General features: G+C 37.1%; 57 protein-coding genes and 1 other annotated feature (2 of these 58 only partly in view). Of the genes, 20 read left to right on the forward strand and 37 right to left on the reverse strand.

Annotation, left to right across the window (positions count from 1 at the left end; genetic code table 11):
• Together MHI04_RS12050 and MHI04_RS12055 are read right to left on the reverse strand one after the other, a co-directional pair.
• Positions 1-1,956, reverse strand: the 5' portion of a protein-coding gene (locus MHI04_RS12050) for a BTAD domain-containing putative transcriptional regulator (RefSeq protein ID WP_342534864.1). It extends 1,230 nt beyond the left edge of the window; only the first 1,956 of its 3,186 coding nucleotides appear in the window; it begins with the start codon at positions 1,954-1,956; the stop codon falls past the left edge of the window.
• Positions 1,957-2,118: 162 nt separating this feature from the next.
• Positions 2,119-3,099: a diaminopimelate dehydrogenase gene (locus MHI04_RS12055; protein WP_036117665.1), complete on the reverse strand. Its 981-nt coding sequence runs from the start codon at positions 3,097-3,099 to the stop codon at positions 2,119-2,121.
• 283 nt (positions 3,100-3,382) lie between these two features.
• Here MHI04_RS12055 and MHI04_RS12060 point away from each other — a divergent pair, with 283 nt between their 5' ends.
• On the forward strand, positions 3,383-3,700 hold the full coding sequence (locus MHI04_RS12060; RefSeq protein ID WP_036117662.1) for a hypothetical protein: 318 nt from the start codon (positions 3,383-3,385) through the stop codon (positions 3,698-3,700).
• 80 nt (positions 3,701-3,780) lie between these two features.
• On the opposite strand, the gene yeiL is transcribed toward MHI04_RS12060, so the two are convergent.
• Positions 3,781-4,443, reverse strand: coding sequence for a transcriptional regulator YeiL (gene yeiL / locus MHI04_RS12065; protein WP_036117659.1), 663 nt, complete (start codon positions 4,441-4,443; stop codon positions 3,781-3,783).
• Between the two features lie 97 nt (positions 4,444-4,540).
• On the opposite strand from yeiL, the gene MHI04_RS12070 reads away from it, so the two are divergent.
• The 4 genes from MHI04_RS12070 to MHI04_RS12085 all read left to right on the forward strand — a co-directional run bounded on the left by MHI04_RS12070 (position 4,541) and on the right by MHI04_RS12085 (position 7,607).
• Positions 4,541-5,692, forward strand: a complete 1,152-nt coding sequence (locus MHI04_RS12070; RefSeq protein ID WP_036117657.1) for an MFS transporter — start codon at positions 4,541-4,543, stop codon at positions 5,690-5,692.
• 325 nt (positions 5,693-6,017) lie between these two features.
• The gene (locus MHI04_RS12075) at positions 6,018-6,398 is read left to right on the forward strand and encodes a hypothetical protein (RefSeq protein ID WP_340834375.1); all 381 of its coding nucleotides are present in this window, start codon (positions 6,018-6,020) and stop codon (positions 6,396-6,398) included.
• A gap of 24 nt (positions 6,399-6,422) precedes the next feature.
• Complete coding sequence (locus MHI04_RS12080; protein ID WP_036117651.1) at positions 6,423-6,731, forward strand: hypothetical protein; 309 nt, start codon at positions 6,423-6,425, stop codon at positions 6,729-6,731.
• Positions 6,732-7,097: 366 nt separating this feature from the next.
• The gene (locus tag MHI04_RS12085) at positions 7,098-7,607 is read left to right on the forward strand and encodes a DinB family protein (RefSeq protein ID WP_058843526.1); all 510 of its coding nucleotides are present in this window, start codon (positions 7,098-7,100) and stop codon (positions 7,605-7,607) included.
• Positions 7,608-7,815: 208 nt separating this feature from the next.
• Here MHI04_RS12085 and MHI04_RS12090 read toward each other — a convergent pair whose 3' ends face one another.
• Positions 7,816-8,103, reverse strand: a complete 288-nt coding sequence (locus MHI04_RS12090; RefSeq protein WP_342534865.1) for a hypothetical protein — start codon at positions 8,101-8,103, stop codon at positions 7,816-7,818.
• 156 nt (positions 8,104-8,259) lie between these two features.
• A complete protein-coding gene (locus tag MHI04_RS12095; protein WP_342534866.1) occupies positions 8,260-8,787 on the reverse strand; it encodes a GrpB family protein in 528 nt (175 codons plus the stop codon).
• A 376-nt stretch (positions 8,788-9,163) separates the two neighbouring features.
• On the opposite strand from MHI04_RS12095, the gene MHI04_RS12100 reads away from it, so the two are divergent.
• Positions 9,164-9,634 (forward strand): DUF2975 domain-containing protein, encoded by a 471-nt coding sequence (locus tag MHI04_RS12100; RefSeq protein WP_036117640.1) that lies wholly within the window; start codon positions 9,164-9,166, stop codon positions 9,632-9,634.
• Between the two features lie 202 nt (positions 9,635-9,836).
• On the opposite strand, the gene MHI04_RS12105 is transcribed toward MHI04_RS12100, so the two are convergent.
• Positions 9,837-11,021, reverse strand: a complete 1,185-nt coding sequence (locus MHI04_RS12105; protein WP_058843522.1) for an oxalate decarboxylase family bicupin — start codon at positions 11,019-11,021, stop codon at positions 9,837-9,839.
• A gap of 225 nt (positions 11,022-11,246) precedes the next feature.
• Positions 11,247-12,680 carry a PLP-dependent aminotransferase family protein gene (locus MHI04_RS12110; protein WP_342534867.1) on the reverse strand — a complete coding sequence of 478 codons (1,434 nt, stop codon included), beginning with the start codon at positions 12,678-12,680 and terminating at the stop codon, positions 11,247-11,249.
• Between the two features lie 111 nt (positions 12,681-12,791).
• On the opposite strand from MHI04_RS12110, the gene MHI04_RS12115 reads away from it, so the two are divergent.
• On the forward strand, positions 12,792-13,394 hold the full coding sequence (locus MHI04_RS12115; protein WP_271909964.1) for a LysE/ArgO family amino acid transporter: 603 nt from the start codon (positions 12,792-12,794) through the stop codon (positions 13,392-13,394).
• A gap of 598 nt (positions 13,395-13,992) precedes the next feature.
• On the opposite strand, the gene ileS is transcribed toward MHI04_RS12115, so the two are convergent.
• The 5 genes from ileS to MHI04_RS12140 all read right to left on the reverse strand — a co-directional run bounded on the left by ileS (position 13,993) and on the right by MHI04_RS12140 (position 20,052).
• A complete protein-coding gene (ileS, locus tag MHI04_RS12120) occupies positions 13,993-17,085 on the reverse strand; it encodes an isoleucine--tRNA ligase (protein WP_340834382.1) in 3,093 nt (1,030 codons plus the stop codon).
• A gap of 59 nt (positions 17,086-17,144) precedes the next feature.
• Positions 17,145-17,383, reverse strand: a binding site (T-box leader).
• A gap of 249 nt (positions 17,384-17,632) precedes the next feature.
• The gene (locus tag MHI04_RS12125) at positions 17,633-17,809 is read right to left on the reverse strand and encodes a DUF2785 domain-containing protein (protein ID WP_231744999.1); all 177 of its coding nucleotides are present in this window, start codon (positions 17,807-17,809) and stop codon (positions 17,633-17,635) included.
• A 258-nt stretch (positions 17,810-18,067) separates the two neighbouring features.
• Positions 18,068-18,208 carry a hypothetical protein gene (locus tag MHI04_RS12130; protein ID WP_231744998.1) on the reverse strand — a complete coding sequence of 47 codons (141 nt, stop codon included), beginning with the start codon at positions 18,206-18,208 and terminating at the stop codon, positions 18,068-18,070.
• A 54-nt stretch (positions 18,209-18,262) separates the two neighbouring features.
• Positions 18,263-18,910: a hypothetical protein gene (locus MHI04_RS12135; RefSeq protein ID WP_058843692.1), complete on the reverse strand. Its 648-nt coding sequence runs from the start codon at positions 18,908-18,910 to the stop codon at positions 18,263-18,265.
• Between the two features lie 698 nt (positions 18,911-19,608).
• Positions 19,609-20,052, reverse strand: a complete 444-nt coding sequence (locus tag MHI04_RS12140) for an Lrp/AsnC family transcriptional regulator (RefSeq protein ID WP_036120896.1) — start codon at positions 20,050-20,052, stop codon at positions 19,609-19,611.
• 141 nt (positions 20,053-20,193) lie between these two features.
• Between MHI04_RS12140 and MHI04_RS12145 the strand changes: the two genes are divergently transcribed.
• Entirely contained in the window at positions 20,194-20,778 is a 585-nt protein-coding gene (locus tag MHI04_RS12145) for a DJ-1/PfpI family protein (RefSeq protein WP_036120893.1), read from the forward strand.
• 273 nt (positions 20,779-21,051) lie between these two features.
• Here the strand turns inward: MHI04_RS12145 and MHI04_RS12150 are convergent, their stop codons facing one another.
• Both MHI04_RS12150 and acnA read right to left on the reverse strand, forming a co-directional pair.
• Positions 21,052-22,542: an S-layer homology domain-containing protein gene (locus MHI04_RS12150; protein ID WP_058843691.1), complete on the reverse strand. Its 1,491-nt coding sequence runs from the start codon at positions 22,540-22,542 to the stop codon at positions 21,052-21,054.
• A 191-nt stretch (positions 22,543-22,733) separates the two neighbouring features.
• Positions 22,734-25,439: an aconitate hydratase AcnA gene (acnA, locus tag MHI04_RS12155; protein ID WP_036120887.1), complete on the reverse strand. Its 2,706-nt coding sequence runs from the start codon at positions 25,437-25,439 to the stop codon at positions 22,734-22,736.
• A gap of 664 nt (positions 25,440-26,103) precedes the next feature.
• Here acnA and MHI04_RS12160 point away from each other — a divergent pair.
• The gene (locus MHI04_RS12160) at positions 26,104-26,307 is read left to right on the forward strand and encodes a hypothetical protein (protein WP_058843690.1); all 204 of its coding nucleotides are present in this window, start codon (positions 26,104-26,106) and stop codon (positions 26,305-26,307) included.
• A gap of 111 nt (positions 26,308-26,418) precedes the next feature.
• Here MHI04_RS12160 and MHI04_RS12165 read toward each other — a convergent pair whose 3' ends face one another.
• The 7 genes from MHI04_RS12165 to MHI04_RS12195 all read right to left on the reverse strand — a co-directional run bounded on the left by MHI04_RS12165 (position 26,419) and on the right by MHI04_RS12195 (position 32,078).
• A complete protein-coding gene (locus MHI04_RS12165) occupies positions 26,419-26,841 on the reverse strand; it encodes a hypothetical protein (RefSeq protein WP_342534868.1) in 423 nt (140 codons plus the stop codon).
• A 9-nt stretch (positions 26,842-26,850) separates the two neighbouring features.
• The gene (locus tag MHI04_RS12170; protein ID WP_342534869.1) at positions 26,851-27,504 is read right to left on the reverse strand and encodes a hypothetical protein; all 654 of its coding nucleotides are present in this window, start codon (positions 27,502-27,504) and stop codon (positions 26,851-26,853) included.
• 377 nt (positions 27,505-27,881) lie between these two features.
• Positions 27,882-28,436 (reverse strand): M15 family metallopeptidase, encoded by a 555-nt coding sequence (locus MHI04_RS12175; protein WP_036116908.1) that lies wholly within the window; start codon positions 28,434-28,436, stop codon positions 27,882-27,884.
• Positions 28,437-28,438: 2 nt separating this feature from the next.
• A complete protein-coding gene (locus MHI04_RS12180) occupies positions 28,439-28,804 on the reverse strand; it encodes a phage tail tube protein (protein WP_170829827.1) in 366 nt (121 codons plus the stop codon).
• A 253-nt stretch (positions 28,805-29,057) separates the two neighbouring features.
• The gene (locus tag MHI04_RS12185; protein ID WP_058843688.1) at positions 29,058-29,825 is read right to left on the reverse strand and encodes a hypothetical protein; all 768 of its coding nucleotides are present in this window, start codon (positions 29,823-29,825) and stop codon (positions 29,058-29,060) included.
• A 66-nt stretch (positions 29,826-29,891) separates the two neighbouring features.
• The gene (locus tag MHI04_RS12190; protein ID WP_036116996.1) at positions 29,892-30,128 is read right to left on the reverse strand and encodes a hypothetical protein; all 237 of its coding nucleotides are present in this window, start codon (positions 30,126-30,128) and stop codon (positions 29,892-29,894) included.
• A gap of 1,098 nt (positions 30,129-31,226) precedes the next feature.
• Positions 31,227-32,078: a LysR family transcriptional regulator gene (locus tag MHI04_RS12195; protein ID WP_036116998.1), complete on the reverse strand. Its 852-nt coding sequence runs from the start codon at positions 32,076-32,078 to the stop codon at positions 31,227-31,229.
• Positions 32,079-32,212: 134 nt separating this feature from the next.
• On the opposite strand from MHI04_RS12195, the gene MHI04_RS12200 reads away from it, so the two are divergent.
• The 4 genes from MHI04_RS12200 (at position 32,213) to MHI04_RS12215 (ending at position 33,946) form a co-directional block, all read left to right on the forward strand.
• The gene (locus tag MHI04_RS12200) at positions 32,213-33,181 is read left to right on the forward strand and encodes a DMT family transporter (protein WP_036117000.1); all 969 of its coding nucleotides are present in this window, start codon (positions 32,213-32,215) and stop codon (positions 33,179-33,181) included.
• A gap of 23 nt (positions 33,182-33,204) precedes the next feature.
• The gene (locus MHI04_RS12205; RefSeq protein WP_080717008.1) at positions 33,205-33,339 is read left to right on the forward strand and encodes a YrzO family protein; all 135 of its coding nucleotides are present in this window, start codon (positions 33,205-33,207) and stop codon (positions 33,337-33,339) included.
• A gap of 229 nt (positions 33,340-33,568) precedes the next feature.
• Complete coding sequence (locus MHI04_RS12210; protein WP_256375530.1) at positions 33,569-33,691, forward strand: hypothetical protein; 123 nt, start codon at positions 33,569-33,571, stop codon at positions 33,689-33,691.
• 138 nt (positions 33,692-33,829) lie between these two features.
• The gene (locus tag MHI04_RS12215; protein WP_080717009.1) at positions 33,830-33,946 is read left to right on the forward strand and encodes a YjcZ family sporulation protein; all 117 of its coding nucleotides are present in this window, start codon (positions 33,830-33,832) and stop codon (positions 33,944-33,946) included.
• Between the two features lie 1,014 nt (positions 33,947-34,960).
• On the opposite strand, the gene MHI04_RS12220 is transcribed toward MHI04_RS12215, so the two are convergent.
• From MHI04_RS12220 to MHI04_RS12240, 5 genes are all read right to left on the reverse strand, one after another.
• Positions 34,961-35,836, reverse strand: coding sequence for a cation diffusion facilitator family transporter (locus tag MHI04_RS12220; RefSeq protein ID WP_101966709.1), 876 nt, complete (start codon positions 35,834-35,836; stop codon positions 34,961-34,963).
• 354 nt (positions 35,837-36,190) lie between these two features.
• Positions 36,191-36,934, reverse strand: coding sequence for an SDR family oxidoreductase (locus MHI04_RS12225; protein ID WP_089932928.1), 744 nt, complete (start codon positions 36,932-36,934; stop codon positions 36,191-36,193).
• Between the two features lie 238 nt (positions 36,935-37,172).
• A complete protein-coding gene (locus tag MHI04_RS12230) occupies positions 37,173-37,829 on the reverse strand; it encodes a hypothetical protein (RefSeq protein ID WP_036117009.1) in 657 nt (218 codons plus the stop codon).
• 46 nt (positions 37,830-37,875) lie between these two features.
• Positions 37,876-38,349, reverse strand: a complete 474-nt coding sequence (locus MHI04_RS12235; protein WP_036117011.1) for a GNAT family N-acetyltransferase — start codon at positions 38,347-38,349, stop codon at positions 37,876-37,878.
• Positions 38,350-38,680: 331 nt separating this feature from the next.
• Positions 38,681-40,156, reverse strand: coding sequence for a methyl-accepting chemotaxis protein (locus MHI04_RS12240; RefSeq protein ID WP_342534870.1), 1,476 nt, complete (start codon positions 40,154-40,156; stop codon positions 38,681-38,683).
• Between the two features lie 137 nt (positions 40,157-40,293).
• On the opposite strand from MHI04_RS12240, the gene MHI04_RS12245 reads away from it, so the two are divergent.
• Positions 40,294-41,256 carry an MBL fold metallo-hydrolase gene (locus MHI04_RS12245; RefSeq protein ID WP_036117015.1) on the forward strand — a complete coding sequence of 321 codons (963 nt, stop codon included), beginning with the start codon at positions 40,294-40,296 and terminating at the stop codon, positions 41,254-41,256.
• 245 nt (positions 41,257-41,501) lie between these two features.
• Here MHI04_RS12245 and MHI04_RS12250 read toward each other — a convergent pair whose 3' ends face one another.
• A complete protein-coding gene (locus MHI04_RS12250; protein ID WP_101966711.1) occupies positions 41,502-43,319 on the reverse strand; it encodes a DNA ligase D in 1,818 nt (605 codons plus the stop codon).
• A gap of 107 nt (positions 43,320-43,426) precedes the next feature.
• On the opposite strand from MHI04_RS12250, the gene MHI04_RS12255 reads away from it, so the two are divergent.
• The gene (locus MHI04_RS12255) at positions 43,427-44,248 is read left to right on the forward strand and encodes a Ku protein (protein ID WP_058843681.1); all 822 of its coding nucleotides are present in this window, start codon (positions 43,427-43,429) and stop codon (positions 44,246-44,248) included.
• Between the two features lie 30 nt (positions 44,249-44,278).
• On the opposite strand, the gene MHI04_RS12260 is transcribed toward MHI04_RS12255, so the two are convergent.
• Both MHI04_RS12260 and MHI04_RS12265 read right to left on the reverse strand, forming a co-directional pair.
• Entirely contained in the window at positions 44,279-44,800 is a 522-nt protein-coding gene (locus tag MHI04_RS12260) for an AAA family ATPase (RefSeq protein WP_338651274.1), read from the reverse strand.
• 175 nt (positions 44,801-44,975) lie between these two features.
• Positions 44,976-45,506 (reverse strand): dihydrofolate reductase family protein, encoded by a 531-nt coding sequence (locus MHI04_RS12265; protein ID WP_036117023.1) that lies wholly within the window; start codon positions 45,504-45,506, stop codon positions 44,976-44,978.
• A 100-nt stretch (positions 45,507-45,606) separates the two neighbouring features.
• Between MHI04_RS12265 and MHI04_RS12270 the strand changes: the two genes are divergently transcribed.
• The 3 genes from MHI04_RS12270 to MHI04_RS12280 all read left to right on the forward strand — a co-directional run bounded on the left by MHI04_RS12270 (position 45,607) and on the right by MHI04_RS12280 (position 49,016).
• Positions 45,607-46,557: a YafY family protein gene (locus tag MHI04_RS12270; protein WP_342534871.1), complete on the forward strand. Its 951-nt coding sequence runs from the start codon at positions 45,607-45,609 to the stop codon at positions 46,555-46,557.
• A gap of 97 nt (positions 46,558-46,654) precedes the next feature.
• The gene (locus tag MHI04_RS12275) at positions 46,655-47,695 is read left to right on the forward strand and encodes a DUF418 domain-containing protein (protein WP_058843678.1); all 1,041 of its coding nucleotides are present in this window, start codon (positions 46,655-46,657) and stop codon (positions 47,693-47,695) included.
• 442 nt (positions 47,696-48,137) lie between these two features.
• Positions 48,138-49,016, forward strand: coding sequence for a PhzF family phenazine biosynthesis protein (locus MHI04_RS12280; protein WP_342534872.1), 879 nt, complete (start codon positions 48,138-48,140; stop codon positions 49,014-49,016).
• A 112-nt stretch (positions 49,017-49,128) separates the two neighbouring features.
• On the opposite strand, the gene tnpA is transcribed toward MHI04_RS12280, so the two are convergent.
• Both tnpA and MHI04_RS12290 read right to left on the reverse strand, forming a co-directional pair.
• Positions 49,129-49,602 carry an IS200/IS605 family transposase gene (gene tnpA / locus MHI04_RS12285; protein WP_036129052.1) on the reverse strand — a complete coding sequence of 158 codons (474 nt, stop codon included), beginning with the start codon at positions 49,600-49,602 and terminating at the stop codon, positions 49,129-49,131.
• A gap of 282 nt (positions 49,603-49,884) precedes the next feature.
• Positions 49,885-50,739 carry a hypothetical protein gene (locus MHI04_RS12290; protein WP_036117030.1) on the reverse strand — a complete coding sequence of 285 codons (855 nt, stop codon included), beginning with the start codon at positions 50,737-50,739 and terminating at the stop codon, positions 49,885-49,887.
• A gap of 840 nt (positions 50,740-51,579) precedes the next feature.
• Between MHI04_RS12290 and MHI04_RS12295 the strand changes: the two genes are divergently transcribed.
• Positions 51,580-51,825: a hypothetical protein gene (locus tag MHI04_RS12295; RefSeq protein ID WP_036117032.1), complete on the forward strand. Its 246-nt coding sequence runs from the start codon at positions 51,580-51,582 to the stop codon at positions 51,823-51,825.
• A 54-nt stretch (positions 51,826-51,879) separates the two neighbouring features.
• On the opposite strand, the gene MHI04_RS12300 is transcribed toward MHI04_RS12295, so the two are convergent.
• Positions 51,880-52,272, reverse strand: a complete 393-nt coding sequence (locus MHI04_RS12300) for a RidA family protein (RefSeq protein ID WP_342534873.1) — start codon at positions 52,270-52,272, stop codon at positions 51,880-51,882.
• 680 nt (positions 52,273-52,952) lie between these two features.
• Complete coding sequence (locus MHI04_RS12305) at positions 52,953-53,966, reverse strand: alpha/beta fold hydrolase (protein ID WP_340811200.1); 1,014 nt, start codon at positions 53,964-53,966, stop codon at positions 52,953-52,955.
• A 129-nt stretch (positions 53,967-54,095) separates the two neighbouring features.
• Here MHI04_RS12305 and MHI04_RS12310 point away from each other — a divergent pair, with 129 nt between their 5' ends.
• Complete coding sequence (locus tag MHI04_RS12310; protein WP_089932724.1) at positions 54,096-54,980, forward strand: LysR family transcriptional regulator; 885 nt, start codon at positions 54,096-54,098, stop codon at positions 54,978-54,980.
• A 201-nt stretch (positions 54,981-55,181) separates the two neighbouring features.
• Here the strand turns inward: MHI04_RS12310 and MHI04_RS12315 are convergent, their stop codons facing one another.
• The 4 genes from MHI04_RS12315 to MHI04_RS12330 all read right to left on the reverse strand — a co-directional run.
• Positions 55,182-55,739, reverse strand: a complete 558-nt coding sequence (locus MHI04_RS12315; protein ID WP_036117046.1) for a GNAT family protein — start codon at positions 55,737-55,739, stop codon at positions 55,182-55,184.
• A 158-nt stretch (positions 55,740-55,897) separates the two neighbouring features.
• Positions 55,898-56,179, reverse strand: coding sequence for a hypothetical protein (locus MHI04_RS12320; RefSeq protein ID WP_036117048.1), 282 nt, complete (start codon positions 56,177-56,179; stop codon positions 55,898-55,900).
• A 235-nt stretch (positions 56,180-56,414) separates the two neighbouring features.
• Positions 56,415-56,600, reverse strand: coding sequence for a hypothetical protein (locus MHI04_RS12325; RefSeq protein ID WP_058843670.1), 186 nt, complete (start codon positions 56,598-56,600; stop codon positions 56,415-56,417).
• Between the two features lie 559 nt (positions 56,601-57,159).
• A protein-coding gene (locus MHI04_RS12330; RefSeq protein WP_036117053.1) for an EAL-associated domain-containing protein crosses the window boundary here: on the reverse strand, positions 57,160-57,671 show its 3' portion. It continues 694 nt past the right edge of the window; 512 of the gene's 1,206 nt are visible here — the last part of the coding sequence; its start codon lies beyond the right edge, outside the window; its stop codon occupies positions 57,160-57,162.

Below are 57,671 nucleotides of genomic sequence, written 5' to 3' on the forward strand. Positions count from 1 at the left end.
AGCAATCGCTAGCCCCATATAAGGTTCGGCCTTAACTCGAGAAATATTAATGGCATTCAATAAAGTCAACGCTTTTTCATAGGCTTGACATGCCCCTTGATAATCTGGGAAATCCATTAATAGTAGCGCATGTGCTTTTCTGATATAACCAACCGCCTCTATAAAAATAGACTTCTCTCTTAACCCCCTGCGTATCCCATGCTGGGCTGCATACCAAGCTTCCTTTCCTTGTCCTAACAATGCATAGACAAATGCTGCTAGTAGTTCACTTTCACGATGGGTTGCCACAAGCTGAGGTGGCAATTCAAGGCGCTGTGCTAATAATTCCTTCGCCTCTCGTAATTGCCCAGTCCGTAGTAAAACTCGGACATCCACATTCGCTCGTTGCATGACATCCGCTGGCAATGCCACGTCCTCCATAAATAACTGTGCACCCTTGGCCTTCCCTAAGTTCACTAAGTTTTCAGCATATTGCCGTTGAAGTTCTAATAATTCCTCTTTTAGTAAGGGTGTATATTTGGCAAGCTCTAATGCTTTTTCTAAATAAGGCTCTGCTAATGCAGGCTGTATAGTGTCTAAGTAAATATGTGCCAAACCTGCTTGAGATTTTGTCATAAATAGGTGATCCTGCTGCTGCTGTGCGATCATTGCACACTTGTCGTAGGATTGTTTCGCCCTTTCATAATAAGCACGGTAGCGATGGCATTCGCCATCAAAATAATATAATCTATAAAATGTATCTTTTTCTTGTACAGTAAATCGATTGATTTTTTCTAATAACCATTCAAATTGTCCAGCACGTACTAATGGCTCTGCATGACGCTGTAATAGCTCTCCACAAAAATCATGGTCATTCGTTTTAAAGGCATGATAAAGCACAGCTTGAATATTATGCCGTTCCATATAATAGAATGTCGCTTGTTTATGAAGGTCCGTATAGTAACTTGTATGCTGACGCCATTTCATTTCTAAAAACCGACTAAACAAAGCATGGAAGCGGTATAAACCATCTGTTGTCACTGGTTGAATAAATAAATGACGCTGTGATAAAGTATTCAACATTTGTGCCATTTCAAAGCCATAAAAATCTTCCAATAGCTCCGCTGAAAATGTAGGAAAAATAGCTAGTTTTAAAATGGTCTCTTGCTCCGTTGCAGTCATCCTACTATAAACCTCTTCTGACAAATAGGTGAAAAGATCATTCGGAGAAATCATTAGCCAATAATCTAAAGAAACATGATGCCATTGCTCTGCTAACAAGGAAAGACTGATGGCCCAGCCTTCTGTGATCTCCAATATCTTGGCCATTTCAGCATCGGATAAATGCACGTCTACATATTCTTCAAAAAAAACAGCAATTTCCTCAGTTGAAAAGGCCAGCTCGTCCTCGTTGATCACTAGCCACTTCTTTTGCAGCTTTAATTTTCTCATAATATCCCAATTCGGTAATGTTCTAGATGCGATAATAAAATGAATCGCTGGTGGAGCAAATTCAATAACTTTCTCCATAAAATAATTAATTGAAAAGACGTGATCCACTAAATGAAAATCATCAATGACAATTAGAAATGGCTCCTCTATGCTACATAGGCAATTGACAAAAAGCTTATACCAGCGATTCAGCTCCTCCATTTTAGGGAAGCGTGACAATTGATTCCACTCATCGAATGTAGGACCAAAATTCGGCACAGCTCGCTGTATGCTAAAAAAAAGATGTCTTAAAAAGGGTAATAAATTATCATCTTCTTCGGAAATACTATACCAAGAAAATTTATTCGCTTCGTTCGAGAGAAATTGTATGAGGATGGTCGTTTTACCATACCCTGCACCACTATGAATAAATGTACAAGTATGGTGATGGCTCTTCTTTAATGTCTTCATAAGTGCGGCTCTATTGATACAATGAGTGGATGGACTTGGTGCCATACATTTTGATTGAATAATAATATCTGTCATGTTAACGATAACCTCCAAATTTGTGTAAGGTTACAATAGCTCCATTTTTTCACAAAAATTCAGATTATTAAATTATTGACAGTTTACCATATTTTATCGAATGAATGGCAAAAATAAAAAACCCGATAATCAAATGAATGATAATCGGGTGATTTTCTATGATTATAGTAATTCTTTACGTAATTCAGCAGCTGATTTTGGTGAAAGCAGACTGAATGGAATATCAAATACTGTTTTCGCTCCTTTATCACCAGCTTGACTTAGACGATGCGCAGCACGTGCATAAGCCACTAATATACTAGATGTGAAGTTTGGATTACTTTCAAGTTTTAATGAGAATTCGAGAATTTGTTTATCGTTTGCTCCACTGTCACCACTGCGAATGACAAAACCACCATGTGGCATACCTGTGTGGTTTGCTGTAAATTCATCTTCAGAGATGAAGTTAACTGTTGTGTTATATTCATCGAAATAGTTAGGCATTGTGACAATTTCTTGTTCCACTTTTGCAGCATCTGCACCGTCTTCTAACACAACCCAACATTCACGTGCATGTTTTTCACGTGTTGTTAATTCAGGGTTTTCACCATTACGTACACGTTCTACAGCTTCTTTAATTGGCAATGTGTATTGAACAGCATTTTTAACACCTTCGATACGACGTACTGCATCTGAGTGACCTTGACTTAAACCATCGCCCCAGAATGTATATGTTGTACCAACTGGTAATACGGATTCTCCTAGTAGACGATTTAAGGAGAATAAACCTGGATCCCATCCAACTGAGATAACAGACACTTTACCAGATTTTTGTGCCGCTGCGTCTACAGCATCGAAAAATTCAGGAATTTTCGCATGTGTATCGAAGCTATCAATTGTATTAAACCATTGTGCAAAATGTGGTCCTTGTTCTGGTAAATCCGTTGCAGAGCCACCACATAAAATCATGACATCAATGTCGTTTTGGAATTTTTCGGCGTCATCTACTAAATATACGCTCGCATTGCTTGCTACGTTTACTGTTGAAGGATCACGACGTGTGAACACCGCTACTACTTCCATATCTGGATTTTGTGAAATAGCATACTCCACACCACGTCCTAAATTTCCATATCCTACAATACCTACTCGAATTGCACTCATTAAAATTCCTCCTAACGATTTCGTGACTTTGTGAAAACTTTCACGTTAAATCTAATTACAATAATACTTTGTGTTAGAAAAATTCACAATAGTTTGAGTATGAGTTTTTCAAAAAGAATTTATATCAGTTTTCTATGGTTTTTATCCAAAAACGGTATGAATGCGGTTACAAATTACTAAATATTCCATGAATCTTAAAGTTATTGTAAAAGCCTTGTAAATAACGGCTATTTTTCCAACCAGTCTTGTACAATAAATGTAACGACAAAAGGGGGCATGTTGAATGAAAAGTACTGGTTACTCATCAAGCACGGCATTGGCACAAGGAGAACTACTTGCATTCCATATGACACAAAATAATACGGCGAACAAGCACCTTGAAGCGAAACAAACTGTTCGTAAACCACATGAAAGTCTTTTACCAAACAATCCTTTATGTATCGGTGTTTTACCTTTTGACGTTATGGAAAACACGCTAGACATCACCATCCAAAAAAATAAGGTGCATGAGGTAGACTTCTACCATAGTGGTAAGGACATCGCTCGCTGGTTCATTAAAAAAAGTGAATACAACAAGCCAAACCCAGACTTCTTTATATGAAGTCTGACATGGTACTTCGTAAGCGTTCTGCTAACTTAATCGGGCGCTTCCTTCTAGCACGATCTCCTGCAAGTCCATCGCTATTGTATCTCCTGAGCCAACTGTGCAAGACGCTTTTCATCAATAATATGGTAGCCTGTCTTACGTTTTTCTAATATCTTCTCTTCACAAAACTGTGCCAATACATATAATAAATGGCGATAAGAAACCCCTAAATACTCACAGATTTCCGTATGCTTTTCCTTATAGACACCTTGATCAGCAGATAATTGAATAAAGGCTGCTAAGCGATTCTCAAACGGATATGCTTGATTTTGTGTATATTTAGATGTCATGTTCGTGGCTTTTTCCCCTAGAAACACACAAAGTCTACGTAAAAACAAGGCATCCACAAGTAACTTTTCCTTACATGCCTGTGTAATGGAGTAACAAATTGTCTTGGTAACAGTTTGTATCCCCTTTGTATACCTCGCCTCATTAAGCAATTCAATTTCCCCCATAAAACGAGGAGCTTCCAAATATTCAATTAGTGAAACTTTGCCATTTTTATGCGTCATATAGAGCTTCGCCTTGCCTTCTATCATGTAATACAATGTATCTGGAAAGGAGCCTTCCTGAAAAATCCACTCTCCTTTGTCAAATTGACACACTTCCAGATAAGGATCGATAGCAAATGAGAAAAAATCATCTATCGGATATTTTTCAAGATATTGGGTACGTGCTTCAGCTGTTAGAATATGCATTTTTTACTCTCCCCTCTAAAAAATATGAGATATCTCACATTATTGTAGCGATGAACATGCTATTATTCAACTTAGTTAATGGAGGTACGGTAATTATATGAACAATCAACGATGGCTTTCTCAGAATTTCTTTACATTTTTCATCACCTGGGGCATTTTCTTACCCTACTGGACAGGTTGGCTTGTGGATGCAAAACATCTGACAGTATCGCAGGCAAGTGTTGTAATGGGCTGTGGGCTACTAGCTCGTGCCACGTCCAATCTTTTCTTCTTTCCAACCCTTGCAAAATATGTACACAATAAACGTCTTATTACGATTTTAGCAGTAGGTGCTCTACTAACTGCATTACTTTATATTCCAAGCACTGGCTTTATCGCATTATTAATCGTGACCATTTTATTTAGTGTCTTTTATCCAGCACTATTACCTGCTGTGGAAAGTAGTGCAGCAACGCTTGTCCAGCATGGCAATATTCACTACGGCAAAAGCCGTTCCTATGGTTCCTTCGGGTTTGTGATTGCTGTATTAATTATTAGTATGTTGACGGGCGTTTTCGGCAAAAACATCATCTTTTGGAGCATGATTATTGGGTTGATCGGCATGTTACTTATGCAGCAATTAGCCACTCCAAAGGAATTACTTGTTGTGCCAACAAAAGAACAACGTGCGAAATCATTATCGATGAAGACTTTATGGACTATCAAGGGCTTCCCGATTGTCTTATTTATCGTAATTTTATTACAGGGTGCACATGCCTCTTATTATAGCTATGGTTATATTTATTTAGAAGACTTACAGGTAGACCCATTCTATATGGGCATGATTATTAACATCGCAGTAATTTGCGAAATCCTATACTTTATGAAGGCCGATACATTATTGACGAAGTGGCGTTCATCGTCATTATTACTCTTAGCAGCAAGCGGCTCTTCCCTGCGCTGGTTACTTATCTTTATGTTCCCGAATGTCTGGGTATTTATTGCTTCACAAACCTTGCATGCATTATCCTTTGCACTAGCACATTTCGCTTTTATCCGCTACTTAACGAAAGCTCTACCAAAGGAACAAATTCCAAATGCACAAGGTCTCTATTCCGCATTAGCCATGGGCTTAAGTACAGCAATCCTTACGTTTTTAGGGGGATATTTATACGAAATATCTCCTGGCCTGTCCTTTGCAGCCATGCTTATTTGTACAGTGCCTGCCATCGCTATTTTGCTGCTGACGCGCAAAAAATATCAATATTAACAAAAAGCAGGTGAGAATAAATATAGAACTTAATTATCATGTATTTTATTAAAATATCACACATTATAGTGGGTAAAAAAAGGATAGATGAACAGGAATTATACCTGTTTACATCTATCCTTTTTGGACAACATAGAACCCATTTACTACTACAACATCTACCACAATACTACAATAAATAATCATTGGCTTCTTCCATGATCGCGCCAGATTGTGGAAGATCGTTATTGAACTAAAGCACTCCGTTAGTTTAAGTGAATTTTCTCACAAATTTATGATATTATACAGTTGAATAGAAAGACAAATTAGAATTTGGAGGTTCACTATGAAAAATGAAGATAAACAATATGCTTTAACTGTTATTACTAATATATTAAAAGTAATGCACAATAAAGAATATGAAAACATTTTAAATTATGTGGATGAATGTGAAGTGGATCATATTGGTGAGTTATTCTATTATGTTCAAGAAACATTAAACTTAAATGGATTTGATTCATTTGATGAATATGGCGCTCCATGTAATTTCCACCCAAAATACGAATATTCACAAATCAACTTCTATGAATTCAATGATAATAGTGGATTTGCTGTTGATTATGCTTTAACTTCAAATTCAAAATTGGCAGATATGTGTTTACAAATGGAGTTTTTATATACGGATGACGGATTAAAAAGTGTTTTTATCACAGTTGACCCACAGTAAAACAATATATTAAAAGGAGAACATATGGAAATATACAATATTAATTTGAATATTCATTATTCTGCCCCACAAGAAGTTTGGGATAAGTTGGAGCGTTTATATAGAGAAATGCCTAACTGGAACAACTTTGTAAACGGCTGTCCACAGTGGTATGGTTCAGATGATAAATTAATAGAAGTAAGTATTGAATCAAGTGGATTACAATTCTATGCTAAGTTACCATCAGAAGAATGGGATGAATGGATTACAATATTTAAGAATAGAGCTACAAAATTATTGGGATATGAAGTTGGCGAACCAGAAGACGGTTTTGAATTTCACTATTATGATTAACCTCACAAATTCCAAGTTGTCCATAAGCTTAATTTGAAAATACATATGACACTTCGGTGTTTTTTATATCATCTCCAATTCTTCCAGTCACACCTAATTGCTATTCAACTAAATGCATCGTTAGCTTAAGTACATTGTTTCACAAACTCAAATCAAGATTAACATAAAGCCCCATTTTTAATTCAATTAAATGGCCCTATTAATGAAAAAGGCACAATTCCTTTTCAAGAATTGCGCCCGATTATTTAATATGTCTTCGAAATAGCGGTAATGAAAATAAATAAATATTATATAAAGGAAATATCCGCTTGAAAGTAGAATATTACCCTACAACCATAATTAACTATTCCGATGAGGAGGATTCATGTGCGTCCACGACCATTATTTATTGAAAATCCAGAGCATGATAGGTATGTTAGTCTTGTGCCAGATGGAGATATTGAAGAAATACTTAATAAGCAACAAGCTAAGACCCTTACCCTCTTAGGCAGCGTATCAGAGGAGTTAGCAAGTAAGACGTACGCACCAGGGAAATGGACTTTAAAAGAAGTGATTGGGCATATGACCGACTCCGAACGTGTGATGTCGTATCGAATACTTGCCATTGCACGAAATGAAATTGCACCACTCCCAGCAATGGATCAGGATCAATACGTTTCTGCGGCAAACTTCAACAAATTATCTTGGGAACAGTTACTAGCTGGTTTAGACACCGTACGCTCCAACACATTAAGCCTGATTTCAACTATTGATGAAGCTGCGTGGGTTCGTAAAGGAACTGTAATGAACAGTCCAGTTTCAGTAGGAACCATTGTATATGGCATTGTCGGGCACGAGTTACACCATATGAAAGTGATTAGCGATAAATACTTATAAATCTCTTTCTATTATTGAAAAAACCTAATTTTTCACTTCATACTGAGAAATTAGGTTTTCTCATAGTGAACCTTACTTAGCGTTATAAATCCGCATTTTCCTGACGTTATCCCTATTTATACATTATAATTTCTTATTCAATTATATGTCCCTATAATGATCGAGCACTGATCCTTATTACAGAACCGCGCCCGATGGTGGAAGAACTTTATCTACTATATGAAGTCCAAATTATATACATTTTTTTACAATCTACCTCAATCTTATCTCTATGCATTGTAACATATACATTCATGTATTCCGCCCATTGTGGTATTAGTTCCGTTAAACAATCAATGACCTTTATATCAGGAGTTGCATAACCGATATTTTCTTTTCTCAAAAAGCCATTGGAGAAATCTTGATATAATGAGTCCGTCCATTCATAAACTTCAAACTGAGAATCAAAAATCTGCTCATCTTCTTGATATTGTCCGTTTACCCAGTATATTTCCATAACAATGCCCCCCTAATTAAATGCAGCGTTCCATAACACTTTGTCCTATAAAGACACTTTCCTAGTTTTCCATGAAAACGCCCGATTGCTGAATAGCAAGACGGTGATTTGTCTTTTGCTTGTTAAAGTAAAGCATACTGTTAGCTTAACAAGAAATTATTTCCTTTTCTCATAGATTCCTTTTACGAATTGTTCCTTATAATCTGTGTATTCATTGATCCCACCATTTTTCTCTTCTACAAATTTCATTTTCAGTTCTCTGTACTCTTCCCTTGCTGTTTCGTTTGAATTTAAGTAGTTCCTAAAAAAGATTAAATTTTTCCAGAGTTCTTTGTTGTATTCTACTAAGTGAATAAAGTGTGTCTTTTCCTCATAATGATCATTATTAAACTTCGCAAGCACAATTTCATTAGGGCGTTCCACTTTGAGCTTTAAAAAACCAGCTTCCCTTAGCCCTTGAAATATCGATTTATCAACATTTTCAATATTATCAACACCAACGACTAAATCCAATATTGGTTTGGCAACGATATTCTTTATGGCTGTGCTACCAATGTGTTCAATTCTATTCTCTTGAATCGGCGTTGCATTTAAAATATCCTGTTTCACCCTAAAAAACTCTTTTTTCCACTCATCACAATGTGCTTCTAACCTTACCTCATCTCGTTTTAACCCTAATCTCATTTAGTCACCTCATTTTCAATATAGTTAACTAATTCGTTCGATGATTTCTTTATCCTTCTTAAACTCAACTGCAGTGTTAGTTTAAATACACTACTTCACAAGCTAAACTGAATTCTAATGTAATTTTGCCGAATTTCTTTACCATTTTAATCGCCCTTTAGATGATGAAAGACGCATTCCCAACTTTAACAATTGCGCCCTATTGTTCAGTTACTTCATCATAAAACTTACCATAACGGAAGTACGATTCCCACATGATTTTTAAATAATCATTTGAATAACAACAATAATATAATAAAAAACGAAATAAATATATTGATAAACGATAATAAATAGACTAATATCATATTATCATTAAATCGGTGAGGTGCTTCAAATGAATGTTAAACTAAGTTCAACTTTTTTCTTAAAGATCATTGCTTTTCTTATTGGAATTGCGGTACTTGCTGTGTGTATCTATTGGTTACCTCAAGCAGCTTTACGAGATGCCAAAGTGCGTCCAGGAGATTACTCGATATATCCATTGTTAATATGTGCCTATGGAGTATGCATTACGTTTTCTGTTGCATTGTATCAAGCCTATAAACTATTGAGTTATATCAATATAAACAATGCTTTTTCTGAGCTATCCCTTAATTCCTTACAGATTATAAAAAAATGCGCTTTGACAATTATTTTCTTCATTTTGTTTTTAATAGTTTACTTAAGGGTTTCTGCTATGTTCACGGGTGAAGACGCAGCAGGTCCGATAGCACTTGGTCTAATAGGGATTTTAGTAACAGCTATCATCGCTGCCATTATAGACGTACTTCAAAAACCCATAAAAAATATCCTAGAAAATATGTAGGTGTTTCATAATAACCATTTTTATAAAACTCCCTTCGTTGTTGTAGTAATAAATGAGGTCTACTAAATAAAAAAGTACACCACTACTATATAAGTGATGTACCAACTATCCTATAATGTGTGACATTAAAGATAAGTTACTGTTTTAAAATAAAAACATGCGTTCACTTATCTTTAATTTTACAAAGTATTCACCTGCATTCTTATTTTGGATAATACGAAAAACCAGGGTACTTCACCACTGGCCATTTTTCCTTTCTAAGAGCCTGTAGCAACTCAGGGCCAACCTGCAAATTACTTTGCACCAATTCTGTTGGCGTTAAGGCCATCCATTGATTTAAAGATACATCCTGGAATCGGTCACTTTTAAACATTTCTAAAAACCATAATGGCTCTGTGCCAGTATTTTCAACGTAATGCCCCGTCGCAAACGGCACATACCCAACATCACCTGCACGATAATCAAATGTTCGTGCTGTTCCATTCCCTGTGAAAACAGTCATTCGCCCTTTTCCTTGTAGATAATATTGCCATTCATCGTTGTTCGGATGCCAATGTAATTCGCGCATCGCCCCAGGCTCAATTTCTACCAGTGCCGCTGCGATATTTTGAGAAATCGGAAAATTAGTTGAATCCACAATACGCACACTGCCACCTGGTGTTTTCAGTGGTGGCTGTGCTAATAAGCGATGCTTAAAAGTTTGTGGAACCTGCCCATAAGGAGACTCCACTTTTTGTGAATTGATGGGACCAGGAACCTGATCCTGATAAATATACACTTGCTCATTCGGAATATGATCAAAAGCACTAATTGGAACCCCAAAATTGGCAGATAGCACATCCTTCGGGGTATGCGCAAACCAATCTGAAATCGACAATGTATTCAGATCTGAGAAATTGCCATCATCAAACACTAATAAAAATTCACAGCCATCCTCTAACCCCTGAATTGAATGAGGAATGCCAGGTGGAAAATACCATAAATCACCTGGTCCTACATCGGCAATAAAATTACAGCCATTTTGATCGACTGCCGTAATCCGAGCATGACCGAGTAGCATATAAGACCACTCCGCCTGCTGATGCCAATGCAGTTCGCGCACGCCTCCCGGTGTCAAGCTCATATTTACACCCGCCAATGTCGTAGCAATCGGTAATTCACGAACCGTAATTTCCCGTGACCACCCACCTTGATTTAATGTCATATGCGTGTCTGAAAACGAGAATCGTAGGTTAGGGATCAAACCCGCATCTGTCGTTGGTGGCACCAGCATATCCGGATTTTCTAAATCCCTCATAATATCGCGTGGCCCCTTATCCACCCCTCCAGCTCCATCATTCCGAATAGGCTGAGGCACTTGAAAATAACCCGGCGGCAAATTGTCCAATCGTTCACCTCTTTATCGTAGAAATTTAAAAAATACTTTCATCCTTCTAAATGTATGGGCACACAGCTTGTACTATTCACTTGCTTTTCTGTTGGGCGAGTGCATGAGAATGGCTATTTGGTTACGAGGAATGATTACTTTTTTGACCGCTTTCCTCACATTATGGAGCGGAGGCATCACTCCTCTAAACGTAGAGCAAATTCATTCCCATGAAAACATAATCAGTCACTGTAGCAAAGCCTCCACTACACATTTATGCAAGATTTGGAGGCCTTCCTGCAATTCGTCATATGTTGCATAGGCATAAGATAGACGAATATGATGATGATCTTGTGGGTCATAAATATAGCCAGGATTGATTAATACTTGTTGCTGCAATAGCTTCATAAAGAATTCTTTGTCTATAAGTGGCTCATGAAACTTGAGCCAAATATAAAAGCCTCCCTTTGGTTTGCTCCAAGTAGCAATGTCTTTAAATTTTCCCTGTAAAATTTGCTCAGTGAAATGGGCTCGATCCTGCAAGTGCTGACGTAAAGATGCAAGATGCGATTCATATTTTCCTGATTGTAGCCAATGTAGGACAATTTCTTGTGAGATAGCACTTGAGCCATAGTCCGTTTGCATTTTTATATCGGCTAATCGTTCGATGACGGTGGTTGGACCAATAAGCCAGCCAATGCGTAGCCCAGGGCTTAAGGTTTTGGAGACACTCCCAATATAAAGGACTTGTCCGCTGCTATCCATTGCTTTAATAGGAGGAGAGGTCGCTTCAAAAAGTAATTCATGATAGACATCATCCTCAATAATTGGAATACGTGATGCCTGACAGGCTTCATAGAGCTGCTTTTTTTCCAGAGATGTCCATACTTGGCCCGTTGGATTATGTAAAGTTGGGATAGCGTAAAATACGGCTTGTTTTTTCCGTTTCCTTTGAGACAATGTTTGGGCAAGCTGTTCATCGCGGTGAATGCTCACCATTTGCATCCCTACTGATTGAAATGGATGGACAGAATTTAAATAGGAGGTTGGCTCCTGAAATACAATAGACCCTTGTTCTAGTAAACCAACGGCAATTAACTGCAATGCCTGAAGTGCACCTGAGACAATGCAGACCTGTTGAGGCTCAGCAACGATGCCTCTGTTTCGTACATAGTCACAGATAGCTGCACGAAGGTGATCATTACCCTGTGGTGAGGAATAGCCCAATGCTTTGGGCTGAAAAGATAGCTCCCTTAATGAAGCTTCTATGGCCTCTGTGGGCAATAAGCTTGGTGCTAGCTCACCCGTTCCTAAACGAATGACATCCTCACGCTGCTCGTATTCATTAATTAATTGGATAGTGTGATAGTTTGGCTTATGGATACTTGTTTCGATATAGGTTTGCCAATTCGGCTGTGTTTGTTGAATTAATGCATGCCATGAATTATGCGTAACGTAAACCCCAGAGCCTACCTTTGATTCAAGGAGACCTATTGCTTTTAATTCCTCTAAAGCCTGTTGAACCGTGCTACGATTGACGCCAAACTGCATGGCTAACTGTCTTTGGGTGGGCAGTTTTGTTCCTGCTACCCAGTCTCCTCGTTCCACCAGTGCTGTTATCCATTGCACAATTTGCTGTTGTAATGAGGTATCTCTTTGTCTATTTGGCTGCCAGTTCATTTATCCATCACCTTTCCTGCTAGAAAATTGGGTGGATAAAAAACCATCCAATTGGTCGTTTTCTTTTAGTTATACCATATCTAAAATGAATAGTGAAAGGAGGGATGATTGTTGGAAGCTTTTCTTCATGGCATCATTTTAGCATTTGGACTCATTTTACCTTTAGGTGTACAAAATGTTTTTGTTTTTTCTCAAGGTGCTACACAACCCAATTTATTACGCGCCCTGCCAGCAAGTGTAACAGCTGCCCTCTGTGATACAATGCTAATTGTGCTTGCGGTATTCGGACTATCCTTAATTGTTTTACAATTTGAGTGGCTACGTATCGCTTTAATGACTGTTGGTATTGTTTTTTTACTTTATATGGGCTATACCATCTGGCGCTCAAATCCGAGCACTACAGAAAAAAGTGAACCACTGCCCATAAAAAAACAAATTCTCTTTGCCCTCTCTGTGTCGTTACTTAATCCACATGCCATATTAGATACAATTGGCGTCATTGGTACGAGCGCATTAAAATATAGTGGTACAGAGCAAATGATTTTCACGGTAGCCTGCGTGCTAATTTCTTGGCTATGGTTTTTCGGTCTCACATTGACTGGTGCCTCGTTCAAAAAACTCGATAGCTCTGGTAAGTTGATGGGCATCTTGAATAAATGCTCAGCCATCTTTATTTGGGCAACAGCGTGTTATCTCGCAAGTGGCTTACTGTAGCCTACATAGAAAATGCTCAGGATTCCTCCTGAAGCATTTCATGTTGTTGAAAAAAGATGATGTCAACGGCAGAAAAAGCAAATTTGCAAGGTGAGAGGTTGATTTCCGTTCCGTCAGCGCCCTTTCCAGGGGGCGTCCGATGAGCCGCTTCACTCACTTACGCTCGTTCCAGGGTCTCATCTGTGACGCTGGCTCCACTCCAATCAATCATTCTGCAAAGTGTCTTTACTTTTTTTCATAGTAGTATAGCGATCAAATAGCCCATTATCTGTATTCTTAGAGGGGATAAACTTTTATTTTCAATATGGAGAAGTGATGCGTGACAACACCTCTTCATAAAAAGTAGTGAACACCTTCACTTTATTTGAAAACTTTGCTAAAAAGGTAACACTTTTGTGGGGTGGAGTGGAAGGCTACTTGACTCCCATGGGATAGCGAGACAGGCGAGCCTCTAAACGGAGCGGTAGCGGAGGAAGCGGCTAGGCGCTCGCCCACAGGAAAGCAAGTAGCCTGCAACGGAAATCCATTTCTCCCTTTCAATTGACTGTTTTGTTTTTCAACACTAAGAAATGCTCAGGATTCCTCCTGAGCATTTCTTTTAGAGTGAGACAAATACCGTGAGCTGTTCATTAAACAATGTTGTTTCAACGGATTTCGCTTTAGACCACGCTTCACCATAATGAATAGCCTTGACTAATACATTCGCTTGTAATATTGCTTCATGCTGTCGGATGATAGAAAGTACCTTTGTACTACCGTTAAAGGCAATCGACACATATTGGGCCACTGGTAGCTGCCATTTTTTCCTTGCGTCTTGAATTGTGCGAATTAATTCTCGCATTTGCCCTTCTTGTAGCAAGCTTTCTGTTAGTTGAACATTCATCAATACACGACATGTGCTATCCTCAGCTAACCTATAATACTCCTTCACAACCGCTTCAGCAACAACATGGGCTGCTAATAATGTTAGCTGTTGTCCTTCCATCACAAAATTAATCGAACCATTATGCTGAAGCTTTTGCTTTTCTTCATTCGTTAATGCCATCACATATTCTTTTACTTGATTAACCTTTGCACCAAATGCAGCTCCAGCAGTTTTAAAATTCAGCTTATATTGGATGCTTTCATAGGCTGAAAAATCATGCGCCCACCTACAGGCTTTGATGTTTAACTCATCTTGAATGAGCTCACTATAGACTTGAAAATCCATCAGGTCTCCTTTTACGGCAACAATGAGTTCACTTAAAGGTTGCTTAACCTTCATTCCCTGACTATTGCGAATGCTGCGTCCAAGTTCCACTACTGTTAAAACCATTGCCATTTCTTGTTCAAGCTTGACATCCACTAATTGTTCGTCACATGCTGGGTAGTTCTCCAGATGAACACTTTTCCCACATAATTGACGGTAGATGTCTTCAGCAATAAATGGCGTAAACGGTGCTACCAATTGACAAATAGATGTAAGCACTTCATAAAGCGTACTAAATGCACCTCGTTTATCTGCTGTCAGTCCATTTGCCCAAAATCTAGCTCGTGAACGGCGAATATACCAATTGCTTAACTCCTCTACCAACTGAGCAATTTCTCGTGTAGCCTGTGTAAATTGATAATCATCCATGAACGTTGTGACAAGTTGGATAGTGTGATGGAGACGAGACAAAATCCAATGATCTAGAGGTGATCGACTCCCTTTATTTGTAGCATCATACGTAAAGCCATCGATATGGGCATACATTGCATAAAATTTAAACGTATTGTCAAGTGTATCCACTAGTTTCGATTTCGCATCTAAGATAATTTTCTTAGAAAAACGCTTCGGATTCCAAGGGGAGCTGTCGACTAAAAATGCCCACCGTAAAGCATCCGCTCCATATTGCTCGATTAATTCAACAGGCTCTAAAGCATTACCTTTACTTTTTGACATCTTCTGCCCATGCTCATCTAAGACATGCCCTAACGATAGAACATTTTTATAAGGTGGCTTGCCTGTAAATAACGTCGATACCGCTAATAAGCTATAGAAAAAGCCTCTTGTTTGGTCGATTCCCTCAATGACGACATCTGCAGGGAACTGCTGACGAAAAGTCGTGACATCTTCAAAAGGATAATGCTGCTGGGCAAATGGCATCGAGCCACTGTCAAACCAAACATCAATAACTTCTGGCGTCCGCTTCATGTCTCCTTGACAGACAGGACATGTACAGACAATGTCATCAATAAATGGTTTATGAAGCTCTAAATTTTCATCGAAAGCCCCTTTAGCTAATTTTCTTAATGCTGCAACACTACTTGGAGCCACCTCATGAGCACACTCCCGACAAACCCAGACATTCAATGGTGTACCCCAGTAACGATTACGGCTAATATTCCAATCCACTAAATTTTCTAGGAAGTTGCCAAATCGACCGTCCTTAATATGACCTGGATACCATGTCACTTGCTGATTATTTTGTAAAAGCTGCTCCTTTAATGCTGACATCTTGATAAACCAGCTATCTGTTGCGTAGTACAGCAAAGGTGAATCACAGCGCCAGCAATGTGGGTAGCTATGCTCATATTTCTCTTTAGCAAATAGAAGTTTTTTTGCCGCTAGCATTTTAATGATATCAACATCACAATCTTTTACAAAGCGTCCGACAAGCTCAGACACAGCTTCTGTATAACAGCCTTTTAAATCAACTACATTGACAAAGGACAAACCATGGTACTGTACTGTTTTATAATCGTCCTCTCCATAGGCTGGAGCAATGTGCACAATTCCTGTTCCACTATGCTCCGTCACGTAATCCGCCATAACGACAACTTGCCCTTTTTCGACCGTTACATAAGAAAATGGTGGTTGATAGGAAACACCCGCAAACTCTTGCCCATCATGCTCACTTAGTACTTCGATAGGCTCTGTAAAAACCTTTTCTACCAGTGATTTAGCGAGGATGTATATGTTATTCTCATGCTTTACACGTACATATTGAAGAGATGGATTCATAGCCAAGGCTACATTAGCAGGTAATGTCCAAGGCGTCGTTGTCCAGCCTAAGAAATATTCGTCGCGATCCCGAAGCTTAAACATCGCTGTAACGGATAAGTCTTTGACATCCTTATACCCCTGTGCTACCTCATGTGAACTTAAGGATGTTTGGCAGCTAGGGCAATAAGGTGAAACACGATGCCCTTTATATAAAAGTTGTTCCTTGTGTACATGGCTTAAAATATGCCACACAGATTCGATATAATCATTGCTTAGTGTCAGATAAGGATTATCCATATCAAGCCAGTAGCCAAGCTGCTCGGTAAAGGTACGCCATTTTTGCTCATAGGTAAAAACGCTCTTTTTACATGCCTGAATAAATCGCTCTACCCCGTAATTCTCAATTTCCTGCTTCCCAGAGATGCCTAATGCCTTTTCTACTCCTAATTCCACAGGCAATCCATGTGTATCCCAGCCTGCTTTTCGTTCAACGAGATAGCCTTGCATCGTTTTATAGCGTGCCACAACATCTTTAATTGTTCTGCCAAAAGCATGACCAACATGTGGTAAACCATTCGCTGTTGGCGGTCCCTCGTAAAATACAAAGGGCTGCTGTCCAGCACGATTGTTGATGGACTTTGCCAAGGTTCCTTCTTGCGCCCACAACGCACGAATCCTTGTTTCTCGTTCAACCACTGTTTCCTTCTTTTGTTCTTCCTGCATATGAGTTCCTCCTATACAATCCATTTTGTATAAAAGGCATACAAAAACCCCGTCCCAAGGAAAGGGACGGGGTTAACCGCGAATACCACCCTAATTCTATTGACAGAATGGTCAATAGCGCTCAGCAACGTACAATCATACGTGTTCTTTTTAACGGTAGACACCCGGATTGGCTTACTCTATTCAGCCAATCTTCTCAGAGAGGATTTTCATGTAACACCTGCACACCGACTTCCACCAAATGTCGGCTCTCTGTAGAACAAAATGAAACACTACTCTTTCTCATCAACGAATTTGTATGCTTTTATTGTCACTCATCGTAACAAATTACCAATTGTCTGTCAACAGTGGACAACCTTAAAAAATTTCGTTGAGACAAGTGACAATACTTTGATGGAGAGTCATATATTAAGATTGCGGATTGGTTTGAATAAAGCTCTTCAGCAATATTTTGACATTAAATAGCCCGATATAAAAGTTTACTTCATCCAATTGCCCCTTTAATGTGGCTACTGTTGACAGTGTTTGCTGCAATATTTGGATGATTTCATTTTTCCAACATAGCGAAAATCAGGACTAACAACCTTTCCTCCTCATCATGAATAAATACATAAGCAGGTTGTAAATAGAAAAACCAAAGTGCATGTAACATAGCGACATAGGCTGATCCATTCATTTTAGGATTTTTCACTAGTTCATCAATAGCATCCGATACATGTGCCACACTATGTGCCCATCCTTTGCCAGGTACATAGCTTCTTACATCCTTTTCAGATGATATGTAAGTTCATAACTTCGTTTGACAAGCCTCATGCTATCCTTAGATAAAAAAATATCTGTGTAGATCCCTAGCTAAAATAAGTACGAGCAATAAGATTGTAAACGAGTGAGTAAAAAACCCAATCAGATTCCTTTGAATAATAAATGGTTTAAGCTTTAATCCCAAAGTTCAATGAAGCAACGATGATTCAGCAAATTTTTTCTAAAATCCATTCATAAAAGCTGCCCTAAATCCATGTATCTCGTAGCTCACTTCAGTAGAACCGATATGTGCTAGCATGGCATGCAAAACCTGCTGTTGATGCTCTTGCTGCCAAGTAGCCTGACCCTTTTTCAATGCCATTAATCTAGCCTTTAATTCATCTTCCTTCAATACAACTGGCTAATTCCACTTTGCTTATTCATTGTGATACTCCGTACTACTTTCTCGGTATAGCCCATCCAGCTTCCATCCATTATAAAAACGGACATAGGTCAATTCCTTTTGCCAATTATCTAGGTGCACAATCACCTTGCTGCTCCAAGGGAAAGTGGCTGCATAAACCCGACCTCTGCGTACCTCAGCTATGTCATCCGCTACACCAAGAAGTGTAGAAGGTGCATTCGCATTATACATTAAATAATGCTGTCGATCTGAACTGATCTCAAGTTCTTCCATGACCTCCTGATGAAAAACAATCACTTGCTCATTTGCCTGATGAAGTGAATAGATGAGAGCTCCCCCAAATAGCACCATCAATGAAGCCACAATGAGTACATGCTTTTTCTTTAATCCTATGTAAAACGCCCACTGCTTTTCCTTATTGTATAAATGAATATATATTGCTAGACTTATTGGCCATAAAAATAATAACTGCCAACAAAGGACAACCCAAAAAATCTCGCCATCCGAGACAAAATATCGAATGACATTGTAATTCAACAACCATAAAGGCATCGACCACCGCCATAGGGATTCTTCCTGCGGTATACTTTTTAAATAAATCAGTAGAAGAGGTAAGCTTAGGAAAAAGGCTGTCGCATTATCTAATAGAGCAAATACCAATTCAACACCTCCTGCATAGAAAAATGTTACAACTATTGTATTTTAATCCAATTGTACAGAAAAGGCTAGACATTCTAAAACGTTGAATATCTAGCTTCCTTTTATTGAAGTTCCTCCACTATTTTCATCTCTAGGAAAATCGATGAGAGGTTGAGAGGCATTGTTCCCAATCACCTGGCTATATTGTACTTTGATAGCGTTTTGGGACATCCACTAAAGGAAAACGTGTACCATTGCTATGTTTTTGCACCAATTCATCTACAGATAATTATATCCACCACAGACATTGTTTTAAAAATGACCTCACGCTGCTTGAATAGGAGTGCTAGAATCACATTTTCAATCAAAATGCGTTCGTCTTGCTGTACAAGTATATCCTTCTAGTGGTAGTTTGCTTTGCAAAAAGCTTCTGTTGTACTTGAATTTTGCAATAGGCCCAACTGCGTAAATCTTTGCCTCGATGCTTCGATAAATAAGCCTTTAGCTCGCCACGTTCCTCATAGTTTTGTTGGTTATCATAAAATTTAATTAAGACATCCTGCACGATATCTTCTGCACTTTGTCAATCTCTTCCATAGTAAAAGGCAAGACGAATAAGCCTCTCTGTATGCTGTTCCATTATTCTTTCTAGTTCGTAAATGAGCCCTCTCTTTCCTATAAACGGTGCTCATAGCTTCGAGGTTTGCTTTTTTTGTCATTTATTCTAAATCATTGTCAGCAAACGGGCTAATAACCTTTTTTTCCGTTGAAGATAACACGATATTGGTAGAAGGTGTACCATAGGGCATAGCTGCATCAATAAACTGCTCTAATGTTTCTACTGAATAAGTCGCTAGTTTGACAATATAGCTAATTTCCCCCGCCACTCGATAGCACGCCAAGACATCAGGATGAGCCTTACAAAATGCAGAGAGGCTTTTACAATCAATGGATTTAAATAAAATAATGGCCTCAATAGTGCGCTCCATCTTTTTCAAATTCACCCTTGCATGATACCCTTCAATCACACCTTGTTCCTCCAGCTTTTTGACCCGTTCAATAACAGCGGGAGAAGATAAATGAACAATTGCTGCTAATTCCTTCATCGAGATTTTTGCATTGTGCTGTAATTGCTGTAATATTTGTATATCAATTTGATCCATGGTCCTTCACCTTTCTAAATCAATTATTTTTTCTATAATACCTTTTCAAATAAAGTTTTTTATCCAAAATACATTATACAGCTTCTGTTAACATTCAGCTCTTTTGATTACAATAAAAGCAATAAAGGAGGCAGAATCAATATGAAAAAAATATTATTACTTTTAGCAAATGGCTTCGAGGCCGTGGAAGCCAGTGTTTTTACAGATGTGCTTGGCTGGAATAAATGGGAAGGCGATGAATCAACAGAAGTCATTACAGTCGGGTTACATAAACAATTGCAATGTACATGGAATTTTAGCGTCATTCCTGAAAAATTGCTGCATGAAATTGATTTAAAGGATTTTGATGCTTTAGCAATCCCAGGGGGCTTTGAGGAAGCAGGCTTTTACGAAGATGCCTTTAGCGAGGAATTTCAAACAGTTGTGCGTCATTTTGATGAACAGAAAAAGCCTATTGCAACAATCTGTGTAGCCTCCCTAATATTAGGGCATAGCGGTATTCTACAAAATAAGAAGGCGACAACTTATAATCATCCAACAAGTAAACGATTAGAGCAGCTTCAATCCTATGGTGCAAATGTTGCTAATGAACGAATTGTCTACACAGAGCACATTATTACATCTTCGAACCCAGGCACTGCATTCGATGTCGCATTTGGCTTACTTGAAATGCTAACATCACCTGATAATACATTGAAAGTAAAGGATTTAATGGGCTTTAAATAATTTTATAAAGCTGTCCAAAAGAGTTCATTTTGGACAGCTTCATTATGTACATTTGTTTTCTGATATTGATTGTAATAACTTCACTCCTAACTCTTTACTTCTTGAAACTAATGATATAGTTCTGATTAAGGATCAATATATAGGTGTCAATCACGAACCGCTAAGGCACTGACTACCAGTTTTGAGTTAGTAAACATCGTTTAAACATGATTTACAGCAGGATAAAAAGCAGGCTTACACCAAATATTATGATGTAACCCTACTTTATTGCTATTATTTTTCTAATGGTGCTGTTTCTGATGTGTTAAAATCCATTTCCTTCGCGTTGTCTAGCACATCTTTTGGAATCGTAATCGTTGTTACCGCATTGAAATCATGATATTTAATTGTAGTTTGCTGTCTTGTTTTGATCGAATTGCCTTCCACTTTCATCTTTAAGGTCATATCCATAGCAATTTCTTCTACATCAAATGTTTCTTTATTAATCAATAATTTATATGTGAGACTATCAAAGGACATGTTACCTAATTGTGCCTCTAGATCAGCATCCATTCCTAAATTCATTGCGCCAAGCTGCTGCTTCACTAGCTCTGTGAATTTATCCCCAGCACCCTTTAGTGTTAATTCATAACGGTTTGCTGTTTCAACTAATGTGAAATCTTCAGCAAATGCTTGTAGCATCTCCAATTGTTCTGTTGCATCTGGCTGTATCCCTGTTTGGCTAAGTACATCCTCAAATAATTGTTTCGGGAACTTTACCCAAGCCTTTTGCTCTGCCTCATACATATACATACCATCTTTAGCCGTCATATACATTTTAATCGGCAAATTAATCGCTTCACCACTTGTTGGATCTGTTAGCGACATTGTACCATCAGCAAAGAATTGCATCGGCTCTGTAACAATTTCCATCTTCATGTTGCCTTTAGAATCCATTTTCATGGTTTCCTTGCCATCGTTTGCCTCCACTGACTGAGAGATGGTCATGGTAGCCTTCATGCTTTTTAGCTCTTTTTGCTTGGCTACTGTTTTAGTAAATACTTCCTCTAACAAAGCACTATTTTTTGTTGTAGTAGACTGTTCTTCCTTTACCTGCTCCCCTTTAGGGTCTTCCCCTTTTTCTTCCGGTATAGGCTGTGTATCCACAGGTAAGTCTAATGCGTTGACGATAAATGTTGCTAACTGACCACGCGTAACATTTTTATCTACACCAAATTCTGTGGCAGAAACCCCCTTCGCAACGCCTGCCTCATACAGTGCTGTTACTGCCTCTGCAAATGGACTATTTTGCTGTACATCAGTAAATGGGCTTTTGCCTTTCGCTGTTAAACCTGCTGCCTCTGCTACCATTATCGCCATTTGACCACGTGTAATCGTGTCATCTGGACGGAATGTATCATCCTCATAGCCTTGTACAACCCCAAGATTTACTAGTGTAACTATCGCCTTATAGTATGGGCTAGATGAGTCAACATCCTTGAAATTCGGATTTTCTACAGTCAAATCCGTTGTTGTTAATTGAAAAGCACTTGCTATCATCTTTGCCGCCTGTCCACGTGTTACGTCCTGTGAGGGCTTAAATGTACCATCTGGAAAACCATGAATAATATCTGCTGCATGTAATGTGGAAATACCGTTAAAATATGCATGATCTTCGCTCACATCTGAAAATGGACTAGCAGCCGAAACAGGTACTACTGCAACAGCTGTAACCGCCATTGCAGCTGTTGCCGCCGTATAAAGCTTATGTTTTTTCTTTGTCATAATTAATCGTCCCCCCATTTATGTAAAATGTAATGCTTACATATTAATTTTATCTAAAGATTTGGGAAAATGCTAGGTTAGTTGGAAATTAAAATATAATTATCCAATATATCCGTCATTTGGTTCGATCTAATTTTTATCCTCCATATAAAAAAACCGACCTCCTAAGAGATCGGTTTTTATGATGATGATTACTCAGCAGCTTTTGCGCGTAGAACCATTTGTAGGATACCACCGTGACGGTAGTAGTCTACTTCTACTTCTGAGTCGAAACGAGCTAAAGCTTGGAAAGTTTTAACTGTGCCGTCTTCAGATTTAGCAGTTACTGTTAAGATTTCACGTGGTTTTACGTTGTCAGTAATGTTAACAGAGATTTCTTCTTTACCAGTTAAGCCTAGTGTCTCAGCAGATTCACCTGGCATAAATTGAAGTGGAAGAACACCCATCATTACTAAGTTAGAACGGTGGATACGCTCGTAAGATTGTGCGATAACAGTTTTCACGCCAAGTAGGAATGTACCTTTCGCAGCCCAGTCACGAGAAGAACCCATACCGTAGTCATTACCAGCAAGTACGACTAAGCCAGTACCTTGCTCTTGGTATTTCATACATGCGTCATAGATATACTCTACTTCGCCTGTTGGCCAGTAAGTAGTGAATCCACCTTCTGTACCAGGAGCCACTTGGTTACGGATACGGATGTTTGCAAATGTACCACGCATCATTACTTCGTGGTTACCACGACGAGAACCGTAAGAGTTGAAGTCACGGATTGCAACACCGTTTTCAATTAAATATTTACCTGCAGGTGTATCTTTACCGATTGCACCAGCTGGAGAAATATGGTCAGTTGTGATTGAGTCACCGAACTTCGCCATAATGCGTAAGCCGTCTAAGCCTTGGATTGCTTCTGGCTCTTTTGCAAGACCTTGGAAGAATGGTGGGTTTTGGATGTAAGTTGATTTATCATCAAATGTGTATAGAGACTCAGTTGATGTTTCAATTGCATTCCATTTTTCGTTCGCTGTGAATACTGTTTCGTATTCTTTTTGGAATAACTCACGGTTAACAACAGTACTTAATACTGCATTAACTTCTTCTGTTGATGGCCAAATATCCGCGAAGAATACTTCATTACCATCTTTGTCTTTACCGAATGAATCTTTTTGTAGATCGATATCCACTGTACCAGCAAGTGCATAAGCAACAACAAGTGGTGGAGAAGCTAAGTAGTTAGCTTTTACAAGTGGGTGTACACGACCTTCAAAGTTACGGTTACCAGAAAGTACAGAAGTTACGAATAAGTCATTTGCTTTAATTGCATCTTCGATTTCAGGAAGTAATGGACCTGAGTTACCGATACATGTTGTACAACCATAACCTACAGTGTTGAAGCCGATTGTATCAAGGTACGTTTGTAAACCTGAATCTTCAAGGTAACCAGTTACAACTTTAGAACCTGGTGCTAAAGAAGTTTTTACCCATTTAGGCACTGTTAGACCTTTTTCTACAGCTTTTTTCGCCACTAAGCCCGCAGCAATTAATACGTATGGGTTAGATGTATTTGTACAAGAAGTGATCGCTGCAATTGCAACAGCACCTGTTGGAATTTCTACATCGCCTTCAGCGAATTTCGCTACAGAAGTTTTTGCGAATTCATCTTCTGTTAAACCGAAACCTTGTGTACCTTGTGGTGCCACCACTGCTTCTTTGTAACGAGAACGCATTTGAGATAGTGGAATTAAGTCTTGTGGACGTTTTGGACCAGAAAGGTTTGGTTCGATTTCAGCTAAGTTTACTTCTAAAACATCAGTGTAAACTGGCTCTAATGCTGGATCGAAGAACATGTGGTTTGCTTTAAGGTAAGCTTCAACAACCGCGATGTGCTCTTCGTCACGACCAGTTAAACGCATGTAGTTTAATGATTCTTCATCGATTGCGAAGTAACCACATGTAGCACCATATTCAGGAGCCATGTTTGAGATTGTCGCACGGTCAGCTAGTGGTAATTTAGATACGCCAGGTCCGAAGAACTCAACGAATTTACCAACTACGCCACGTTGACGTAATACTTGTGTTACTTTTAATGCTAAGTCAGTAGCCGTTGTTCCGTTTGGAAGATCGCCAACTAATTTAACGCCGATAACTTCTGGAATTGGGAAGTATGAAGGCTGACCAAGCATACCTGCTTCAGCTTCAATACCACCTACGCCCCATCCAAGAACGCCGATACCGTTGATCATTGTTGTATGAGAGTCAGTACCTACTACTGAATCTGGGAAAGTTTCGAATGTGCCGTCAGCATTTTCATTTACGTGTACAACTGGAGCTAAGTACTCTAAGTTTACTTGGTGAACGATACCTGTTGCTGGTGGTACAGCACGGAAGTTATTGTAAGCAGTTTGAGCCCATTTTAAGAAGTTATAACGCTCAGCGTTACGTTCAAACTCAAGGTCCATGTTTGCTTGCAGTGCAGATGCATTACCGTATTTGTCAACTTGTACTGAGTGGTCAATTACAAGGTCAACTGGAATAGCAGGGTTGATTTTGCTTGGGTCACCGCCCATTTCCTTCATTGCAGAACGAAGTGATGCAAGGTCAACAACTACTGGTACACCAGTAAAGTCTTGTAATACAACGCGGGATGGTTTGAATGGTACTTCTGCTTCAGGGTCAGCACCATTGCCCCATTTTGCTAATTCGTTTACATGTTCTTCTTTAATTACATACGCATCATATTGACGTAAAACAGATTCTAATAACACTTTAATTGAGTAAGGAAGGTTTGAAACTTTTGCAACGCCAGCTTTTTCAATCGCAGCTAAGTCATAGTAATTGTAAGTTTTACCATTCACTTCGAATGATGCACGGCTGTTGTGTAAATTACCTTGTGCCATTTGCGGATCCCCCTAAATATATCTTTTTGAAAAGGCTTTAAAAATGTGTAGCATCTTTTCTCCAATACCCATGATAGCGCATTTATATTCATAAGTAAATTACATTAATATTATCTTTTTTGATAAGCATAACTTATGACCTTGATTTCTATCCTGATGTTTTTAATTTTTTGATGTGCATAATATCAAGGGTTTGTATTAACGTGGGTTTCTATACCTATCTAACGAAGCATATCTAAATGTATTTAACTGTGGTACAGATTGCGGTACGAGCTGCGGTACACTTTTTGTAAAAAGTGTACCGCAGGAATAAATAGTAAATAAAAATTCATCCTGACACGTATGAGTAGTAGAAAAAATCAATACAACAACTTTTACTTTTAGATTATTAACTTCTTTATAATTAAACATTAAAGAAATGATGCAACTATTTTAATAACTATATAATATACATATACACATATGACAATACCTTACAATTTGTTTCTTCTTGGATAATCAGTTCTGCTTTAATAAAAAACAAACCAGGTGCACATTTGAGCGTCTGGTACCATTCATATGATTAACCAACAGTTTTTCAACTTGTGTTTTTTAAATGTAAATTGCGGAAAAATTTAGGTACTTCTTTTTAAAGACATCGTACTATATTAAAGAGGAGGATTTAATGAAGAAAAATCCGCAGACTGAGGCGAATAAACGTTGGCAAGCGAAGAATAAAGAACGTGCTAAATATCTTAGTGCACGATCTGGAGCACGTAGCTTTATAAGAGACCACGCCTTAGAGGAAGATTTAGACGAGCTCATGGAATTAATATTAGAACGTAAACAAGTATTATTAGAAATGAAAATAAACCAAGATGGCATGTAGCTGTCTTGGTTTATTTATTTTGGTTTGTATTTTATTAAGTAATTAATTTGTGGAAATAAAAAAAAACCAGGTACTCATTTTTGAATGAGCGCCTGGCCTTTGCTTTAAATCCTAATCAAATTCTTTTTTTATCTGTAATGCAAATTGTTCAATAGATTTTCTATTTTGATAAATTGTAATACCAATACCGGAACGAGTAGCTCTATGAGAGTTATATTCTCCTGCATCAATCCAAAATTGGAATTGATAAATCTGTTCATCAATTAGGTCACTATTATTCGCTAAAATAGCAAATGAAAAAGATGGATCCGTTGAGTCCCATACTTCTGCTTCCAATAATTCGTCCCAATTATTTAATATCAGCGTATGCAGCATTATAAGATCACTTCGTAAAACCAAAAACTTAAAATCTAAATGATGTTCACCACAATTAAATTTAATCAAAATATTACTGGAAATAGTATCACTCTCTATATTAACCACTTCTAAACTTGTCTTTGATGCATCAAATGATCTATCGTATAAGGTTGCCATAATTAAATCTTACCATCCCCAGTTACTACTAATAAATTTCTTAGCGATTTCCCCACTATCAGGTTTGTAAACCGTTACAACCTCTTTTGAATTCCCTATAAACACTACATTAATATTTTGATCTTTATCATAAATAGCTCTAGCACGTGTATGTTTATCCATGAATTTTTTTCCATTTACAATTGCATCAGCAACTTGTTTGGAAGAAAGTTGACGTGCATTAGCCTGTATAACTGCGTGTGAAGAAAATTTCACTGTTGCTTTTGGAATTTGTTTTACAACTAGTTTAACACATGTAGCTGCAACGAACCATACAATCGGAGCGACCCTCGGAGCAACAATAAATTGTTCAGATTCCAGTGAATTCATAAAAGGAGTTCGTGCAGTGTTAATAGAATCCCAAAAATATTGTCTTTCAACATCGGTAAATGATTCATATAGTTCCTTAAATTCCGGATGCTCATTTATATAATTTTCAGTATCTAAAATGTATTTATTATATTCCTCTGTATCTAGTTGAGGAACTAATAATTCAGTTTCCGAATATAAACTTTCATTTTGATCATTATCTGTGAATTCTATTGCTGAGGCAGCTGGTGGAAATACAATGCTAATTAATAAAGTAAATGTTAGTAAAATACTAATAATTTTTGTATGTTTCATGATTTATCCCTTCAAACTTGTATTTGATTCACTAGCAAATCCTTACCTCGAGTTAATTATTATCCTATCATTGGTAACTTCCCCAATTCAATATTATGTTCACGCCACTTTTTTGACGCTACTCATAGGAAATTCGTCAAGTCCGCCAAATCACGCCACTTATTCCCATCTTTTTTTAGTGGTATCGATATTTTTTTAGTGCTATATATACATTTATAGCGTTAACTCCATTTTATGCTTGACATTTTCAATAAAAACAAAAAAATATTGCTAATAACAAGTTCACTAATTTGACTATGGACATATCATTTACATTACTATTCTTATAATATTTTTATGAAATGCCCATTACTGATTAAGGTAACAGGCATTTGCTGTTAAACGCTACGTTGTGCAATGATAATCTTCAATCCTTCAAAATCACCACTTGTCATAGTTCCATTATCGAATTTTTCAAGCCATGACTTATCAATCACCTTTTTGTCTACGGCTTGTTGAATGTAATCACGTACTGCAGCTTTTGCGGTTGTGCTTGTGAATTTCATAGTATCATCCTCCTTTTGTTTTTGTGTATCCTCTACAATGAGTTGTACCTTTATGGCACTACTTGAGGGCACGATTACTTGTCCTTCAAATTTATAACCTGCAGGCATCTTCCATGTTGTAGGAATTTCAAAATGAGGTGCATCATACTGACCTACAGGCCAATAGCCTCCCCTAGTGATTCCTAGTTTTTTAGCTATTGCCCCAACCTTTGAAAGAGTAGAAATATCATATAAATTTCTTGGCGGTGCTACAGCAATATCCCAAGCTCTACGCGATGTATGATTACTATTTCGTGTCCAGGTAACTACTTGCCCTGGTCTTGTTCTCCCTTGCTCATATAGATAGTTTTGGCGAGCTTGGCTACGATATTTCTGTGATGAAAACAAAGTCAATACCTGCCTTGTAGCACTCTTGAAAGAGTAGTCGGCAGGCTGTTTGTGCCATCTTCTCCAGTGTCTTTATAACGCTTCAATAATTTACGGAAAATAGATGTATTGAAATAGAATGTGGCACTTTCTGGATACTCTGCACCTGTTGATCTATTCCCTTTAGCTACACGACCCATAATAGGGACTTGTGTTTTGGTTTTGTCCATACGTGCCTCTAGGTTGATTAGCTGTGCAAATAAATAACGTTTTCCTTCAACCCTCACATACGCTTTCCCTTGTGCACCATGAATAGCATCACGAGCATGCATGGTTGTGTCTGCAAAGTACTGAAGATTCAACGGAATCACTGGTTTCTTTTGTTCCAATTTATTGCCCTCCCCTCTGCTACTACCGTTGTGATATAGAGCTGAGATATAGCCCTGTTACGTTTACAACTTCGCTCGTAACAACAGATTTCAGACAACAGTAAAGTTGACGAATTTAATGTTTTGTTAAATGATTCTGTATTAAAATAGAAAAATAACCAGGTACTCATTCGAGCGCCTGGTTTTTTACGATAAGATGATACATTAAACAGTCATATTCAGTTAGTGCAGAGCTCTTAAAAATAAATGTTTCTTATCTCATAGGTTTATCTTGGAACCACCAATCGCCAACATTATCAACAGCAAAATCTATTTTCCAAGGTCCAATTGTTAGCGATGAATTAATATCTTGATAACGAAACTTGTATTGATATTGATTTATAGAACCTGGGTACCCAGTATTAAATTTATCTTTTGTTCTGACCAAATCCGCTTTCCATGTGCCGCTCACCTGTCTTTCTACTATTAGAGCTGTAACACCAATTGCGCCTAATGCTTTTGATACTTTATCAGATACTAATTTATTAGGAAGCTTTACTCCTAACCATGCACCTATAACAATTACACCTGTCATTAAAGTGGCTACATCACTAAATGATGTAGCTACACCTTTAAAAGAAAGACTGGCTGGAGCTACATAAACATAATCAGTAGCATAAACTGACATATCTGAATTTGTATCTGCATTAAAGTCAGGTTCAGTTATCTCAAGATTAATATCTTTACCATTTAAAGTAGCAATACCAGTAGAACTATTATAAATCAAAGTACTTTTTTCATTTCCGTTATTGAGTGAGTTTACTACAAAACCATCGTCAGTATATTCAACATTAATATCAATATTATTTAAAGAATTAACTAGATTAAAATTAAGCGAACTATCCGTAGTTACAGAATCTACTACCCTATACTCTGTTGGAGCAATTTCTGAGGCATATGCATTAGGAATACATACACTGCTACTTGCAAATAACATAGTTGAACAAAGAGCACTAGCAATTATTTTTTTTGAATTTAACATTTCATCACCTCATAATAGTATTTTTGGTACTATTTTACACCAACTTAATTAGGTATTTATGTAAAGTTATAATTTTCCGTCTCCTTTTTTTTCCTTTCTACTATAATAACTTCTAACAATTAAATTAAAGACAAAAGTCATGATTATCAAATATGCTGGAACTCCCCAATGACCTGTCGTAAATCTATCATAAAACCCCCAAACTAGGACGGATGTAAATAAAAAGACTACTGTTAGTCTTTCTGATTTTGGATAGATTTTATATTTATGCTTTTTTTCCACATCTTTAATATTGTTATTCATTTTTTCGTCACCCCTTTAAATTTTCTTATTAGTATTATATTCTCCAATTAGGGAAAAAATCCCTCTTTCATTTGTTTCTTAGTACTTGGATTCTTGTAGAAAAGCTTCACCCCGTGGATTTGCAATTAGTTATTCATTTATGCATTTTTAATTCAAATGGGGACATACTCATTCAACAAAGGTAGCCCTTCATGTAATACATTTTGTAAGACTACGAATTGAGCTGAAACTCCCCCACCCCTTTGATATCATAGAGTAAATATTTAATAAATACACATACCGATGATGGCTATAGACCCTTTTCAGAAGGGGCATATCAATTAAATTGGAAAGAGCCCAATACATTGGTCATAAGGTACGCGTTTGATTATACGTCTCTACACAGGTAGTTTCACTAAAATATAATTAGTACTTTTGAAGTTTGCACTAAAACTATGCTAGTAAAGGGTCACTACTCGCAGCGTGACCCTTTATTATTTTCTAACCCCACCATGAAACCCATTTAATGTACAATTTCTTTCAAAAACGATGCCGTTCATGCAATAATTCGATTTCATTATTAATTTTCATTCACATAGCCTGTTTTATCCTCAAAATGTGAAGTAACATAAAAGCTCTTAAATCGGAGAATATATTCAGTCCTTTGGGATGAATAATAAAAAAATTTGTAACATTAACATTCGTAACACCAATCATTTCAACTCGTTATCACGTTGATATAACTATTTTTTATCTACGGGGCTTGAAAATGGAAATTTATATGCGTTTAGAATTGTTTGTACAAAATTTGAAAAGGTCTATTGACTTTTGTAAAAATACAATTCAATTAGAGTTATATCCACAAAATGAGACTAGCTTTAAATAGAAAAACCTTAATGTACTTTTAACGCAATAAAATATTCTTTCAAAGGACCATTATTTCAGCAATATTAATACCTGGCGAAAAGGATATACGCGCTCTTTATATTTATTCTTTCCCAATTGCTCCTGTATCTTTTAAATCTTGCCATTCACTTTGGATTCAATGCCCTTAAAATCGCTAATACTCTAAGGACACTATTTAAATCAGTATCGGGACGTCAAAACAAACCGTGAAAGTTATTGGTGCTCAACAATTTTTTTCAAAAAATATTCCATCGATTTTGTCATATATGCATCTTTCCGTCGTATAAAGACGGTTGAAATAATGCCGTATTTATCTGGGATTGGATGACAATAAACCTTGCCTGTAGTAGAAAGATGTTCAACAGTTGATCGCGGAACAATCGTAACTCCTAGACCAATTGCAACACTTTTTAAAATGGTTTCTAATATGTTAAATTCAATGATCCTTTTAGGGAGTAAGCCCTCGTCTTTAAGCCACTGCTCTAGCTTCGCTCGATAACCGCAACCTTGGTTTGACATAAGAATTGGTGTAGTCATAAATTCCTCTATATGAAAAGTTTTTTTGGGGGTTATAAGAACGAGTTCTTCATTACATACATCGTATTGTTCTAAAAGTGGATGTTTAATGGGCCCGGTAATAAAAGCCCCGTCTAATTGGTGATCTGTAACTTCTTTAATGAGTTCTTCAGTTAAACCAGCTTGCAGTGTTAAATCGACATTGGGACACTCTTTGTAATAAGAAGCAAGAATATTTGGCAATATATTCACCGTTTCAACTGTACCAATTTTTAAAGTACCTGCTGGTGAATCACTATCTAAAAATACTTGTTTCAATTCTTCGACATCCTGCAAAATTTTATTAACATATACTAGCATTTTTCTTCCTTCTGCATTTAATGTCATCCCCTTTTTATGGCGGTAAAAAAGCGATGTTTTGAGCTCCTTTTCTAATAGCTTTATACGCGCTGTTACATTAGATTGAACATAATTTAATTCCTTTGCTGCATGGCTCACACTTCCGTGATTTGCGACGCTCTTAAAAATCAACAAGTCTCGTAGTTCCATTAAGTGCTCCTCTTGTAAAATATCATTTTAAATGATGTTATTAATCGTTTTCAATCATTATACATGATGCATATTCTTTTTTATAATGGCTATTGCGGAATTTAAAAAGAATTGGGATATACGGAGTGATAAATGTGAAAAATGTTCAATTATTAAAAGGCGCAGTGGCATGTTTAATAGCAAGTATGTCATGGGGAGCAATGTTTCCAGTCGCAGATCATGCTTTGGCCTACATAGATCCATTCTATTTTTCAACTATACGATATGGAGCTGTAGCTATTATACTAGTCATTTTCTTATGGATAAAAGAAGGAAGACAGGCATTTCGTTTTGAAGGAAAAGGAAAGCTGCTAGTCTTCTACGGAACGATGGCTTTTACTGTATATAATGTGCTAATTTTCTATGGCCAAATGTTAATGGGAAAATCAGGTATTATGGTAGCTTCTATTATGGAGGCGCTCATGCCGATGATTTCAATTGGCGTTTTATGGGGATTTAAACATGTGAAACCGAAGAAATACATGATGATCAGTATGGCTATTGCTTTTATTGGTGCAATTTTTGTCATTACAAAAGGTGATATAAGCTTCTTACTTACACTTAAGCATAATCTGTTTTCACTCGCATTTATCCTCATTGGTGTTGTTGGATGGGTGATTTATACGATGGGTGGAGCATCATTTAGTGATTGGTCTACCCTTCGCTATTCAACATTGACATGTGTTTTTGGAACAATTGTAACAGGTTTCTTAACAGTGTTATTTACAATCCAAGGGCATGTGTCTATGCCAAACATAGGAACGATTTCTGTAGTTAAGTATGATTTATTATTCATGATGATATTACCAGGTTTTGTGGCATTACTTAGTTGGAACTATGGCGTAAAAATTTTATCGTCCGTAAATGCAATTTTATTCATTAACTTCGTCCCAATCACAACATTAGTCATTATGATGATCCAAGGATATAAAATAACAATTTTTGATGTTGCAGGGACATTGCTTGTTATTATCGCCCTCATGCGAAACAATGTATATCAGCGTAAAGAAGAAAACGAGCATCAGAAGAATTTACTAAAGGAACAGTTGAGTAAGGTTATTTGATTTAAACGTTTGGAGGTTTTTATATGTATGAAAGTTTATTATTCTTCTTTGCTGCTGCAATTGGCTTAGAGCTTGCTGCAATTAATCGAAATGGTCGTAAAAAAATAGAACAGCAGGCTGAAATGATACAGCTATTAAAAGATGTACTTAGAAAATAATTAAGTTTAATAAAGGCATTATTAGGAATGTGATTACTATGTATCTTCAATGTGTTATAGTGCGTATCTGACTAAGCCATCGACGGGCATAAACCAATTCGAGCTGTGGCGTATACAAACGCTGCGGCTTTTTCTTTATTCATCGCCTTTAAACTATTTGAAACCTTTGCCAGTTTCATCCGTAAATTAATGCAGACAGTTTTCCTTTATCATTATTAGGAGGTTTCCGATGAATACTTTTGCTTTAATAGCTTTTCTATTTGCAGCAGCTTCTTTTGCTTTTGCTTCATCAGCTGATGCTAAGATTAAAAAGCTAGAAAAACGTATCGAAGAACTTGAAAAACACAAGTAATTACTTTAATACATAAATAGGTTAATAGAGTGATTAAATTATTTTTTTACGAAAGGAAGGAATGATTAATTAGATGAATAGCATCTCTCCTATCTATAACTCTACATATTCTAGATTATAGAAAGGGGGAGATTTAATATGGGAAATGAAGTTTATCATACAGACTATGGCAAACATGATAATTTATCATTTGCACTAATCGTTGTCCTATTTATTCTTTTAATTATTGTTGGCGCTCGTTTTATGCATAAGTAACACCTTTATTATTGGCTACATCCATAAACGCCTTCTTTAAGCTACCATAATCTAATGCTATCTAACATCCTTCTACACACTTATTATGATCAAAGGGTCTTCCCCCACCCCAGTGACCCTTTTATTAATTTCTTTTCTTCACCTGCATATATTGTCACAACTCGTTTACTGAACACTTCTTTCAACTATTTCCTTATCTCATTCCTATAGGCTTAACTTCCCTTTTGTCAGCACTGGCTTAGATAATACTTTCACTGTATTCAGCTTCCATGCATAACAACCACTCCTCAAATCACCAAAGTGCAGTTCATCGACCTCTAATTATTTCTGAATTCAATGACCATTTAAATGATTTAGAAGTTAAATGACAAGACCCATTGGTAAATTTGCATTTCCAATTCCATACTTTTGAAGCGCTTTTTTAATTAGAGGACATTCACAATATCCTATGTCCATTGTTTTACCAGCTTGGATAGCAATTGGATCAAGGTGTTGCCCAACTACATGTTACAATTTTTTCTCACCAAGAGTGATTAAGCACACTCAAGGTTGCTTAATTGTGGTAGCCTTCATCAGACAATCCCCTTCTAAAGCAAGCTCAACTGCTCATAAATTTTTTGACAGGTATGTCTCAAACATGCTATGCACTGTTTCTACCATTTCAAGCAGAACGAACAAACGCTTCTGCTACTCCAAAGTGTTCTAACAGCTCTTTACACTACATTAACCTTCATCATTTCGACAGTCTTTTATTTAAAAGATATCCATTAGCTTATGAATATCATTTAGACTGTCTCCAAAACAACATGCTACTACGCAAAAGAATGAAGAGTAAGATATCAAAGAAAAAAACTGTGACAAACATTGTATTTGCCACAGTCTGAAAGCCGCGAATTGAATTGTAGGTGCTATGATAAAATTTTATCCTTACAAATTTAATTATTATTGAATTGGACAGGAATGTACCAAAACTCCTCACACTTGATGAATGTTCATCGTAACTGCTATACCCGACTATGCTTCCTTGGGTTCAACATGTACATGCACTTCATAAACGCCTTGTTCTTCAACCATATTTTTTTCAACAACAGACGCGACATCGTGAGCTTCCGTTATATCTAAGTTTGCATCTACAAGAATGACGACGTCTATCACCTCGTTGTTACCATAATTTCTTCCTCTGATTTCTTTTAGCCCTTTGACTCCCTCTATTTTTAAAATAATATCTTTGTATGTTTGAAGAATTTTCTCATCAAATCCATCAGAAAGTTCATGAGAAGCTTCTTTAAAGATGTCCCAAGCTGTTTTACAAATGATGAAACCTACCACTATAGCAGTTACCGTATCCAACCAAGGCATATGTAGTTGTGATCCTAAAATCCCTACAGCAGTGCCAATACTTACCCAAGCGTCTGACAAATTATCTTTAGCGGCAGCCATGACTGCTTTACTGTTTATCTTGTCAGCCAATTTTTTATTGTAACGATAGACAGCATACATAACCACTGCTGATCCTAACCCAACATAGGCTGCGATCATATCTGGAGATTCTTTTCCACCTTGAAAAATGGACGTAAAAGCACCCACTAATACTTGAATACCAACCGCCATCATAATAAATGAAGCTACCATCGATGCAATGGTTTCACTTTTCCAATGACCGTATCGATGATCATGGTCTGCAGGTTTTTGAGAAAGCTTTAGCCCTATAAGTACTGCAATAGAGGCAATAATATCGGTCGTATTATTTAGCCCATCCGCCTTCAAAGCTTCTGAACCCGTCATGTATCCCATTACAACTTTTATAATGGACAAAACTATATAGGCAATAATACTGATGATTGCACCACGCTCACCTAATTTAAGATTATTATATCTTTCTGCTTCCAATTCACTTACCTCCCACTTACGTACATTTTTATAATAACAACTCAACATCGAGTGGGTCTACAGCAACCTTTTTGCCTTACTATACATAAGTAGGAGGAGTATAAAAGTGTTGATTATGGGAAAAAATACAGCCTTGAGGAAGAAGCTTAGTCACTGGTTAAAAACCTAGAAATTATTATTTTAAACGAATAAAATAATATAGAATCTGTTCTTTAAGATTTTTTCCTCCAACGAACACACCTTACAAAACTTGGTCATTTCCATATTTGGGAGTGACCCTTTTTATGTTAGGTCATTTGTTGACATACAAAGAGCCTGCCCCAATGCCTAGCAAGACTCTTAATCTCAACTTTTCTATCCTCGCAAAAACCCACCTTCTGAATGAATGATTTGTCCAGTTATCCAGGTAGCCTCTTCACTTGCAAGAAAGCTAATGGTTTTCGCCACGTCATCCGGCGTACCAATCCGACCCAGTGGAAATTTCGGTAACAGATGGGTTCTAATGCCGTCATTCATCCAAGTAGAATCTGTTGGCCCTGGATTGACAGCATTTACGGTAATATCTAAGGGAGCGAGTTCTTGAGCTAAGGACCTTGTAAACGCTGAAATAGCTCCTTTCGTCGAGACATAGGCTAATTCCCCAACCATCGGACCTAAATCCTGACCTGATGTCATATTAATAATTCTGCCTGCTTTTAAATTGGCCTTTTTCCACAGTCGGGCAAATTCAACAGAAAGAAGAAAGGTTGACCTCATATTGACTGCGTAATGTTGGTCGAGTGTTAGCGCATCTAACTTTAAATAGCCATCTTGTGCTGAATGAGCTGCATTATTTACTAGAATGGAAGGTACGCCTAGTTTTTCAACAACCTTCTGACATATCGTTTGTGCTGCCAGTGGATTTGATAAATCAATCGTCATATCTTCACAAGAGACCCTCATACTCTCTATCTCCATTTGGAATTCATCAATCCAAGCAGGATCAGCTTGCCAGTGTGTGAAAAAAATATTTACCCCATCCGCAGCCAATCTTCTGCAAATAGCTGTACCTATATCTCTTGGATGACTTGCACCTGTAACGATAGCTATTTTATTCATCATTCTTAACCTCCATTTTATAGGATATAGAGGTGTTCATTGATATAAAAAAGGAGCATAACCAAACTGGTCTGCTCAGTCTTTAGTATTAACGTACAACCTCACCCTAAATAGGCTCTCCTCTCTATATAAGAGGGATGTGCTACTATTTATTTCATAGATTGTTTATGCCAGAGTTTTTCTATACAGCTCTTTCCTAATCAATGATCTGCATTTAAAAAACTTTTGTCATAACCCTTTAATCTAAAATTTTGATGTTATTTTGAACATCGATAGAAAATTGCTCTACATCATAATGATGTTTCTTAATCATGTCTTCCGCTAGCTGATAAACCTGCTTTTGTATCATGTTATTTTTCTCTTGTGTTAAATTAATCCTTATCTGAATTTCCTCAGATGTAATACTATGATCGATACTGAAGATGCCATAATTTTGGTCAATCATTTCTTCAAATAGATTGGCTAGGACATCATTATAGCTTAGTCGCGTTGAGCTAGGCTTTGCTGGTTCGTAAAGATTTTTTAACGTTAATTGAAAAAAAACGGGATTTAAATTATTTTCTTTCAACACGTTCAACATAATTTCTTCTATTTTTTGTTTGGTGCTAGTATCAGCCTTGTCTGGTAATGACACGAGAAGTTCGATTTTGTCATTAGGCAGAACCCCGTAATCTAATTGAAAGCTATAATTTTCTTTGCGCAAGGCATGGGAAATCTCACTGATTAAAAATTGATATTGCTGAATATAACCCAATAATTCATTATTGCTGGGCTGTGGCACTGAAACATTGGATTTTTCAGCATATTGAATAGGTGCATTCGCCAAAAGGAAAAATCCACTACAAACAATAACAGCTAGTAGAAACCATAACGTAAATACCTTTTTGATAAACATTTATAGCCCCCTTATTCGGGACTATATGCAAGTTCTGTAAAGCTAATTACGGTAGAATCTTATAAAACAACACACGATCTTGATTTTCGCCACCGTAATTGCTGTGGACGGACACCTTATCCATCTCTTTGTCACCCTTTTCCATTCTAAAGCCCATATTCGTATGAAAGGCTATCGAAATTTCGTTTATAGGTGACGTGACACATTTCACAATATTTCGATGATATTGCTTCACTACATGAAAGAATACGTCGTATAACCTTTTTGCAATATTCTGTTTTCTGTAATCAGGATGGACCCCAACAAAATGGATAAATGCTTCATTTGAGTTGGCCTGCGATAAAAACCCTACAAGAAAACCAATAATTTCGCCATCCTTTTCCATAATTAGGCTAGTATTCGTAAAATGATCAAAAAATAATTTGGGCAGCTTATCTGACATATTCCTATCTCCCCACCACTCATTAATCAATGGAGATAAAATATAGTAATCTGAACTTTTTAAGCTACGAATGTTCATGGAATCCCTCCTCTATTTTCAACTCATCCTGTAACATTTGGCAACGGATCAGGTGCTACTGCAATTAAATAAAACGTTACAATCACCCTGGCAAACACGCTACCAATACGTATGAATTTGATTTACAAATCAGATAACGTTGGCGTTTCTTTGTAGCGCCAACGTTCAAAAAATAAAACTTTCCTCTGGATCATATAAGCACCATATACAATAACCATAAACAGGTATGGATAAAACAATGCTGATGAATAACATCTATATACCCTCCATCTACAATGTTAAATCATATTCTCATTTTACCCTACCATTTATTTCAATTTCAATGATTCAATCAAACCTTTGCCATCACTAATGATTTTAACGTATCACTTAACGTCTGAATGCGATTGGTCGTATCGGTCATCCTCACCAGTAGCTGATTTTCATCTTCCACTGAATGTAAAATATCGCCAGTGGACTCAGCATTTTGCTCAGTCATTTTATTAAGTCTTTCAATTTGCACTTGGATTGTCGCGAACTGTGAAATCGCACTGCTTAATTCATGCATTCCCCTAGTTAAATCTGTATTGGTTTGAGCAAATGAATCCTTCAAGACATTTAAGAAATGACTGACTTCCTGCAACAATTGTTCCCCATGCTGTAACGCTTTCTCACCATCGTCAGAACGTTGATGTGCTGCTGTTGATTTTTCAAACAAGGTTTTCGTCACATTTGTAATACTTACGGTAATCGCCGCGCTTTCCTCTGCTAGCTTGCGTACCTCATCTGCCACTACGGCAAATCCTTTACCATGCTCCCCTGCTCTGGCCGCCTCTATGGCCGCGTTCAATGCCAATAAATTGGTCTGCTCTGCAATATGCGTAATTCCCTTTAATAGGCTATCTACCGTTTGCAAGCTGTGCTGTAGCTCATTTACAGTTTCTGCAGTTGAGCTCATCGCATCACTCATCACGCTCATCTGGGCCATCGCCTCCTGCATTTTGTTCCAACCTGCCAAAACCTCCTGCTGCAGCTCAGTTGATTTTCCTACAGTATCCTTTGATATGGTCAAAGTTTCATTCACGAAATGGACGGAATCGCCCATTGTGCCATGAATCACTTGCAGACTAGAGGCTTCCTGCTGAATACTTGCCGAAATAGCCTCTGTCGCTAGCAATATTTGTTTACTAGAGCCTGAAATCCTTTGCATCGTTTGCTGGAATTGCGTGACATGCTCATCCAAGGCCTGACTGCTTTTTTCGATTTCAAGAAAGGTATTTTGTAACTGATTGAAGGATGCTTGTACCTCATTTTGCTGCGCCTTTGCATGTTCAATCAGCTCATTCCCCCATTTGGCCAGCAAATAAAAGACAATAATCACGCCATTCATAATCGCTAGAAGTGTTACAAAGACGATGATATCATCAAATGGGCCCAACAAGGATGACGAGTTGACCATATATAAAATGAAAAAGCTAAGATTTGTTAGAATACCAAAGAAGACAATTAATTCTTTTTTAAAATACAAGGCAATAATGGCCACCGTGCATAGTAAAATATAATGCTTATTTAATGAAAAGCTATCAAGCAAAAATAGTGTGAAAACAACACTTGATGGAATTAAGCCAAAGATAAAACCTTTGACATACGTTTTGATGGGTAATAAATAATTACAAACTGCCAATGAAATGACAGCAAGCCCAATAATTAAAAAATGTATTCCTTTCGATAGAATCATTGGTCCGCAAATTAAAATGGCTAAGATTGAGATGATAGCCAAATTGACACGGTGGACTTTCCGTGTGTCGTAACGAATTTTATTCTCCATTTTTATCCCCCTAAAAAATGAATGGACATTCAGTTTAATTTTCTATTATTATATAGTATAACTACTACTTTTTGTAGCTAAATATTGCATTCGAAAGCATATTTTAGTCATTTTTGAAATAAAAGGGGGAAATACATTTGACTAATGTCCAACAAATCGCACCAAATTTCTATTGTATTGACACACATGATTTAAATCGTGAGCAGCGAACGAGCTCCTATTTATTAATGGATGAAAAAATTGCCTTGATCGAAACTTCTGCAAGCCCTTCCGTTCCTTATATTATGGCAGGATTAAAGGAACTAAATATTGCATTAGAGGATATTCACTATGTAATCGTGACACATATCCATTTAGATCATGCTGGCGGCGCAGGTTTATTTTTACAAAGCTGTCCTAATGCCAAATTAGTAGTCCATCCACGAGGGTCGGCTCACATGATTGATCCAAGTCGCCTTATTTCCAGTGCAAAGAGCGTTTATGGTGCTGAATTTGATAAACTCTTTGATCCAATTGTGCCTATCGATGCTACGCGAATTATTGAGGTTAGCCATGAACAGCGTCTATCTTTAGGACAACATCATTTAACGTTCTTTCATACAGAAGGTCATGCTAAACATCATGTTTCAATGCTTTATTCTGCTACAAATGGCTTGTTTGTCGGGGATACAACAGGCGTTCGTTACCCAGAAATGGATGGTGAAGCGATTGATTTAATCATTCCGTCGACTTCTCCAAACCAGTACGACCCAGAAACAATGGAGCTATCTCTTCAATTGTATGAAAAGCTCCATGCAAGTGAACTATATTTTGGCCATTACGGTGCGTATAAAAATCCAACAGAGGCTTATCGTCAGGTGCGCTATTGGACGCCTCTCTTTCTAGCAGAGGGCAGAAACGCACAAGCGGCATCAAGTGACTTCCAGCAGCAAGTTCGCTATCTAGATGATCGCTTAAAGGCTCTTTTATTCAGCTATTTACAGGAAAACGACATTCCCACAGATCATCCAGTCTATCAAACAATCCCGTTCGATACGATTGTGTCATCAATGGGCATACTGGATTACTTAGAAAAAGTAAATACCCAGGCGTCACGCTAACAGTAAAAAGAGGTGTCTCTAGTGATTTTGGAGACACCTCTTTTCTGCAAGATAGTGGGGGCGAAATGCTCAGCTTCAAGTAAAGGCTCTCCACTTGCATCCCTATAAAGGGGACTGCTGCTAATGTAGTCAAAACTAGCCTGTTTTTCAGTAGGATTGCTTTTTTCCTACTAGCTGATGCTTGCTTATTCTTTTTACTAGGTTTAGAAGGGCCATGTATTCACCTAGATAAATTTGAAAAGGAATCATTCTTTTAAACGATCCAAAGCAGCTTGAAAATCCTGTTGCTCCCCCACCTCACGAAATGATTGAAAGGGGTTACTCCCTTTTTTCATACGTTCCATGACAGCAGGAATCGTGAAGAACTCTGGTGATAGACTCTCATGAACTTCCCCCCAATGCAGAGGTGTTGCGACTAAGCCCTGTACATTGCCACGAGTGGAATAGGGAGCAATAATGGTTTTACCCTCAGCATGCTGTAAATAATCTAAATATAATTTTTCATGACGATTCTTTTTTAAACGCTCCATTGTATATAAATTCGGTTTTTGCTGACATAAAAAACGACAAACAAATTCAGTAAACACACGCACCTCTTCATAGCTAAAAGTATTTTCGGGTAATGGAATATAAAGCTGTAAGCCTTTCCCGCCCGATGTTTTGACAAAAGATTGTAGATTAAAAAAGTCAATAATGTCCTTTAAATCAAGTGCACCTGTAATAGCTAATGAAAAATGCTGTGCTGAGGGAGGATCCAAATCGAAAACAATTTCTGTTGGATAAATGGAATGCTGTGTCTGAAATGGAATGTGCAGCTCTATAGCCAGTTGATTTCCTAACCACAAAAGGGTTTCCATATTGTTACATATTATAGTATCAATATGATCCATCGCCGTCGTTGCCACAAAATCAGGCAGTTTTTCTGGTCTACTTTTTTGATAAAAGCTTTCTCCTGGAACACCATGTGGAAATCGTATTAATGTAAGTGGACGATCCTTTAGAAAAGGTAATAAATAGGGCGCGATGCTTTGTAAATAGGATAAATAATAATCCTTTGTTATACCCATTGCAGGCCACACTGGTTTCTCTGGATGGGTAATGGGTACTGATTCGGGGATTGGAAAAAGCTGCCGCTGCATATGCTGCCATTGACAATCTTCTGGTGATAGCTCTAATCGGAAAGCATGAAATCTAGGCTCTCGAAGCTTACTGCCGTCGAAATCTATACATGCGATATCGACACAAATAGAAGGCTCTAACTGCCATAGTCCTTTATGGCGCTGCCCATTTGCCTGAAAGAATGCGACAAGTGTTTGCTGTTCTTCTTCAGCCATGCCATGCTTAAATGTAACGACTTCTCGTATTTGTCCCTCATCATAAATTGAGCCATGAAAATAGCCATTGACCTGATCATACTGCGTTACTATGACCGTCACATAACGCCAATTTTTAATTTTTAACCAATGACTAGAACGGGTGTTATCCAGCCATTTACTTGTTTTCTTCTTCGCCACCATGCCCTCACCATTGTAAACCTTGATGGCCTGCCATACATTCTCTCTGTCCTCATCACCTTGGATCATTTGTATAGACCTTGGATCCTCATAGTCGACGCTTGGCAGTTTTAATCTTGTTGCAAGCTTGGACAATTGCTCTTTACGTGTTTTTAAATAGCGGTTTTGCAGTGACACCCCTTTGAAAACTAGCACGTCAAACACAAGATAGCGAAAAGGAAAAGCTTTTGCATGTGTCTCAATGGCATCTTGATTTTGCATTCTCCCTCTTTTTTGAACAATGGCAAATTCGCTTTTGTATTGATTGCGTAAATAAACTAACTCCCCATCTAAGGTTAGTGGTAAAAATGCTTGAATGGACGCATGTATTTGCTGACAAAAAGCCAAAATTTCAGGAAACAAGTGGTTTAAATTTCGACCATTACGGCTAATGAGCAGCGGCTCTTCATCCCAAACTAATATACAGCGAAAACCGTCATATTTCGTTTCAAATAACCATTCACCGCCACTAGGAATATCATTTGTTTCCGTTAAAAGCATTGGTTTCATTTCACCATACCTACTTTGCTTTTTATTTTCAGTGTTTGATGATTTCAATTTAAGATACATAAAAAGCATCAAAATATATCATAGTAAGAAAAACGAGGTGACAAACAATGCATACAGTGTGGAAAGGCAGTATTTCCTTTGGACTGGTTAATATCCCTGTGAAACTACATGCCGCTACTGAAAATAAAGATGTTAAATTGCGACAGCTTCACAAGGAGTGCCATACGCCGATTAGCTACAAAAAGGTTTGCGAGGGCTGTAACCAAGAAGTAAAAGATGAAGAGATCGTCAAAGCTTATGAATATGCCAAAAATAAATTTGTCGTGTTGGATCAAGAGGATTTAGAAAACTTGCGTAAGGAAAATGAAGATAAAGCTGTGGAAATTATTGATTTTGTGCAATTAACTGAAATTGACCCCATTTATTTTGAGCGCACTTATTTCCTCTCTCCTGATGCAACCGGAGCTAAGGCCTATTCCTTATTACTTAAAACATTAGAGCAATCAGGAAAAATTGGCATTGCTAAAATTATTATTCGATCTAAGGAACAGCTTGCCATCGTGCGCGTTTATCAAAATGCACTCGTGATGGAAACCATTCACTATCCAGATGAAGTGAGAAGTGTTGGGGATGTTCCAAATATTCCAAGTGAACAGGATGTTGTACCAAAGGAGCTTGAAACAGCTCTATTGCTGGTAGACCAATTAACGACTACATTCAACCCTGAAAAATATACGGACGATTACCGCAATGCTTTACTAGAATTAATCGAGGAAAAGAAAGGTACGAATACGATAGCGACCAGTGATAAACAACGTCCAATTCCTGATAATGTCACAGATTTAATGACAGCACTACAGGCTTCCTTAGATAAAACAAAAAAGCCAGCTACAAGAAAGCGTACTACACGCACAAAGAAAAATGCTTAAAAAAAGCGTATCCTTTTATCGGGATACGCTTTAGAATTGTTGAAGGAAGTGATCCAAATCCTTTTTATGCTGAACTACTAAAATTTTATTTAACAGATCGCTTTGTTGTTTAAAAAATTTAGGTTTCCCCTTCTGCTCAAAGCGTTTATTCCAACGAAACATTTTAAAGAAAATCGAAAATGTTGGCTGATAATGGGCTTTTTCGATACCGATTTTTTGTTTCATAAACCGCTTCATAATACGGAAGACACGAATAGGATAAGGCGTATTGAGAAAGATGATGCAATCAGCTTGTTGGAAGCTTTCAACAACCCACTCCTCTTGATGAATTCCTTCAATAATCCAAGTGTTCGTTTGGAGAATGCTTTGTAAGTGCTCCTTTTTTTCTTCATCTGTTCGCCTAATATCCCCTGAATCCTTTCGAATCCATGCCACATTATCTAATTCATAAAAAGGAATCTGATAGGTTTTAGATAATTCCCTCGCTAATGTCGTTTTCCCACTGCCAACAGATCCAATAATATGTATTCTTTGTGGAAATCCTATCGTCACCGAATCATCTCCCATCTTATGTATCTTTGTAGAAATATTCCCTTTATTATACAATAATTTCAACAATGGTAAAGAGGAGGTTCCTATTTCTTACCTCCATTTAGAAAGAGACTTTATCATCATATTTGATACAGTCGAATGTAAATTCTCGCATCTTCGGATAAAGAGGCTCGATTTAAGCCTCTTTTCTCACCTGATAATGCATTTGCACCATTTGACCATATCGCTTTGTCTCCAGTAGCCTTAAATTTTCGAACGGACGTGGAGATTTAAACAAAGATATCCCTGCACCTAGCAAATGGGGAGTAATGGTAATAATCCATTCATCAATTAACTGTTCCTGTAAAAAGGCGTCTAGAATCCCCGCACCACCAACCATCCAAATTTTTGCACCTTGTTGTTCTTTTAATTGCTTAGTAAATGCGACAACATCCTCTTGAACAAACGTCACATGTTTATCTTTCCCAGATTGAGATGTTGTAAACACATAGCACCTTTTATCAGGATATGGGAACGTATCGCTATGCGCTAAAATATAATCGTATGTTCGTTTGCCCATAATAACAGTATCAATAGTTTGATACATATCGGAGTAGCCATTATCTCCTTCCCCTTCTGTTTCTTCAAGCCACTGTAAATCATCATTTTCCTTAGCAATAAATCCATCTACACTTAATCCGATAAATACCACTATTTCTCGTGACATCTCGTCAACTCCTGTTCTTTTGAAAATCTCTTGCACAATCTCTATACTAGATATAAAACATGACAACTATTGGCATGATTAAATAAAAAGGTGAAAAAATATGTCCAAAGCCAAACGATTAATTGATATTTTGTTATTTGTCAGTGCTAAAAAGAAATTTACAGCTCAGGAAATTGCCGACACATTCGATATTTCGGTGCGAACGGTGCATCGTTACCTTTTAGATTTAAGTGACATGGGGCTACCTATCTATGCGGAGCAGGGCAGACATGGCGGCTATACAGTATTGTCAAATGCGATTCTCCCCCCTATCTTATTTACCGAGGAAGAAGCGGTCTCTATTTTCTTTGCGTTCCAATCTTTGCATTATTATCGTGACTTACCTTTTAATACTCAAATGAAGTCTGTTTCTCAAAAGCTTTATGATTCCTTACAGAAGGAGGCCAAGAAAAAGGTGGATACGCTGCAATCCTATATGGCCTTTTGGAATCCTAAAAGAGCCATTACAACACCACTCTTAACAGACGTTTTAGAGGCAATCATCAACCAATCACAATTGCATATCCAATATGAATCAAAGTCTGGTATCACTTCGAAGCATGTCCAGCCTATTGGTGTGTACGCTCATGATGGCTTATGGTATATGCCTGCGTTACTATTATCAAACGAAAAAATTTTACTCTTTCGTGTTGATCGTATCCATGCCATTGAAGCCAGCGATGAAAGCCATAAGACGACTATGAATTTGCAGCAATGGCTCGAAAGTGCCTATGAACCTCAACATCCTATTCGCTTATATGTAGAATTATCAAGTGAAGGGGTTCGTCAATGTTTAAGTGAGCCACATCTTGAAAAAGCTGTTGTCCTACTTAGTGATGGTACAGGCTATATTGATACGATAATCGATCAAGGTGAACTTCAATTTAATAGCTCCCTTTTCTTTCGCCTCGGTCCACATGCGATTGTCAAAGAACCCCAAGCATTAATTCAACTATTGCGTCAGCATGCACACGAGCTATTAGAGATATATCCAGAGCCAAATGAAAGCTAATCTGTTAGATGACAATTTCGTCAGATTCGTGTAACCTTCATCGTTACTACTTTTTAGTAAACTATCTTATACTTGGCTTTGAAGGAGGAGATGACCGTTGCAACCAACCGACAACAACAAACGAATTGATACATTAGATTATTTAAGAGGATTCGCTCTACTTGGCATTATTTTAGTTAATATTCCCGCATTAATGTGGATTGAACCCCCTACATTAACGAGCGATATTGCCTATAGTCGCTTTTTAACTCTTTTTATAGAGGGTAAATTTTTCATCATTTTTTCATTTTTATTTGGTATAGGATTCTATCTTTTTATTTCTCGTGCCCTTGCAAGAAATGAAAAAGCTTATTCCTTATTTAGTCGCAGACTTTTGATGTTATTACTTATGGGGATTGTCCATTTCTATTTCCAACCAGGTGAAGCCTTAACGGTCTATGCCATTTTTGGCTTTGTAGCCTTGCCATTTTATAAAATACGCAAACAATTCAATCTAATCATTGGATTAATCCTATTAGCTATTACTGCTTATTGGGGCCTTAAAATTTTGATGCCCTTTCCACTGATTTTGCTAGGTCTAACTGCTGGTCAATATCGCTTATTTGAAAATATCTCAATTCATCGAAATAAAATCATACTAGTAACGATTGTTATGGGCTGTATAAGTATTGCTAGCTGGATTTATCAATGGCAGTATGTCCCTGATGCAATCGATACGATGGATCAGCTGTCTAAGGATCAGCTAGACGTCCATATTACAAATATCGAGCAATTTGCATTAATCGGATTACAGTTTAGCCCATTCGCTTCGGCATTTTACATGGGGACAATTATTCTACTACTACAAAACTCTTTATTTCAACAACTTTTATCACCATTAAAGGCATATGGACGAATGGCCTTAACCAATTACTTGGGGCAAACCGCGCTTATTCTAGTAATCGGTCATGCCTTCCAGCTCATTGGACAGCTTCGTTACATTGAGTCTTTGTGGATTTGTCTAGGTATTTATGTTTGTCAATTGCTCTTTAGCAAGCTATGGTTACATTTTTTCCGCTTTGGTCCTATGGAATGGCTGTGGCGAATGGGCACCTATTGGACAGCCCCTCCCCTACGCCAAAGCAAAAAAGGGCACTAATTATTTATCGTCAATGATAAACACCTATCAGTATTGGATTAAACGTCATATATTGGTAATGTACCCTACTCGCTTTCCATCTTTGCTCATATCTTCAGCAAGAAACACATCCCCATTTTATTTGGTCACTTATTGCATACATACGATTACGGTCAGAAATATGCAGATGTGACTAATTTAAAAACAGCGTAAGCCCAGTGCTGACGCTGTTTTTTTATTTTTATAAAATAGCTATTAAGAACCGAAAGTAAACATTTGGGACACTTTATAGGAAACAAAAGAAAATAAATCTAGTGACTCAAACTGTAGATAAACTATTTCTGGAGAGTTCAGATGCTAAAAATAGTTTGTCTCTTGCTTTATAGCAAATTTATCCAACATCATTTATACCTAGTGCTTTCTATGCTACAATTTACTATAAGTGAGGAAAGAAGGGTGTCTTATGAAAATATCTGTTTATGTTGCAAGTGCATTTAGCAAGGATCATAAAGGCGGAAATAAAGCAGGAGTGGTATTGAATGAAAATACATTGACCACTACTCAAAAAATGGCCATAGCCAAACAACTGGGCTATGCGGAAACCGCATTTATATCAGAATCTGACATGGCTGATTATAAATTTGAGTATTTTACACCAAAAGAAGAGGTTGATTTATGTGGCCATGCCACAATTGGCTCTTTCACGATACTGATGCATTTAAATAAACTTTTCAAGGATCGCTACACGATTGAAACAAACAGCGGTGTCCTTACTATTACCATAAAAGATGACATCATATTCATGGAACAAAACAAACCGAAATTCTATGATATTGTATCACCAAACGAGTTTATCGACTGTATTGATAGTAAAGCTATAGACAATCAATACCCAATTCAAATTGTCTCCACGGGCTTAAAAGATATTTTAATTCCTATAACAAGTGAAACACAATTACATGCACTGCAACCTAATTTTGAAAAGATTAAAGAAATTAGCGAGTATTATGATGTTGTTGGGATGCATGTATATACGTTTAATGACGATCGAATGATATGCAGAAATTTTGCTCCACTATATGACATTAATGAAGAAGCGGCAACTGGAACTTCAAACGGTGCATTAGCTAGCTACCTTTATGAACAGCATCAATTGCAAAAAGAAATCTATGTATTTGAACAAGGTTATTCTTTACATTCGCCTTCCGAAATATTAGTGAAATTAGCAACCAATAGCAAGAATGAAATAGAAAAAGTTTATGTTGGCGGCAAAGGCTATTATTGTGAAACTAAGTGTTTAAATGTAGAAAATATTGAGTGTAAATCAGAACCACCAGTATAACTGGTGGTTTGCTCTGCGCGTGAAACGCTGGGGTACTGGCCCATGTCTAAAGACATTCCGAATGGTCTGCCAACCGCACTCCGTTTTCACACAAACCGCTAAAGCGGCTTACTTATTTTTTCTTTCTCTTGATTTCTTCTCCTGTGAATGGATCAATGAATTCTTTCATCGTCATTTGATCTTGCAGGATATCTTCTTGTAATTGATTTTTTATATACTCTTGTATCTTTTTCTTATTTCGGCCGACTGTGTCCACATAGTATCCTCGACACCAGAATTGACGATTACCGTATTTATACTTTAAATTCGCATGTCGGTCGAAAATCATTAGACTACTCTTCCCTTTTAAATAACCCATGAACGCAGATACACTCAATTTCGGTGGAATACTTACCAACATATGAATGTGGTCAGGACAGGCTGTTGCCTCTATGATTTCTACATCTTTTCTTTCACATAATTGGCGCAATATTCTTCCAACATCTGCTTTAATTTGACCATAAATAATCTGCCTTCTATACTTTGGCGCAAAGACGATATGATACTTACAATTCCACGTTGTATGTGCTAAACTTTTATTATCCATTTATGGTGGCTCCTTTCGTACGAAGTCGGTTGACTAGACCTGACTTTATTGTACGTTTGGAGTTTTTTTATTGTCCATAGCTAAAAGCTTTCCGGAACCCCCTGCATAGCAGGGGGTTTTCAAAGCACACAATAAAAAGGTTGAGAAAATAATTTCTCAACCTCAGACTGTAGACAAAGTATCTGATTATTCGATGCTTTGTCTTTTCTTCTTAGTAAAATGCAATCAAATATACCGCTAAAAAATAGTTGTTCGTCATTCTTATAATCCTTGGACTAACATCTATATACGCGTTAATGCGCCATTAGGCTTTGGTAACTCTTGGGCTGTTATTTGATTCATTTTACAAAAATGTTTAAAAAATTGTTGTGCCAGCTCTCGTTCATCTGTGTCACTTTTTAATGAAACTATATCAAGCAAAATTTGAGCCATCCATAAATTTTCAAAATAACGATATTTACCTGTATTCCATGTCATTTTTTCAGGGAATTTTTCATTGATATAATAGTGCCAGAAAAGCAGCTGATCCGATTCCTGTTCTGTAAGTTGAATTCTGTATTTTGAATGAGCTGGAATATATCCATCTTCACAAAGCTTGCCGACAAAGTTTTCATTCACCATATAGACACCTAAGATACGTCTGTCTTTTTCAAGCATGCTGGAATCTTTTGCTGTTAAGAGGACAGCGCTATTTTGGTGCAAACGGCTCGGTTTGTTTGGCTTTCCTTTGTTATTACCACTTTTTAATATGCCCGAAAAAACTTTCCACTCTGAAAAAGAACTATCCTGTTCTTCTGTGTCACACCAAAAAACCATTTGTGATGCAGGATGAAGTTTATGGTTATGCATAAGTTTTTCATGTTCCAAACGAAGTACCAGTTTTTTTCTTTGTAGTATTTTTTCCTCTTCCTTCTTCCATTCTTCCTCTTTTCGCTCAATTTCCTTTTTTTGTATAATTTCTTCAAGTAACTTAGCATCACTTTTATCATGTATTTTTAGGTGCTTTCCAAATACATCAGGGAAAACAAACCTTTTATTTTCCGATCCGAAATGTATTTCAATACTAGAATCATTATGCTTAACTATACTACCTATGCCAAAACGCTTGTGTGTAACTTTCTTATTGATTAGATTCATTATTCTAGTCCTCCTTAAGGAATAAAAACTCGGTTACTATTAGATAGTAAATTAATCATTTTATTCAACTAACTTCCTTTAAAGCACACATAACTGTTTTGATTTTTTCTTCGGCTTAAAAAAGGATATTAAAAAAACGTACCCAAATTCTATCTGTAAAAAAGGACATCTGAATTCGAAATACGATTTTAAAAAAGTAATTGTAAGACTATTATAACATTTTTTAAAAAAATTACAAATTTATTATTGACATCATATTTTACCATAAGGTAAAATGATTATTTATTCTTTGAATTACCTTGAAATAGCTATGTAATAAAAGCCTCCAAAAATCGCAAAATTTCTGGAAAACACCTCTTTAAATAACCACTTGATTATTGGTGCTAAACATAGGAGGGCTTCATGAAATCAATGATGTTCCCTATAAAGAGACTCCCCTGTTGCAAAAGTTTTTTGTAAGAAAATCAAGTTAGGGGTTTTGTTCTAACAAGCTTCTCACCTTCCTCTGCTTTAGATAGCAGCTTATTTAATTGTGGTCGGTCTGCTTTCGCTCCAGTGAATTTCTCTTTGTTAATAACCGTTGCCCTTCACTCACCACTATTATTCAAAACCTGTCATTTTAAAAAAATGCATTTTATACGCCTATTTGCTTGCAGAATCAACAACCACTCCAATCAGAGCTAAAAAACGAGCCCAGTGTTATATTGTTGTAGGTGGTTTTCTATTGCCTCTTTGCCAACATCAGTAACCTTTTAGGCTATGTATGCCAAATGATTCTTCACCTGTCACTTATCCTAAACATATAATGCAAATAATACCCTTTTTTGTAGGGAGGATTTTATGAAAAATAACAAGGGCTATAGGAATAGCGAGGGGATCGAATCAGTTAGCCAAGCAGCTAAGCTGGCGGTCATTGCAGGAGCCATTACAACACTCGGTGACGCAATAGCGACTATTGCGGCTGGTCTTGCTTTAGAGGATGAGTTGAAGGAAAATGAAAGCAATAGCAATGATATTGACAAACTACAAAAGCAAATTGACGAATTAAATTATGAATTGAAGCAATTAAAAAGGATGTTACGTTAGAACAGTATTTATACCAAAAAACGACAATATCTTTTGGATATTGTCGTTTTTAGGCTATTTAGCAGCCCAAAGATCAATCTCTATTTTAATATCTGGTAGCCCTAAAGCCGTAACATAAGCAACAGTCATAGAGGGATAGGAATCACCAAACATGGCTTCCCATTGCTGATCGAAATAAGCCCAATCAATCTCCTCTGTTGCCCAAATGTTAGCCTTGACTATATGACTAGCATCCAATTCCTCAGCTGCTAAAATCGTTTCTATATTATTAAATGTATTGGTTATTTGTTCCTCGAATCCTTGAGGCAATTGATCATCTTGACCAATACCTATTTGTCCTGAAAATGCATACATTGTTGCATCTTTCGGGATGATTGTTACATGGCTATATTTTCCGACTGGGTAAGGCACCTGCATTGGATTTTTACGCACTATTTTTACTGTCATCTTCCATACTCCTTTAGGTTCTTATTTTTCTAAAAAAGGGCAAACTTATCCCTTGTTCAACGATTTTAGAAAAAAACAGCCGTGGAGAACCCTATACCCATGCTTAAAAAACGAATAGATCTTTTTTTCATGTAAATTCTCCTCCTGTTCCCTAAAGTTATTTTCACTTTACCATTTCTATCCTAGCTAATCAAGGAAGCGTAGAGACGATTTATGAGTTTCTTTATTATTATTTCTCAGGCAATTAACTATATAACCATAACGAATACAGCATATAAATAATAGTGTAAAGCGAAATTAGCCTTACACCTCCGAATTTGTTACCAGGGTCACACCATCCCAAGTGACTCTTCTCATCTTAAAAAACTAGGCTCTCCTAATCGGAGCACCTAGTTTTTTTGTTCCTATGCGTGTTCATTACTAAAATAGCATAGCATCCTCAACAAATTCTGAACAGACTATCTAAAATTGTTATATTCATAAATGCCATAATGGTTCTATACTGCACTTCATTTAATTTTTAACTTACCTATTACTGGATAGGCATAGATAGTCACTTCTTTTTTGGAGGGTGTTTTTCGAATTAGGTTCTATTAAAGGTGAATTGATTTTATACGTTTAGCCCTCTTCGCAATATGAATGCCAAATAAAAATTCACTTTTACTCCATACATAAATTTGCTATACCAATTGTAAAAACTGTTTCAATTGGTTGTCTATCTCAAGAGAATCCTGTTCGTTTTGTCCAATTCCGAAGCAATGTCCCCACTTAGATTCGATTGGTCGATAAACTGCATTAGGCATGTGCTTTACTTCATAAGTATTATCCTCTGGCGGAAAAAAAAGATCGGTCAACCCTGGCATAACAAGGGCTTGAGCAGTGATACAGTTTAACGCTTTTTCAAAATTTCTGTTGTCTTGAGGATTAGCACTTATATCTCCGTTAATACCTGTTCGTAGCATGGCAATCAAGTCGTTTGCATCAAAGGAAAGAAACACTTTATCCCAATAATCTTCTAAATATGCCTTTAATGTTGTGTACCCTTCTTCTTGATAGAGCTGTTCTAAATAGTAGGCTTGAGAAAATCCCCATGGCGCATAGGCACGTCCCATCGCAGCAAGTCCTGCTGTAGGCTGATTAGTGTAGAAGCCTCGCTTCCAGTTGGCGTCTGCTTGCAATGCTGTGATAAGGCTCTCAAAAACAACTTGTGCATGTGGTCTGGTCTTTGCTGTTCCGCCAAACGGTGCAATCCGTTCGACCATCTCAGGATAACTTCTTCCCCATTGAAAGGTTTGCAGCGCACCGAGTGACCATCCAACGACTAGAGCAATTTTCTTAATACCAAATTTTTCAGTTATGAGTCGATGTTGTAACCGAACATTATCATAGATCGTTACAAGTGGAAAATTACCTTTATCCATAGGAGCCTGTGTATTGCTTGGAGAGGAGGATAATCCATTCCCAAACATATTAGGCACGATTATAAAATATTTGTCTGGATCAAGTGCTTTGCCAGAACCAATCAACCACTCATTATCCGTATGCTGGCCAGCAAACCAAGTAGGATAAACAATCACATTTGATTTTGCAGTATTTAAAGTTCCATAGGTTTTATAAGCAAGAAAAGCTTGAGGCAATTTTTGTCCCGATTGTAGCAAGACATCTCCAAGTGAATAAATTTCGTAATCTTTCATAATTCAAATCCCCTTTTATAAAATTTTGCGCGTAGCTTGATTTTTACTCTACGATACTGTTACCATCAAATCAACGAAACGTTTTTGAATATAACGTTCATTTTTTTTGAATTAAGAGGTGCTGTATCAATGGAAATCCGTCAGCTTAAAACATTTTGGACGCTTGCTTCCACTCGCAGTTTTAGTCGCACTGCCGAAGTGTTGAACTATGTTCCGTCTACTGTAACCATGCAAATCAAGGCGTTAGAAGAAGAATTGGGCGTCAGGTTATTGGATCGCTTGGGCAAGAGTGTCGTATTAACAGATGCTGGCCACCAGTTATTGCCCTATGCTACCAAAATATTAAACGATATAGAGGAAGCCCGTTGTGTCTCCAGTCAGAACGGAGAATTAACTGGCACAATTATCATTGGTGCAGACGAAGTACTCTGTACATACCGTTTACCAGCATTACTCAGAGATTATCGTCAACAATATCCCCATGTTCGTCTGCTTTTTAAGCCTTTGTCTGGTCAAAATTTGAAACAAAGTCTAAGAGAAGGAGATGTTGATGTGGTCTTTATGCTAGATGAACCGATCGTATCATCAGATCTTCATACAGAAATTTTATTGGACGAACCGTTTCTTATGGTCGTTTCCCCCGACCATCCATTAGCTTCTCGTGCTACATTAAGCATAGAAGATTTTAATAGAGAGCATATTCTATTAAGTGAAAAAGGTTGCTCTTATCGGACTTTCTTTTATCGTACTTTGGTAAAGAATGGGGCAGACAGCTTGACCGAACTTGAGTTTAATAGTGTAGAAGCCATTAAACAATGTACAATGGCGGGACTCGGTATTGCCTTATTACCAAAAATGGCGCTAAAGGGAGAAATGGAGCGAGGTGAGCTGATCCCTCTACCTTGGGATTTATCTGAAATACAATTTGCCACTCAAATGTTGTGGCATCAAGAAAAATGGATTTCTCCATCGATAAAAGCCTTTACAGATTTAGCAAGAAATTTACTACAGTAATATTCTTAGGAGGAAGGGGCGGATTCAGAAGTTAATGATACTGAATCGACCTTTTTCTAAAGAAAGGAAACAGACTCAAATTAGTGCACAACGGACTTAAAAAATGTGACTACAACATCAAATTAAGGCTGCTTGAGGCTATGTTCAAAGCAATAGAAAAAGCCACCTCCCATTACGGGACATGACTTCTTCCTAAATCTCTTAATATTCACTTTTCAATATTGAAAAAATGGCAAGATCAACATACTTCCCTTTTTCAAGTTCGTGTTGTCTCAAAACACCCTCTTGACTAAAATTTAATTTTTCCAACAATCTTATAGATGAATTGTTTTCTGGCTCTATTTTCGCTTCGATTTTATTTATTGCCATCGACGTAAAAGCAAAATGTATGATCTTACTTAAAGCCTCTTGCATAATACCCTTTCCCCAATGTTCAGGGTTTAAATCATAGCCAATTTCTATGCGGTTATGTTCTTTTTCATAATTCAAATAACCACAAGTGCCAATCACTTTTTTGGTCTTAGCTTCTTCAATTACCCATCTTAAGCCAGTTTGTTCTTTGAAAATTTTATCATACCAGTTTAATTCATGTAATGCATCATCAACTGAAGCAAATAATGTTAATGGCAAATACTTGACCACTTTTTCATCAGAATAAAGTGCAAAAATATCTTTGCAATCATCAACTATACCTTTTCGTAAGATGAAGCGTTCCGTTTCCAATTTAGGAAAATCTTTAAATTCGAAATTTATACTCATCATAACTCCTTTTCACCATCATTAGCATTATTCATAAATAAATAGTAACACATTATATTCAGAAAATTATCATAACTATTCAATTTGTACATGCAACTCTTTTTATCATTACAAAAACAAAAGCCACATCTATTGGATGTGACTCAATAATTGATTATTTATAACAAAGTTCGAGACTTGGCACTATTGCCAGATACAATAAATTTATCTGTTTCTTCGTCAAAAGCTATAGTGAAACTAAATTCATTCATTAAGCTTCCTGTATAATCACTAAGACTTAGTGTAGGACTAACCCAAAACACAACTTCATTTCCATCAACCTTCCAGCCGCTCTCAAAGCCTTTGTGCTTATCTTCAAGACGCTTTCCGATAGTTTGTCCGTTATTACTAATGGTATTTTTCACTAAATCAATAAATTTATTTTGTGTTTTTATTTCCATTTAATTCCTCCATTCATACTAATAATAGCTTTAATAGTATTATATGGTTATGAATAGCAAATTAAAACATTTTTGATGCCTAATCTCTAAAAAAAGCAAAGGAAGCTCTCTCTGACACACTTAATATCTCTTTCTAAAATTAAAGAGCATCATTCCTTACTTGAATGATGCTCCACTAAATTAAACTAAGGATTACCCTTATTTTCCCAACCATTTTTAGAGGTACCATGATTTATTATAATCGCTCTAAATCCTGGTATTCTTTCATGTAAGGACCTTCCTCTGCAACAAATGAATGATACAATGCCTTTACTGCGAAGTTTTTCTCTAAACCCATTTCAGATTTTAGCTTTTTTAATTCATCATGCAACGCTCGATGTTCATTGATAAGCTTTAGCATTGTTGTTTTATTATATTTCATTACATCCGTCCTTTTTGTTTATAACTTGAATAATAACTTTAAAATAGTTAAATTCAGGGGAATTATGTGGAACTGCAAAATCCTCGGGCATCTGATGAAGTTTTATTATTTTTTGACGTGTATCTGGCCATTTAAATGCTTTATCAATAAACGTTTTAAATTTTTTCATGTCAAAGCTCGGGTTATTTGTTGAAGCTATATTACACCATTATCACTCATAATCGCAAGAACAACTTTAAAGATGCAACAGATACTTTAGTACAACATTACTTTATCACGAATATTTCATTTTCTACACTTCCCATTAATACATCACCTATTTTCACTTGATCTGACCATTTAAAATGACATAGGATATATTTCCACATAAAAAGCCTCCATCCTAAGATGAAAGCTTTGTAAGTTAACAAAAGTCTATGGCATAAATTCATGAAAACCTTCTTTAAGAGAACTACTCGTAAAGGTTAAGTTCAATTCGGATAAATCACTTTAATCTTCAACTTTGGGGTACAATCATAAGTTACGCCCCATAACCCTTGATAGGTAAGCATTTCTAGGCTTACCTAAAAATACTGTGCTCATAAAGATAGTCATAGGAAAGGTCAACAAACAAATATTCATGTTCGTTGATGGCGATGGAGAATGTTCTAGTAATTTCCCCTGTTTCAATATCACGGTATAATTCTGAGATTTCCCCACTTTGATCATTCCGCATTTTAATAATCGTTTGAAGGAAGTATGGGCGCCAGCTCCAGTTTTTATTAATGGCTCTTGGCTGTACTTCCCAGTTACCATCAATTCGCATAATATTAGGTGTTAATTGGAAACCATCCTCATTACATATATAGAGTCGGAAAGAGTAATTATCCAATAACTCGGCAAGATATTCTAGCTGGGATACATTGTCGCTCGTTGGTTTCACACGGTGAACAATTGCCTCTAATTCCTCTCTTAATTTTTTCAACTGCACATATTGCGCCTCTAGCATTTTCTTTTCAGAAGTAATGAATTGCTGGCATTCCTTTTTAAAGCGTTCCTTTAACACATCTTTATCGACAAAGGTCATTGCTG

Source organism: Lysinibacillus sp. FSL K6-1151 (genome assembly GCF_038630755.1).
In the GTDB taxonomy this organism is placed as follows: Bacteria; Bacillota; Bacilli; order Bacillales_A; family Planococcaceae; genus Lysinibacillus; species Lysinibacillus fusiformis_D.

Coding starts and splice junctions, on each gene's coding strand:
- MHI04_RS12055 (WP_036117665.1), bottom strand. CDS start 3,099: ATGAGTGCAATTCGAGTAGGTATTGTAGGATATGGAAATTTAGGACGT.
- MHI04_RS12060 (WP_036117662.1), top strand. CDS start 3,383: ATGAAAAGTACTGGTTACTCATCAAGCACGGCATTGGCACAAGGAGAA.
- yeiL (WP_036117659.1), bottom strand. CDS start 4,443: ATGCATATTCTAACAGCTGAAGCACGTACCCAATATCTTGAAAAATAT.
- MHI04_RS12070 (WP_036117657.1), top strand. CDS start 4,541: ATGAACAATCAACGATGGCTTTCTCAGAATTTCTTTACATTTTTCATC.
- MHI04_RS12075 (WP_340834375.1), top strand. CDS start 6,018: ATGAAAAATGAAGATAAACAATATGCTTTAACTGTTATTACTAATATA.
- MHI04_RS12080 (WP_036117651.1), top strand. CDS start 6,423: ATGGAAATATACAATATTAATTTGAATATTCATTATTCTGCCCCACAA.
- MHI04_RS12090 (WP_342534865.1), bottom strand. CDS start 8,103: ATGGAAATATACTGGGTAAACGGACAATATCAAGAAGATGAGCAGATT.
- MHI04_RS12095 (WP_342534866.1), bottom strand. CDS start 8,787: ATGAGATTAGGGTTAAAACGAGATGAGGTAAGGTTAGAAGCACATTGT.
- MHI04_RS12100 (WP_036117640.1), top strand. CDS start 9,164: ATGAATGTTAAACTAAGTTCAACTTTTTTCTTAAAGATCATTGCTTTT.
- MHI04_RS12110 (WP_342534867.1), bottom strand. CDS start 12,680: ATGAACTGGCAGCCAAATAGACAAAGAGATACCTCATTACAACAGCAA.
- ileS (WP_340834382.1), bottom strand. CDS start 17,085: ATGCAGGAAGAACAAAAGAAGGAAACAGTGGTTGAACGAGAAACAAGG.
- MHI04_RS12130 (WP_231744998.1), bottom strand. CDS start 18,208: ATGGCATTGAAAAAGGGTCAGGCTACTTGGCAGCAAGAGCATCAACAG.
- MHI04_RS12140 (WP_036120896.1), bottom strand. CDS start 20,052: ATGGATCAAATTGATATACAAATATTACAGCAATTACAGCACAATGCA.
- MHI04_RS12145 (WP_036120893.1), top strand. CDS start 20,194: ATGAAAAAAATATTATTACTTTTAGCAAATGGCTTCGAGGCCGTGGAA.
- MHI04_RS12150 (WP_058843691.1), bottom strand. CDS start 22,542: ATGACAAAGAAAAAACATAAGCTTTATACGGCGGCAACAGCTGCAATG.
- acnA (WP_036120887.1), bottom strand. CDS start 25,439: ATGGCACAAGGTAATTTACACAACAGCCGTGCATCATTCGAAGTGAAT.
- MHI04_RS12160 (WP_058843690.1), top strand. CDS start 26,104: ATGAAGAAAAATCCGCAGACTGAGGCGAATAAACGTTGGCAAGCGAAG.
- MHI04_RS12165 (WP_342534868.1), bottom strand. CDS start 26,841: ATGGCAACCTTATACGATAGATCATTTGATGCATCAAAGACAAGTTTA.
- MHI04_RS12170 (WP_342534869.1), bottom strand. CDS start 27,504: ATGAAACATACAAAAATTATTAGTATTTTACTAACATTTACTTTATTA.
- MHI04_RS12185 (WP_058843688.1), bottom strand. CDS start 29,825: ATGTTAAATTCAAAAAAAATAATTGCTAGTGCTCTTTGTTCAACTATG.
- MHI04_RS12190 (WP_036116996.1), bottom strand. CDS start 30,128: ATGAATAACAATATTAAAGATGTGGAAAAAAAGCATAAATATAAAATC.
- MHI04_RS12195 (WP_036116998.1), bottom strand. CDS start 32,078: ATGGAACTACGAGACTTGTTGATTTTTAAGAGCGTCGCAAATCACGGA.
- MHI04_RS12205 (WP_080717008.1), top strand. CDS start 33,205: ATGTATGAAAGTTTATTATTCTTCTTTGCTGCTGCAATTGGCTTAGAG.
- MHI04_RS12210 (WP_256375530.1), top strand. CDS start 33,569: ATGAATACTTTTGCTTTAATAGCTTTTCTATTTGCAGCAGCTTCTTTT.
- MHI04_RS12215 (WP_080717009.1), top strand. CDS start 33,830: ATGGGAAATGAAGTTTATCATACAGACTATGGCAAACATGATAATTTA.
- MHI04_RS12225 (WP_089932928.1), bottom strand. CDS start 36,934: ATGAATAAAATAGCTATCGTTACAGGTGCAAGTCATCCAAGAGATATA.
- MHI04_RS12230 (WP_036117009.1), bottom strand. CDS start 37,829: ATGTTTATCAAAAAGGTATTTACGTTATGGTTTCTACTAGCTGTTATT.
- MHI04_RS12235 (WP_036117011.1), bottom strand. CDS start 38,349: ATGAACATTCGTAGCTTAAAAAGTTCAGATTACTATATTTTATCTCCA.
- MHI04_RS12240 (WP_342534870.1), bottom strand. CDS start 40,156: ATGGAGAATAAAATTCGTTACGACACACGGAAAGTCCACCGTGTCAAT.
- MHI04_RS12250 (WP_101966711.1), bottom strand. CDS start 43,319: ATGAAACCAATGCTTTTAACGGAAACAAATGATATTCCTAGTGGCGGT.
- MHI04_RS12255 (WP_058843681.1), top strand. CDS start 43,427: ATGCATACAGTGTGGAAAGGCAGTATTTCCTTTGGACTGGTTAATATC.
- MHI04_RS12265 (WP_036117023.1), bottom strand. CDS start 45,506: ATGTCACGAGAAATAGTGGTATTTATCGGATTAAGTGTAGATGGATTT.
- MHI04_RS12270 (WP_342534871.1), top strand. CDS start 45,607: ATGTCCAAAGCCAAACGATTAATTGATATTTTGTTATTTGTCAGTGCT.
- MHI04_RS12280 (WP_342534872.1), top strand. CDS start 48,138: ATGAAAATATCTGTTTATGTTGCAAGTGCATTTAGCAAGGATCATAAA.
- tnpA (WP_036129052.1), bottom strand. CDS start 49,602: ATGGATAATAAAAGTTTAGCACATACAACGTGGAATTGTAAGTATCAT.
- MHI04_RS12290 (WP_036117030.1), bottom strand. CDS start 50,739: ATGAATCTAATCAATAAGAAAGTTACACACAAGCGTTTTGGCATAGGT.
- MHI04_RS12295 (WP_036117032.1), top strand. CDS start 51,580: ATGAAAAATAACAAGGGCTATAGGAATAGCGAGGGGATCGAATCAGTT.
- MHI04_RS12300 (WP_342534873.1), bottom strand. CDS start 52,272: ATGACAGTAAAAATAGTGCGTAAAAATCCAATGCAGGTGCCTTACCCA.
- MHI04_RS12305 (WP_340811200.1), bottom strand. CDS start 53,966: ATGAAAGATTACGAAATTTATTCACTTGGAGATGTCTTGCTACAATCG.
- MHI04_RS12310 (WP_089932724.1), top strand. CDS start 54,096: ATGGAAATCCGTCAGCTTAAAACATTTTGGACGCTTGCTTCCACTCGC.
- MHI04_RS12315 (WP_036117046.1), bottom strand. CDS start 55,739: ATGAGTATAAATTTCGAATTTAAAGATTTTCCTAAATTGGAAACGGAA.
- MHI04_RS12320 (WP_036117048.1), bottom strand. CDS start 56,179: ATGGAAATAAAAACACAAAATAAATTTATTGATTTAGTGAAAAATACC.
- MHI04_RS12325 (WP_058843670.1), bottom strand. CDS start 56,600: ATGAAATATAATAAAACAACAATGCTAAAGCTTATCAATGAACATCGA.